The following is a 55,696-nucleotide window of genomic DNA, read 5'->3' as shown; positions in this document are numbered from 1 at the left end:
CCCGCGCGGGCGAAGGTCAACGCCTCTTGCCGCCTTCGCCTTGCCGCCATGGTCCGGGTCGCGCTAAGGCTGGCACCGTCCCCGGAACGAAAGGCGCCCCCGCCCGTGACAGCATCCCCGACCCCGCATCCCAGCGCCACCCGCCTGCTGCGCCGGTTCTGGGCCGACTATCTGCGCATCCATCGCGGCCCGATGATCGGAGCCTTCCTGCTGATGACGGCAGAGGGGTCTACGCTGGCGCTGATCTCGTGGATGCTGAAGCCGCTGTTCGACCGGGTTTTCGTGGGCCGCGAGGAGGGCGCGATCTGGTGGGTCGGCGGGGCGATCATGGCGATCTTCCTGCTGCGCGCGGTGACGCTGATCGCCAGCCGGTCGCTGCTGTCGCGCATCTCGCTGGGGATTTCGACCACCATGCAGGGCGACCTGCTGGCGCATATCATGACCCTGGACGGGCGGTTCTTCCAGGCCAACCCCCCCGGCGCGATGATCGAGCGGATCCAGGGCGACACCATCGCCGTCCAAGGCGTCTGGGCGACGCTGATCACAAGCGCCACACGGGACGCGATCTCTCTGGTGATGCTGTTCGCGGTGGCGGTCAGCATCGACCCGGCTTGGACGGTGGCCGCGCTGATCGGGGCGCCGATCCTGATTCTGCCCGCCGCGATGGTGCAGCGCTATATCCGCCGCAAGGTGCGCCAGAACCGCGCCAATGCCAGCGCCCGCGCCACCCGCCTGGACGAGGTGATGCACGGCATCGCATCCATCAAGCTGAACCGGGCCGAGGCCGACCAGACCCGCCGCTTCGCCGAGATCGTGGCCCGCATCCGCCAGGCCGAGGTCAAGGTCGCCGCGATGGGCAGCCTGGTCCCCGCCCTGACCGACATCGTGACCGGCATCGGCTTCGTCGCCGTCCTCGCCCTGGGCGGGCGCGAGGTGATGGAGGGCCAGCGCAGCATCGGCGACTTCATGTCCTTCTTCACCGCGCTTGCCCTGGCTTTCCAGCCGATGCGCAGGCTGGGCGGGCTGGCGGGCACCTGGCAGACCGCCGCCGCCAGCCTGGAACGGATCTATCAGGTGCTGGACACCCGTCCGCGCATCCTGTCGGGACCGCGCGTCCAGCCGCCTGCCGATACCGGGATCCGGTTCCAGGACGTGTGGCTGTCCTATGACGACAAGCCGGTCCTTCGCGGCTTGGACTTCACCGCCGAGGCGGGCCGGACCACCGCACTTGTCGGGCCGTCGGGGGCGGGCAAGTCCACGGTTTTCAACCTGCTGACCCGGATGGTCGATCCCGACCGGGGCGGCGTGACGCTGGGCGGCGTTCCGGTGCAGGAATTCGATCTGGGGGTGCTGCGCGACCAGTTCTCGACCGTGGCGCAGGATTCGGCGCTGTTCGACGAAACGCTGCGCGACAATATCCTGATGGGGCGGCCCGGCGCGGACGATGCGGCGCTGCTGCGCGCAATGGAGGCGGCCCATGTCAGCGATTTCGTCGCCGCCCTGCCGGGCGGGCTGGACAGCCGCGCCGGGCCGCGCGGGTCGGCCCTGTCGGGCGGGCAGCGCCAGCGGATCGCCATAGCCCGCGCCATCCTGCGCGATGCACCCGTGCTGCTGCTGGACGAGGCGACGAGCGCGCTGGACACCGCCAGCGAACGGCTGGTCCAGAACGCGCTGGAAACCCTGTCGCAGGGTCGGACCACGCTGGTCATCGCGCACCGGCTGTCGACCATCCGCAATGCCGACAAGATCGTCGTGATCGAACAGGGCAGGGTTGTCGAACAGGGCAGCCATGACCAGTTGATCGCCCAGGGCGGCGCCTATGCCCGCCTTGTCGCGCTGCAATTCGGAGAACGCCAATGACCCGCCAGATCATCCGCATCACCGGAGAGGACCGCGTCCCCTTCCTGCAAGGACTGGTCAGCAACGATGTGGCCCGCGCGCCCTGCTGGGCCGCGCTGCTGACGCCGCAGGGCAAGTACCTGGCCGATTTCCTGATCGTGCCGGATGGCGACGCGCTGCTGATCGACGTGGACGCCCGGCTGGCCGACGACCTGATGCGGCGGCTTTCGATGTACAAGCTGCGATCTCGCGTGACGCTGGAGGCGACCGGCATGACCGTCGCGCGCGGCACCGGCCCGGCCCCGGACGGCGCGATCCCCGATCCCCGGCATCCGGCGCTCGGCTGGCGGCTGTATGGCGGGACGGGCGACGACGGCACCGATTTCGACGCCATCCGGGTCCAGCATGCGATCCCGGAAACCTTGGTCGAACTGATCCCGAACGAGACCTTCATCCTGGAAGCCGGGTTCGAGCGCCTGCACGGCGTCGATTTCCGCAAGGGCTGCTATGTCGGGCAAGAGGTGACGGCCCGCATGAAGCACAAGACCGAGCTGCGCAAGGGCCTGACGCGCCTGCGGATCGAGGGTTCGGCGCCGGTCGGCACGCCCATCGCGGCGGACGGGCGCGAGGTGGGCACCCTGTTCACCCAGTCGGGCGGTCACGCCCTGGCGCATGTGCGGTTCGATCGCCTCGGCCCCGGCATGCAGGCGGGCGCGGCGCGGCTGTTCCCGGATTAGCGCAGTGTGCGGATCGGGTCGCCCAGGGCGATCTCTCCGTCCCGTTCGATCGAACACAGGATGCCGCGCAGGCGCAGGTCGGGATGGCCGGGGGCCACGATCCAGTCCTTGGCGGGCTTGCCATAGCGGACCTTCCACTTCACGCAGCCGTCGTTGAACACGTCCGACACGCGCAGGACCGCCGTTCCCGCCTGCAACAGGCTGCCCACCGGCAGGTTTTCCAGCGACATGTCAAGGTCGCAGACGATGGTGTCGCCGGGATGGGGCGTGTTCCGGCGGTCCAGCCAGACCGCGTCCATCACCCGGCGCGGCAGGATCGAGACCTGGATGCGCGGGTCGGGCGATCCGTCCGCCAGCTTCAGCCAGGGCATCGTCAGCCAGCGTTCGCCGGGCACGCCCTGGGCGCGGGTCAGGGTCAGGCGGTCGGGAAAGGTCCGTTGGTTGACGCCGGGACGGAAGCACAGCCATTCCACCCGCGCGCCGTCCTTGGGGGCGGCCAGGACATGGGGCAGGGCGCGGGCCAGATCCTCGGCCGTGGCGTGGGCGGCAGTCGTCATCGGCGGTTCGTCCCGGACAGGAAAACGCCCCGGACAGGCCGGGGCGCCAAGGGCGGCAGCGGGTGTCAGGCCCGTTCGCTGTATTCGAAGACCTCGGTGTTGACGACGATCTTCTCGCCCTCGCCCACGAAGGGCGGGATCATGATGCGCACGCCGTTGTCCAGGATCGCGGGCTTGTAGCTGTTGGCGGCGGTCTGGCCCTTCACCACAGGCTCGGTTTCCGAGACGGTGCAGGTGACCTTCTGCGGGATCGACACCGACAGCGCCTCGTCGCCGTAATATTCGATGGTGGCGGTCATGCCGTCCTGCAGGAAGGGGCGGCGATCACCCAGCAGGTCGGCGTCCAGTTCGGTCTGCTCGAAGGTCTCGCTGTCCATGAAGACCAGCTTGCCGTCGGATTCATACAGGAACTGCTGGTCCTTCTGTTCCAGCCGGACCTGTTCCACCTTGTCCTCGGACCGGAAGCGTTCGTTCAGCTTGCGGCCGTCGCGCAGGTTCTTCAGTTCGACCTGGGCGAAGGCGCCGCCCTTGCCGGGCTTGACATGGCTGACCTTCACGGCGGCCCACAGGCCGCCGTCATGCTCCAGCACATTGCCGGGGCGGATTTCGTTGCCGTTGATCTTGGGCATGGAAAACTCTTTGAGGTTCGGGAAATTCCCGCCGTTCGTCGTTGAACGGCGCTGTGCGGCCCCTATATCGGTACCTTCGGAAGGAGGCAACCAAAACGGTTTTGCGGTGTTGTCAAGGCACAGACCTGGGCGGAACGGTGCCAATCGCAAGCTGCAAAGCCAGATTTCACCTGATTTTTACACGACATGCATTATGTGCATGGGTGATATGCGGTCAGGGGAATATCGAATCGGCGTCGTTCCGCGCTAAGCAGCGGCACCGTCAGAGAAACGGAAACAAGAATGATGGGTCGGCATGATGCCCCCCACGCAGCTGCTTACTGTTGCAGCCTTGAATATGGACGAATGGTATGCGCGATTTTGTCGACGGATCGGCTTTCAATTTTGAGCAGGGCCAGCGGGCCCGCAAGCTTTTTGCCGCGGTTGTGTTGGCGGCGCTTGATGATGCTATTGCAGACGACAAGAAATATGGCAACGGACCGGAACAGATCGCCCGCTGGGCGCGGTCGCGCGACGGGCGCGAGGTTCTGTCCTGTGCTGGCATCGACCCGAACGAACGTGTCGTGAAGGGGCTGATGGAATTCGTTTCCAAGGGCGTGCGAACCTCGGTCGCGCTGTCGCGCGAGGAAAGCGAACGCCGCATGGCCGCCGAGGCCGAGGAAGCCGAAGCCGCCTGACGGCGCCGCCCATGCCGTGAAAAAGCCGCCCACCGGGCGGCTTTTCCGTTGTCGGAGGGGGCGTTCAGAAGCTTTTGGCCAGCGTCAGCTTGATGTTGCGGCCGGGCGCCTTCCGGGTCGCCAGCCAGGGCCGATAGTCCTTGTCGAACACGTTCTCGATCCCCACGCGCAGTTCGGCGCCTTCCAGCACGCCGGTCTGGGGCCGATAGGTGGCGCGCAGGTTGTGGATCGTGTGGCCCGCTGCTTCTTCGGTGGGGGCGTTCACCCGGTCCATCCGGGCCGCGGCAACGGCTTCCCAGCTGAGATCCAGTTCATCGGTCACATGCTGACCCAGAGTCAGGCGCAGCCGGTCGGCGGGCGCATAGTCCCAGTATTCCGAGGCGCCGGCGGTTGCCCTTGCGTCGCCTTCGGTCCAGGTCGCGTTGAGATCGACGTACAGGCCGCTGGCCATGCTGTAGGCGGTCTCGACCTCCAGCCCCTTCATCTCGACTTCGCCGATGCCGGAATAAGAGGTCACGTCCCAGACATCGGTCTGAAACAGATTGGCCTTCAGCGCCAGCCGGTCGCCGCCGCCCAGCAGATCCCGGCCGTCATAGGACGCGCCCAGTTCCCAGGTCCGCGCTTTCTGCGGCTGCTTCATGTACGGCGCATTGTTGAAATCGTCCAGGATCGGCAGGTTTTCGGTATAGGCCGCGCTGCCGAACACCGCGAAACCGTTGCCGAAGGCATAGCGCAGCGACAGCCCGCCCATCACCGCGTCGTTGTCGAAGTCGGTCTGGGGGTTGGACGCCGTGTTCGCCCCGCCGTCGCGCGTCAGATCCTGCGATTCATAGCGAAGCGCGGGCGAGACGGTCAGCCCGCCCGCCGTGATGTCGTCGACCGCGAAGACCGCCCAGCGGCGATCCGTGCCGCCGGGGGCCGACGAGGCCTCGGCGCGGGTCTTGCGGACCACCTCGAACCCGGTGCGCAGATCGTGGGAAAAGGCGCCGGTCCGGAAGGCGGCGGTGTTCTTGACGGTCAGCTTGGTCGTCTTGTAGCGGTGATCGGCATCGGCCAGCCCCCGCACGCTGCCCGCGAACATCGGCCAGGCGGGCGTCCCCTCCATCGACGAACTGCCGGGAATGTAGCTGCTGTCGATCTGCTGGTCGGCATGGCTGAGATTCGCCGTCACATGGATCAGCGGGTTGTCGGGATCGTATTCATATTCCAGGATCGCCGTCCGCGTGTCGATGTCGCGGTCGACCCGGCCGAAGGTGCTGTCGGACACCGCGAACTGGTCATAGGGCACGTCCCGTTCGGCCATCTTCGTGTCGTTCCACGACAGGGTGACAGAATGGTCGCGCGCCGCGCCGAAGCTGTATTTCCCCTTGACCAGAACCGAGGGCAGGTCGAACGGCTCGGCCCCGATGGGATCGCCTGCGCCGTCGTCCTGCGCGTCCTGCTTGCGGCGCACGTACTGGGCCAGGAATTCCAGATCCTCGGTCGGCTGCCAGGCCAGGATCGAGGACGAGGTGATGCCGTCGCCGTTCGTGGTGAATTCAAAGGTCTGGCGCCCGGCCCAGCCGATCCGGCCGCCGGTGAAATCGGACGCGTCCTTGGTGCGCAGCCGCACCAGGCCGCCGACCACGCCGGATCCGTATTCGAAGCTGCCGACGGTGCCGCGCTGCACCTCGACCTCTTTATACAGGGCGGGATCGGTATAAAGCTGGGTGCCGATGCGATACAGTTCCTCGGACCCCTGGGTGGCGCCGTCGACCTGGATCAGCACCATCTGGTCGGTGCCATAGGTGCCGGTCGCGCCGAAGCCGCGGATGTTGATGCCCGACCCGCCGGGCGTGTTGCCGTTCATCAGCGTGACGCCGGGCACCGAATCGATCAGTTCGGCGATGGTCCCGGCCTGGCGGTCGTCGATTTCCCGCTGGTCGATGGCGGTGACGGGCGTGGCGGTGTCGGTCGCCACGTCGCGTTTGCTGTGCAGGGTGATGCTATCCAGCACCACCGGGGCGGCGGCATCCTGCGCCAGAACGGCGGTCGGAAACGCGAAAGCTGCGCCGCACATCAGCGCGGCGATTGGGGAAGGGCGTCGCAAGGCAAGCTCCTGTTCAGAAAGGGGTCAGGGGCTTGCGGAATGCTGGCACGAGCCATGGATCATAGGGCCAAAGGCCGGGCTGCGAAAGCACGGCAGGCCGATCCGGCGCCGCCTGTTGGCCGAAAAGCCACAGACAACCGGGCGTTGTCAAAGCCGCGTGATGATCCGTTCCGCATAGAAGCGGTCCACATCGGCGGCGTGGCACAGTTCGGTGGCGGGCGTCATGACCGCCGCCGACGCGGCCGCCGCGCCCAGGGCCAGGGCCTCGGGGACCGGCCAGTCCCGCGCCATGGCCAGCACGAAGCCCGCCACGAAGCTGTCGCCCGCGCCGACCGCGCTGACCACCTTGACCCGCGCCGCCGCCGCGTGCCAGGCGCCGTCCGGGCCGGCGATGACCGATCCGTCGGCCCCGCGCGCCACGATCACCGACCGCGCCGCGCCATCCTTGACCAGCCCCGCCGCGAAGCCCGCGCTGTCCTCGCGCGAGGGGAGGGGGCGGCCCGCCAGATCCTCGGCCTCGTGGCTGTCCATGCGCAGCACGTCGACGGGGGTCGAGGATCCCGCCAGCACCCGCAACGCCTCGCCCGAGGTGTCGACCAGCAGTTTCGCGCCGCTGTTCTTCAGCCGGACGGTCAGCATCTGTTCAAACCCAGCAGGCACGCCGGGCGGGTTGGATCCCGACACCACCACCCAGCCGCCCGCGCGCGCGGCCTCGGCGATCGCCTGGGTCATGTCGGCGACATGGGCCTTGTGCCATTCCGGGCCGGGTAGGACGAAGCGGTATTGCCCGCCGGTCGCGCGGTCGGTGACGGCCAGCGATTGCCGCGTCTCGCCCGGCGCGGTCAGGCGGACCAGCGACAGCCCGTCCGCTTTCAGCATGTCGGCGATGCGCGAGCCGGTCGCCCCGCCCAGGGCGACCATCGCCGTGGATTGCCCGCCCATATGCTTGATCGCGCGGCTGACATTGATGCCGCCGCCGCCCGGATCGACCACCGGCTTGTCGCAGCGCAGCTTCAGTTCGGGGCGCACCTCGTCCGCCGCCGTGGACAGATCCAGGGCCGGGTTCAGCGTGACCGTCAGGATCGGTGCCTGCGGCATCATTCCCACCACCGATCGATGCTGGCGATGTCGTCGTCCGACCAGCCGAAGTGATGCGCCATCTCGTGCGTGACGACATGGCCGACCAGTTCGGCCAGGGTGACATTGCCGCGCGCCGCCCATTCGTCCAGCAGCGGGCGGCGGTACAGCCAGATGATATCGGGCTGGCCTGGCTGGTCGGAAACCGATTTTTCCGTCACGGGAACGCCGTCATAGATGCCGGTCAGTTCGAACGGATCGTCGATCTGCAATTCGTCCAGCACATCCTCGGGCGCGAATTCGGCCACGCGGATGGCGATGTCCTGGGCATGGGTCGCGAATTCCGGGGGCAGGGCAGCCATGGCGTCGCGCGCCATCGCCTCGATCCGGGCCGCATCGGGGGCGGTCAGGTTGTTCCAGTCGGTCATCCGCGTCTCCTGCATGGTGGCCCTGATATGGACAAGAATCGCTGCGTGTGAAAGAGCAAGGCGAACAGGAGACCCGCCATGACCACCACCCGCTTCGCCCCGTCGCCCACCGGCCATATCCATGTCGGCAACCTGCGGACCGCGCTGTTCAACTTTCTGATCGCGCGAAAGGCGGGCGGCACCTTCATCCTGCGGCTGGACGATACCGATCAGGAACGGTCCAAGGAAGAATATGCCGACGGCATCAAGCGCGACCTGGAATGGCTGGGCCTGCACTGGGACCGCGTGGAACGCCAGTCGGCGCGCCTGGACCGCTATGCCGAGGCCGCCGGCCAGTTGCGCGCGTCCGGGCGCCTGTACGAAGTGTTCGAGACCCCGACCGAACTGGATCTGAAGCGCAAGAAGCAGCTCAACATGGGGCGTCCGCCGGTCTATGACCGGGCCGGGCTGGCGCTGTCGGATGCCGACCGCGACCGCCTGCGGGCCGAGGGGCGCGAGGGCTATTGGCGCTTCAAGCTGGATCAGGAGCGGATCGAATGGACCGACGGCATCCTGGGCGACATCTCGATCGACGCGGCCAGCGTGTCGGATCCGGTGCTGATCCGCGCGGACGGGCAGGTGCTGTATACCTTCGCATCCTCGGTCGATGACGTGGACATGGCGGTGACGCATATCGTGCGCGGCGCCGACCATGTGACCAATACCGCGACGCAAATCCAGATCATCCGCGCGCTTGGCGGCGTGCCGCCCGCCTTCGCCCATCACAGCCTGCTGACCGGCGCGCAGGGCGAGGAACTGTCCAAGCGCATCGGCGCCCTGTCGATCCGCGACCTGCGCGACGCGGGGGTCGCCCCCGAGGCGCTGCTGTCGATGATGGCGCGCCTCGGCTCCAGCCAGCCGGTCGAACTGAAGCTGACGCTGGACGATCTGGCCGAAGGGTTCGACCTGTCGCAATTCGGCGCCTCGCCCACGAAATTCGACGCCGAGGATCTGTGGCCGCTGACCCGCGAAAGGAACCAGGCGTTGCCCTTCGAGGCGGTGCGCGACCGGATCGCGGCGCTTGGCGTGCCCGCCGACCTGGCGGAACGGTTCTGGTCGGTGGCGTCCCAGAACATCACGACGCTGGACGACCTGGGCCCCTGGTGGGCGATCTTCAGCCAGGGGGCCGAACCGCAGATCGACCCCGAGGATGCCGATTTCATCGCCCAGGCCATGCCGCTTCTTCCGCCGCCGCCCTATACGGACGCGACCTGGGGCGAATGGACGGCCGCCGTGAAAGAGGCCACCGGCCGCAAGGGCAAGGGCCTGTTCATGCCGCTGCGCAAGGCCGTCACCGGCCAGGCCCACGGCCCGGACATGGCCCAGGTCATGCCGCTGTTGCAGGTGGTCAAGGCGCGCGGCTGATCCGGCGGGGCTTGCCTGATCCCCGCCCGCGATGCTTCCTGCGCGTGATCCACAGCGCAGGAGCCGATCATGCAGGACCAACACGCGATCGATGCCGTGAAACGCTGGCTGGGCCGCGACCTCGCCTCGCTGGCCGGGACCGAACGGCGGGTGCTGGACTATCTGGGCCAGCGCCGGACCATCAGCCGCGACACGACGGTGCCCTCTGACGACGGCCTGGGGGCGCGGCTTGCCGACCGGGTGGCCAGCTTCGGCGGTTCCTGGACCTTCATCCTGATCTTCGCGTCCTTTCTGGTCCTGTGGTGCCTGCTGAACCTGACCCTGGGCCGGGCGGGCTTCGATCCCTATCCGTTCATCTTCCTGAACCTGATCCTGTCGATGCTGGCCGCCTTCCAGGCCCCGATCATCATGATGAGCCAGAACCGCCAGGCCCAGAAGGACCGCCTGGCCGCCGTCCACGATTACGAGGTGAACCTGAAGGCCGAACTGGAAATCATGGCGCTGCACGAGAAGCTGGACCAGTTGCGCAGCGACCAGCTTGCCCATCTGATCGCCCAGCAGCAGGCCCAGCTTGACATGCTGTCCAAGGCCCTGCGCCGACTGGAGGGGGGCAACTGACCCGGCCCTGCGGATTGTCGCGAAAACCGCTTGACGCCCCCCGCGCCACCCCTTACATCGCCCCCACCCGTGGCGGAGTAGCTCAGCTGGTTAGAGCAGAGGAATCATAATCCTTGTGTCGGGGGTTCAAATCCCTCCTCCGCTACCATCGTTCCCCCCGAAAACCTGCGCTGCATATTCGGGGCCTCGATGAGGGCGCGTAGACGCCCAGCCACGGTCACTTCCATCTGTCCCGCTGATGTTTCGCCGATCGTCACGCTATCGATCAGCCGCCGCAGCGCATCGCCATAAACATTCCGGCTGCCGCTCTGGTCCGCCCCCATGAGAGGGGCGATTTCCTGCAGGTCTTTGCGATACCCAGCCATGGCCTGGGGATGCAGCGTCACCGCGTTGACCGGTTCGGGCTCTGTCGCCAGTTCCACCCGCAGGGCGGCCAGTTCCTTGCACTTGGCGTCGTAATCTGCGGCCAGGCGATCGACGTCGCCAATGCCCTTTGCCACGAACTGCACGATCCGGCCGACTTCGGCGTCCAGGTTGCCGATCGCTCGTTCCAGCCCAGCGCGGCGCTTGTTCTGCGCCGCGGCCAGTTCCGCGCGGGTCCGGTTGTATTCTGCGATATAGAGGGCCAGCAGATCGGGCTTGTCCAATTCAGCCCGCAGCATCCCGATAACGTGATCTTCGATCTGGTCCAGATACCAGGTGCGTGGGGCAGGGCAGGTGCGGCTCTGCATGTGCCGCGTGCAGCCGATGCGCACCCGTCCGCTCTTGTCCTTGCCCTTGGTGGACATGCCGCTGCCACAGGCGGCGCAGCGCAGCAGGCCGGACAAGGGGCGCACAGGGCGCCGCCTGGCGGCCGTCTCGGCTGGCGTCAGCTTGCGAGGCTGGATCATCGCCTGCACCCGGTCCCATAGGGCAGCATCGACGATCCGCAGTTCCGGCGCGTCCTTCGTCTGCCATTCGTTTTCAGGGTTGGCGCGCGAGACCCGGCGGCCGGTCTCGGGGTCTTTCATCATCCGCGACTTGTTCCAGACAATCCGGCCCGCATACAGGTCATTGCGCAGGATGCCGCTGCGCCGTTCGGCCCAGCCGTAAATCGTGCTGGCCTGCCATGCCTTGGCCGATCGGGGCTTAGGCGCCCCGGCCTGGGTCAGCATCTGAGCAATCTGGACAGGTGACTGTCCGTCAGCAAAGGCCCGGAAAATCTGCCGGACGATTGCCGCTTCATCTTCCACGATGACCAAGCGGCCCTTCTCGGTCGGGTGCGGCTGGTAGCCGAACGCGCGCCCGCCGGCGGAAAGCCCTTGGCTGACCCGACCGCACAAGCCCCGCCTGATCTTGCGGGCGTTGTCTTCCCGGAACAGCTGACCAACCAGCCCCCGCAGACCCACTGTCACGGTAGAAGCGACGCCCTCATGGACAGCCCGGATTTCAGCCCCGGCGAAGGACAGGCGCTTATGGATGCCCGCTAGGTCTTCCATGTCGCGGGAGAGGCGGTCCAGTTCTTCGACGATCACCACGTCAATGCCGCCCGCCCGCACATCCTCCAGCATCTGCAAGAGCCCGTCGCGACCCAGGATCGATGCGCCGGACTGCGCCGCGTCCGAGTAGCAGCGAATCAGGTCCAGCCCCTGGGCCGCAGCGTGCCGGCGGATGAGCGCTTCCTGATCGGCGATAGACCGTTCATTTTGCAGGTCTGTCGAGTAGCGGCTGTAGCCGACGGCTTTCTTTGTCACTGGGTCACTCGCTGCGCGCTTGAAGGGCTGCCATATGGTCGGCCCGTGCGCGCTGCCTGGCAAGCTGGATGATCAGGTCGCGCAATGCTTGCTCTACCGCCTGCGGGTCGTGTCGATCGGGGCAGGGGACTGGGGGCTGAAAGCGGGCGTTCATTTGCGCGGCTTCCTGATAGGGACGGCCCGGACATTAAGTGCGGGCAGTTCCGCCCCCACCGGGAACCTGGCCCGGCCGGTCACCTCCAGGAAACAGCACGCCATGTCGCAGGACTTGGCCAGCCAGCGCACCAGGTCCGCAGCGACCGAGCCAGACTTATCCGGGAAGCTTTGCGGCCTGGGATGCCTCCACAGGTTCACCCGGCAACGGGCACTCTCCAGCGCGGCCAGGATGAAGATGTAATGTTCGGGGCAGTCTCCGATTGCCAGCAGGCGGGGCCGCGCCCCGTCCAACGCCAGCAGGATACGTTCGGCGCTGGGCGCGCTGATCGGGCCTGTGTAAGACGTATGATCCAGGGAGCGGAACGCCCGCGCGGCATGGAAAGCCGTGTCGATGCCTGTCGCTGCCCGCTCCAGATCGGACGCGATGGCGGCCGCGCGGCCGTTGGCGTCGAACTGCTTGGTTGCGCTGGTCGGGGCGTGGTCGAACATGCTGAGCGTCCTTTCTGACACCCAGCCTGCGGTCTATGTTTGTGCGTTGACATGACCAAGTTTTCGGCCGTTTCGCACAGGTTTTCCCTATTAAGAGCCTGTGGATAACCGAGTGCAGAAATGCAACACCCTCGCAATGCGCAACTGATAATTAAGGGAAAAACCTAAAGGCCATTAAGATATCATTAAGCACTTCTCTGTATGCTGCTTGCCAACCCGATCTTGAATGTCAATGGTCACACCAAGGGGGAACTCGCGGAACAAGGCGCTGCAAAGGCGCGTTGGACTGCATCACTCACGATAGCCAACAGGAGGGCAACTGCAATGTTCTTTGTTCTCGAACGGCTTGATGATCACGAGAAAGCGCGGATCGAAAAAAGCATCCGTGCGGTGGTCGAGCGTAGCTTAGGAGATGCGGTTAAGGATGTTCGCATCGACTGGGACCAGATGCGTGAAGATGAAGCACGGATCGAAGTATTCATCTCTATCGAAGCAGCCACTGATCCAAAGCAATGGCGCAGTGGCTTCGCGGGGTTAACGTCGCGCATAAAGTCCGCAATGGGTGAGAAGCTTGAGAATGTTTTCCCCATCTTGATGGCAAAAGCTGCCTAGTAGCCGTGGACGGTGCTGCGCTTGATACTTCAATGGGCACCGGCTTCTTAGAGGTGGCAGGCAAGCTGCTAGATCAGCAGACCTCTGAACAGGTTACAAAAGCGCAGATGCGGCGTGCAGCAAGTTCGCTATACTACGCGCTATTCCACTCGCTCTCGTTTCACTTTGCCAATGCCTTGGTTGGCCCGAATCCCACTGGAGGGTTAGCAAAGGCTTGGGTTGAAGTGTATCGCGGCATGGAACACAAGAACTGTGTTGCAGCATGCAATGATCTAGCGTCTCGGAATTTCCCACAGGAGATTAAGGACTTAGCTACCGATATGCTCCAGTTGTATCAGGCCCGTCTATCTGCTGACTACGACCCCTCTTATAACCTTGATATCGTTACGCTTAATATGCTGTATGCATTGGCCGAGAAGAATATCGAGATGCTGGATCAGGCATCTGAGCGTGATATTAAAGCCCTAGCATCGTGGATGTTATTCCGGTCAGGCGGGGCAAATATGGCCCGCAACAAGGCAGCGCCCACTAAATAGCCTTGACTCTGGCCTGCTTCCACGCAATTTCTCAAGTGCGCCCGTCGCCAAGCATAACGGATGTTCCAGAGTCCCAAGAGTGGGGATGCAATGGGGCATTCCCCGAGGATCGGCTTACCCCGAGACCCCTTGGGAGTATTCAGCAATGAGTATTGTCTGTGTTTGGCCTAAGGCGGTCAGTGTGCGTAACTATACGCGGGTAAGGTTCGGAAGGACTGAACACGTGTGCGCCCACTGCCGCTCATACCCTAACCAGTAACGCCGGCCAGCGTGGTAAGGATGTAAGAAACGGCGGCGGGCGCCCGTTTGCGTGCCCTAGTCTTGCCAGACTACCTTGTCAACGCGATAACACAACTTCAATCTTCGGCACCCCTCAGATCGTCCAGCGCCCGATCCTGTTCGCTGTAGCCGCCCAGCCGCAGCCCCCACTTACGCAGCAGCCGCCGGCCCATGACCTAGGCGTCGTAGGGGTGTGCTTGCGCAGCGGTTCGGCCCCGCGGCCTGAACCTTGGCCGATCGTCCCCACGCCCAGCCCGCCAGCAGATGCATGCCTGCGATCGGCTTGCACATCGGGCCGCGCTGGGGGACTGAGGGGCTGATGCTAAGGGCGCCGCGGGGCTTGGGCAACAGCCGGGACATGATCGCGGCGAACAGGCGTCCGAACAGGTTGCACGCCAAGCCGAACAGCAGCAAGGCGGGCAACAGGATCAACAGGATTGTGGCGACCAGGTAAATCATGCGGTTCCCACTTCCAGGTTTCCACTCATCCGATCATCGGCACGGATCACCCCAAGCTATCCTTCAAAGCGGCAAAGTTCCAGCAAACAGCAAATTTCTTGTGCCCCTGAGCGCCCGCTTTCGGGGTGCGTTCGGACTATCCCCCAGGCGAGGGTTGGCCGCCCTGGGGCCGTAGGCTGGTCGGACCAGTCCAATTCGCGCTTCGCCCGCCCAGCCTTACTGCGCGCTGCACAGGCCGCGCCAACCATGCGGTCTGTCCAGCACACGGTCTATCAGCATAGCGCGCAGCCGGGTTGATCGCGTTCGATAGGGTATACCGCAACGAACTGTCCGTATCTGTCATTTTGGTTGTTCGTTGTCCTTGACATGCTCGTTCGAACACTTCAATTTAGCGAGCATAAGGACAACGAACACAAGGAACACGAACATGACATCGACCACTCGCACCTTCCTCGAAAAAGAAACTGCCCTTTTCATGGCGTGCATGCGTGAACTTGCAGATGCTGAGAAATCAGGTGACACAATCCGCCGGTTCTATGCCTTGGACGAGATTTACGCGACCGCTCAGTTTTCTGAGACGTCGCGTATTAGAACCCGCGCCCAAGCCGAACTGGAGCGTTGCGGCTTTGACAGCAACCAACGGCCGGAACGCATCGAGCCTGCACAGGATGAGGCAACCGACGAAGCCAAACTGCGGAAAGCTGTCGCTGATCTGAAGCGCGCGGGCGGCCTGCCCGATAACTGCATGGTGACGCTAGGCCCGGATGGCGAGCCTCAGATCGTGGCGTTCTAGGCCATGCGAACGATCCTTTACGCACGGGTTTCAACCCGCGATCAGACAGCCGCGCACCAGCTGACCCAGGCTGAAGCGGCAGGCTTCAAGGTGGATGAGGTCGTGACCGATGAGGGCGTCTCGGGCGTATCGACCAAGCTGGCCGAACGCCCGCAGGGCCGCCGCCTGTTCGATCTGCTGCGCGCTGGCGATACGCTGCTGGTGCGCTGGGTCGATCGGCTGGGGCGCGACTATGCCGATGTCAGCGACACGATCCGGGAATTCATGCGGCGCGGCGTGGTGGTGCGCACGGTGATCAATGGCATGATCTTCGACGGGTCCACCAAAGACCCCATGCAACAGGCCGTGCGGGATGCGCTGATCGCGTTCATGGCCGCCCTGTCGCAAGCGCAGGCGGAGGCGATGAAGGAGGCCCGGCGCGCGGGCGTGGCGCACGCCAAGGCGCAACCGGACGCAAAACAGAAGTTTCGCGGCCGCAAGCCCAGCTTCAGCCGCAAGCAGTTCGATCAGGTGGTTTCGATGCTGGCGCTGGGCGCTGGGCTGTCTGAGATTTCCCAAGCCACAGGCCTGTCACGGGCGGCGATATGGCGCATCAAAGGCGATCCTGCGGCCTGTGAAGCATCGCTGCAGATATGGGGCCTGTAGGCCTGCCTGATCGCCGCTCAATGGACTGGCGCCCGCAGCCTCGATGGCTGCGGGCGCTGGTCGTCAGCCGAACGGGTCTTTCGGGTCGGCCTCGCTATCTGGACTATCGGGATCGTTGTCCGCGGCCGCCGCACGCGCCAAATCGCGATCATAGCGTTCCGTAATAGCCCGCAGTTCTGCCAGCCTTTCGGCGATTTCCTCTGCGGTCATTTCTTCGGGCGGTTTGTCGTTCCCCCGTTTGGCGTCTTTGTCGAAAAGACCCCCAGCACGGAACAAGGTTGTTCCTGCGGTGGCCTTGGAGTTTGCCGGTGCTTTCGGGTCTTTGCAGACCCCTACCAGCGCCTCGAAAGCAGCGGGCAGGCCTACAGTTTCGATGAGATGCGTCAATTCTCGTAGGGTCTGCTTTGGGTCTTTGGCTGGCATGGCATGCCCTTTCCTGTGTTACGGTATACGGGCTCTCTGATGGTGGCGGCTTGCTTCAACCGAAGATGTCGAACGATCCGGGTTCCTGTCCTTCGGCAGTCTGAGGCGCGACGGGGCGGGCAGTAGCGGCGCCCGCATCTTCGGCCTGTTCCTTGTGCCGGGCGAACCGCGCGCGGGCCTCGGCATTCTGTTTCCTCTCCAGGCGCTTGCGTTCCCGGTGCTCTGGCGTCCCCAGGGGGCGTTCCTTGTGCCACTTGCTATGGGCGGCCTGTTCCTCGGGCGTCATCTTGGCCAGGCGCTTCTGGCGGGCCTTCCAGCTGCGCTCCTGCATCTGCAGCTTGTTTTCCATTTTGGCGATCGCATCCGGCGCGGTCTTGTCCGGCCATTGCCGGCGATGCCAGTCCTTGCCCTTCGGCGTGCGGCCGCCGTGATAGTAGCAACGGCCGTTTGCCATCGCGAATTGTCGGCAGGGTTGACCCGAATGCTTCGCCGTGGCGCCGCATTGCGCGACCAGGTGCCGGTTGGCTGCGATGCGGCGGAGGATAGCTGTTCCCGCCGCGATGAACGCGGCCGGGGCCTGCTGCTTCGGTTTGTTCCCAGATCGTTTAGCCATTTGTCGCCGTCCCTCGGCGCCCGGTTCGGGAAGTCGCCGTGTAAGGTATGCGGGCGCCTACGACACATCCCGCGGGAACGGCCGAAAGCGCCGGCATTCCTTTGTATGTCACTTCTTCCCCACGTCTTATTCTGGGCGTCCTTGCTCTATCCTGGGTTTGGGACAGACCCACGCCCCCCTTAGGGTGGCGTTGGGACATGTCCCGTTTTACCGGTGGGTGATGTCCCGTTTTGTCCCATTTTGTCCTATTCCACAGTGCTTTGATTTTAATGGAAAATATCATGTCCCGTTTCCTGCCCTGTTTTGTCCTGTTGGGCAAAAATGCCCCCGTTCACGCCGTCCGAAAGATCAGAATAGGACAAGCTGTTTTGTCCCGTTTTTTCGTCCTTTTCGTCCGATCTGGCCCCCACAAGTGGGTCAGCAACGGCTTGAACGCTTGGGGCCAGGCTCCAGTGACCGCGGCTAGGCTGGTCCGCTAGCCCTTTCTCCTTAAGCCGCTTCAGTCGCCCTCGGGCCGCCTCGCCCTTAACGCCCGGTTCTTTCGCCTGGATATGCGCGATCACGGCAGCGGTCTTGACGCCGGCTTGGCCGCAGGTGCTTGCGATGTCTTGCAAGGCGACCAAGGCGGCTCGTTCCGCCTCTGGCAGCGTCACGACCGCTTGCGCGTCCGGGACAGGATCGAACTGGCTGACGACACCGGGTCGTGCGACCGCAGACGTGACGGCCTGACCCTTGGCGTTCTGCCCGAGGTGAACCGGCTCAATGGTGAAAGGCAGATCAGGACCCCGTTCTCGTTCCCGCTGTTTTACCTGATGGATAAGGTTCTTCCTCACTTCGATCTCGGAATCGACGGCACCTTTCAGAGAGGTGCTGCCGCGGGCGCCTTTGCTTTCATCCTTCCCGGTATGGTGGACGATCAGGACATGCGCGCCAGTGGCGTGCCGGATTAAGTCGATTTGCGCCACGAACAAGTTCATGTCGGCCGTGCTGTTTTCGTCACGGCCCATCGTGCGCGCCAGCGTGTCGATAACGATCAGGCCGCAACCACCGGGAATAGCCTGGGCCGCATCGATGATGTCTTGAGCGTCTTCTTTCCGATCACACAGGTTCAGGCTGCCCGCTGCCAGGACGAAATTGGCAGGGGCGGTGCCGTGCTTTCTCTGCAGGGCCGCCAAACGAAGCCGGATGCCGCCTCCCCCTTCGGCCGCTACATACAGCACTCCGCTGCGCTTTGTTTCATGCCCGCCCCAGGTCCAGCCATTGGCGACGGAATACGCCAGACCCAGGACTGCGAACGTCTTGCCGACGTTGCTGGGGCCGTAAAAGACCGACGCGGCCCCGACGTCCAGCCAGCCGTCCACCAAGAGTTCCGCACTATCGACCAGCGCGCGATCGACGGCATCTGCAAAGGACATGACAGATAGGCGCCGGCGCTGCGGGGCGGGCTCGACACCCTGGGGGATTGCTCCGGGTTCGACCACCGAAAACCATTCGGAAGGATCAAGCTGCCGGGCGGATGGTTCGGCCTTGCCCCAGTCGCGCCCCAGTTCCCGAACAGCCTTTTCGCGGCCATACCGCTGCAGGTTCGCCCGCGGCCAGACCCAGGCCAAGGCGGCATAGTCTTCGGCGCTGTAGCCGTTCTGCGCCTTCAGCAGCCCGGCCAGCTTGATCCGGTATTCAGACCCGGACGGGTTCGGGTGGCTGATCTCGCCTTCCCGCCACAGGCGCGCCAGCCGCCCGTCGCGGGACAGATCGGCCTCGAACCTGGCGCGCAGGTCATCGGGCAGGTCCGCATATTCGCCACCATCGTCAAAGCCGCTGTGGTCGATGTCCAGAATGGCCGCCGCGATCGATGCATCATTGTCGGCCGCAGGCTTCGGCACAGGCTTTACGCAGGCTTCGACCTGAAGGGGACTGACCCGATCGCCGGACTGCCGGACGATCTGCGCCCGGCGCTGGACGCGGCCTTTCGCTCGCTTCTTATCATCGGGAATGTTGTCTGGGCCTGGCAGGCGCAGCAATCGGTCGATGTTCTGCACGCTGTCACCGCCCAGCGCCGCCGCAAGGCCGCGCCCGTGATCTTCCGCCCATTGCTGCGCACCGTCTGCAACGGGCATCTTGTCTGCCAGCACGGCCAAGGCCTGAAAGCCCCCGCCGCTGTCCACGATCGCGCCGAAGGGCAGGGCTGCCGCTTCCAGGGCCCCGGTGATCCGCGCCCGTTCGGCTTCCAAGTCGCTGCCAGCCTTGGGGTCGATGTCGGCGCAGATTGCGCGAATCGATACGATGTCGGCCTTGGTCGGCTTTCGCGGTCCCAGGTCCGGCCGAACCTCGTTGGCGGTATAGTAGATGTTTAGCCGACCAGCCCGCGCATCGACCCAGCCCGCAATCGCGGCATGGTCATCCGGCGTAAAGGTTCGGGCCTCGACAGGTCCGGCCTCGGGGTCCATCGCGACCAGATTGTGGGTGCCGGTCGGGTCCAGCCATTGCAGGAAATCGGCGCCGATCTGTCCGGCCGTTGTGTGCTGGCCGCTGGCAGGCGGCTGCGGGCGGGTGCTGGTTTGGGCGTTCATGCTTGCCCCCGCGCCGGGATGCCGGCCGATTGAAGCCCATGGGTCAGGCCCATCATGGCGACATGGCGCGCGACCTCGGCGGCCTCGATCGGCTGATCGCCGCGAACAGCCGCAGCGCCTGCTGTCGAGAAGGTGGCGCGCGTTTCCACGTCAAAGCCGACGGCGATGGCGTAGCTGCCGCCCTCGACAGGATCATGGCTGGGGAAGGCTGCAGCTTCGCTGGCGGAAATCTGCATGGCGAACGGCTTCCCCCCGCGCAGGATCAACTGCGCAAAGGCCCGTTCAAGCAAACCCGTTGCCCTCTGGTCAGCCACCCGGACCAGCTTGCCGGACGCGTCCCGGTCATAGGTGGCCGATGCTATCAGGCGGGCAACCGCCTTGGCCTGCTGGCGCGACAGGCGCCGGCCGCCTTGTCCGAACGGGTGCGATGCGTTATGTTTCATCTGGGTAACCTTTCCAGGCCGGCCGCTCTTGCCCGAGCGCGCCGGTCTTCTTCATTTCGTGTTGTCGATGATGAGGCGCAGGTGCCCGCCGGGCTGGGTCCGGCTGCGGCGCTGGGCGCTGTCGCGGGCGATCGCCGCTGCAACGCTGCGGGCGGTGACCATCGTTCGACCTGCAGCGTCCTGCCGCTTCTCCAAACGGCCTACCGCTGCCTTGCTCCATGCCCAGCTATAGGAACGGCCGGCGCGAGTGGCGGCCTCGCGCAGGCTGATCAACTCGGGCTCGCTTGGGGATGGTATGCGCACGGCTGCCTCCTTTAACTGGCGTGTGCGGCAATCATCAGGCTGGGGCTTCTGCGAAACCACTGCTGTTCGGGTCGCGCGATCGCACACGACCAATCGCAGCCAGCCGGTCAAGATCGCGCGCGAAATGCACATACAGCGCCAGTTCGTCGTCGCTTGCCTGCTTGGCGAAGTATCCCCGTTCCCACCTACGGATGACGCCCAAGTCGCCCAAGCCCAGCCGATCAGCAACGGCTGCATGGCGGTCGTTGGGAGACCCGGCGCCGCGCGTCCGCCATACGTGATCCTGATAGGCCGCACCGACGATTATACGTGTCAGGTCGCGATAGTCAGGCTGGGGGTTCTGCTTTGCTTCTTTCTTAGCGCGGCGCTTACGAACGTCCATTTCAAGGGCTGCGTGCATAAGCGGAATTTCGGGGGAGTCTTCGAATAGGCGGTCGGCGGCAGCTTCGCCCATGATCTCGCTAAACCGCGGCCTTACGATCAAATCGCGGTAGGCCCAGATTGGCCACAGCCAGGGCCGGCGGGGCTCTGCCAGTTGGATGAACCAAGCGGCGGCCCGGCGTTCCTCTCGCGATAAGCTTGGGGTGCTGCGTCGCATTTCTTCGGCAGACCCAAGCAGCGCCTGCAAGCAATGGTCGAGATACGAGCCTTTTGGTGGAACACGTAGCGGCGATGGCCCGCGGCCTGCGGCAGCTTCCCTTTTTGCTTTAGGCATGGCCTAGCCTCCATTCCGCGCTGGCGCCGATACCTTCCGGCGGGCTGCGTTGGCCTGGGCCGATCGGGCAGGATCGGGGCGCCAGGCTGGGGCAGTCGCGGCCAGCCGTTCGACTTCGGCCCGGCGCATCAGCGTGCGCCCGCCCAGCTTTACGAGTTCTACCTCTCCCTTCTTTGCCATCTTGTAGAGGGTCGGGCGGGACACTCCCAACGTGAAAGAGGCATCGTTCAGTTTACAGAGTTCAGGGTCAGCCATGCGGCAGCCTCCACTAGGCAACGCTTAGCGTCGCGTTATGCTTTTTGGGGGTTTGCGGTCCGGCAACCGCCCTGTTCATCCGGTGCATAGACCGCCAAGGGGCCGGGTGCGGTCAGGGGCACACTAGCACGAAGCAGCGGGGACATCAACGACAAGAAAAACGCAAGTATCTGTTTTATCGTGATTTTGTGTATGTCACTTTGTATGTCACAAAGTTGGCGAAAAGGGCGTGACATCAAAGGCAAGCGGCCAAGGTGCTGCGGACCTGCCAGTAAGAGGCGGTAAAAACGATCTGCCGCAATCAAGCGTTTAGGGCTTCTTCCAGTGCTTCCAGAACTGCCGTCTTTGGCTCTTTAGCTTTTCATTGAGCGCCCATTGCCGGGCATTCTTGATGTTCTCCTGCACCTGTTCCTCCGGCGCTAAAGGAGGGCGGGGAGGAGGCGGGGCGTTCCGCTTCACCTCTTCCAGGTATGCCTGCAAGTCGGCCTCATCGATCAGAACCGGCCGCCCTGGGTAATAGGGCAAGACCCCGCCCAGGCGCAGGCGCTTTATCTTGGATGTCGAGCAGCGCATAATTTCGGCTGCCTCAGCCTCGGTTAGGAGTTTCATGGCTCGTTGTCCCCAGCTTGGTTGCAGGCCACGGTCGCACCGCCGAAAGCTAGCAGGCAAACGAAAACTGGCGGAATGGTTCCGGCGTCTGGGTCAGGACGCGCGCTTCAGGAAAAACAGGGTTTCCGCTGGTCGGGGGGTGCGACTGAAACAGTCCTCCGCTACCACGGTTTTCCACAAGACGACCTTCCCGCCGCTAGGGCGCCTGTCACCGGGGTTCCGGCTGGGTCCGGCGAAGGGTGATCTCGCAGCCCGAACCCTCAAGGGCGCGATAGTTTTCCAGGATCACGCGTTCGGACCTGCCGTCGATCGTCAGCCGGCCTTCAGGCGATCCGGCGATTCCGCTTTCGTCCAGGGTCGTGTCCGCCCTGAGACGCGCATAGTCGCCGCCGGTTTCGACGGTGCCGGTGATCTGTTCCAGGCCGTCCAGGGTCAGGGTGGCGTCGGTCATCTGCTTGTCCTCCATTCGAGCCGTCCAGGCACAACGGCCGAACGGCCCAAAAGGGACCAATCGGACCTGCGGGACCGGCGGTGTCTTCAGTCGTCCACGACGCTGAGGATCTGCGGCAGCGCGGGGCAGGGCAGCAGCTGGTTCCTGGCGACATCGGCCAGTGAATGGTTGTGCAGGAACACATAGACATGCGCCGACAGGCTTTCCCACAGCCGGTTCGACAGGGTCTGCGCGCGCGATCCCGACACGCCCCCCGACGCGCCCGCGCCGATATGCATGGCGCTGACGGTCTCGTCCACGGCTTCCAGGATTTCCGAGATGCGGATCGTCTCGGGCGCGCGGGCCAGCCGGTAGCCGCCTCCGGGGCCGCGCACCGAAGCGACCAGGCCCGCCCGGCGCAGGCGCACGAACAATTGTTCCAGATACGGCAGAGAGATGTCCTGGCGGCCCGAAATCTCGGCCAGCGAGGTCAGGTCGTCGCCCCGTGCCGTCGCCAGATCGACAAGCGCGATGATCGCATAGCGACCCTTTGTGGACAGTTTCATCGGCTGGCTCCCCCTGTTGCGGCCGGGTCGGATTGACGACGCGCGCACTGCCGCGCTATGCCGCCGGGGCGCGTTTCTTGCGCAATCCCGACCGGCATCCCAGATAGCGGTCTAAGAGCGCCACGCAGATGCGTCAAGAAACCACCGTCATGTCGAAGGAAGACGATGCCAGAGTTGATTTTTCCCGGTCCCGAAGGCCGGCTCGAAGGCCGCTACCACCCCCAGCCCGGCAAACCCGACGCCCCCCTTGCCATCGTCCTGCATCCGCACCCGCAATATGGCGGGACGATGAACAACCGCGTCGTCTATAACCTGCATTATGCGTTTCACAAGCTGGGCTTCACCGTGATGCGGTTCAATTTCCGCGGCGTGGGGCGCAGCCAGGGCGAATTCGACCAGGGCATCGGCGAATTGTCGGATGCCGCCTCGGCGCTGGATTACCTTCAGGCGATGAACCCCAACAGCAAGCATTGCTGGGTCGCGGGCTTTTCCTTCGGCGCCTGGATCGGGATGCAGCTGCTGATGCGGCGGCCGGAAATCACCGGCTTCATCAGCGTGGCCCCGCCCGCCAACATGTACGATTTCAGCTTTCTGGCGCCCTGCCCGTCGTCCGGGCTGATCGTGAACGGCACCGCCGACCGGGTGGCGCCGCCCAAGGACACCCATAGCCTGGTCAGCAAGCTGCGCGAACAGAAGGGCATCACCATCACCCATGAGGAAATCGAGGGGGCCGATCACTTCTTCCGCGACGACGAGGCGCATATGAAGCCGATGATCGACCTGGTGCAGTCCTATGTCCGCCGCCGACTGACCGAAACCAGCCGCTGAGGCGGAATGTCCGATCGCATCGCCCGCCAGTTCGCCTTCCTGGCCGAGGCCGACCGCCTGAAGACGGTCGACCGGGCGAATGTGCTGCTGGATCTGTCGCGCCCGGAAAACAGCGCCGAACACAATTGGCACGTCGCCTTGCAGGCGATGGTGTTCGGCGCCTCGGATCGCGCGATCCAGATGCTGCTGGTCCATGACCTGGTCGAGATCGACACGGGCGACCAGCCCATTCATCTGGATCACGACGCGGCCCTTCTGGCGACTGCCGAGGCGCGGGCGGCGGACCGCATCTTCGGCCTGTCGCCCGACCGCGACCGGCTGCTGGATCTGTGGCTGGAATTCGAAGCCGCCGCCTCTGCCGATGCGGTCATGGCCAAGCGCATGGATCACAGCCAGCCGCTGTTCCAGGTGCTGCTGGCGCCGCAGCCGCTGGCCGATCACCTGGCCGTCGTCCGCGACAATATCGGGCGCGGGCGCGCCGCCCGGCTGCGGAGCGAATGGCCCGAGGCGATGGGCTGGGCCGATGCGGTGCTGACCGGGACGACGCCGCCCGACAGCGACCTGCACCGCCGCCTGCGCTTCCTGGCCGAGGCCGACGCGCTGAAATCCGTCCTGCGCGCCAGCCTGCTGATCGACGCCTCGCGCCGGGAAAACAGCGCCGAACACAGTTGGCACCTGGCGCTCTATGCGCTGGCTTTCGCCGATCTGGCGGGGCCGGGTGTCGATATCGGCCGGGTGATCCGCATGTTGCTGATCCACGACCTGGTGGAAATCGACGTGGGCGACGTGCCGCTGCATTCCGCCGGGGGGCTGGCGCATGGCTCGGCCGACATCCAGGCCGCCGAGGCCGAGGCCGCCCTGCGCATCTTCGGGCTTCTGCCCGACCGCCAGGCGGGGGATTTCCTGGCACTGTGGCGGGAATTCGAAGCCGCCGCAACGCCGGACGCGGTTTTCGCCAAAGCCCTGGACCGCTGCCAGCCGGTGATCCAGAACCTGGGATTGGGCGGCATCGGCTGGGTGGATTACGGCGTCACCTTCGCCGATCTCGAATCGCGCGTCGGCGGCAGGATCAGCCTGGGCGCGCCCGCCTTGTGGGACTGGCTGCGCCCGCGGGTGCGGGATTTCCTGGGCTGACGTTCAGCCCGCCAGCAGGGGTGTGCGGTTGGCCGCGTGGCGCGCGGCGAGGTGCCTCGCCTTCCGGCCTGCGACAAGGGGCCGCGCGCGGGGAAAAGTATCCGCGCCATCGCGAAGCCACGGGAGCAGGGCGAAAATTTCATTCGCGGCATCGCCAAGCGCCAGCACCGCCTGCGGCCCCGGATAAAGCGATTCGGTTTCGGTCCCGTTCGAGACCAGGATCTCGTGCGCCTGAAGCATCAGGCGGACATAGGTGACGCCGGGCGCATCGGTCAGGATGTCGATCCCGTCCAGTTCGGTCAGGTGCCGGGCGGCGACCAGCAGTTCCCGCGCCCCGAACATCCGCGCCGCGATGGCCGAGCGCACCAGGATGCGATGCTGCTGCGACACCAGCAGATCCTGCGCGGGCAGGTTCGGACCCAGGGCGCCCGCCGCGATGCGTACCGGGGCCAGGGCGGGGTTGGCGGCGATTTCGGAGGCGGTGACGGTGCGGGCGCCTGCCCAGCGGACGGGTTGCGGGCCGTTGTCGCGGGTCGTCACCAGGTCTCCGGCGCGGATGACTTCGACCAGGCGGTCGCCCGCCGGGGTGCGGATCAGGGTTCCTGCGGCAAAGCAGGGTATCGGCAGGTCGAAGATCGTCGGGCTGAAGGAAATGGTCGCCACATAGGTATTCGAGGGGAACGGATCGGCCGACAGGATCCTGACGCTGCGCAGGGCGTCGATGCCGTCCCATTCGGGCAGCGCATCCCTGGACGGGCGGAAGAACATGTCGCCGTTCCGCATCTGGATCAGCACACCGTCCTGAGCCGTCGATCCGCCATCGGGGAAGGTCAACTGATACCGAACCGACAGAAAGCCGGTGATGGTGCTGTCGACCGTCTGCCCGGTGTGGGGCGAGGCATACATCATCCGGGAGTCCGCGACATCCCCGCCCCCGCCGTCGCTGTTATAGGTGGTCGCGAAAGCCTGGACCTGCAGGCCGTCGACGGTGACCGTGCGGCTGTCGCCCTGGATCGAGACGGCCTTGATCTGGGCGGTGCCGACGGCGCCGTATCCGGCCATGCCATCCGCCTCGGAATCGGTCGAGGGCGTGCCTGCGGTGGCGTTCACCTGCGCCTGGTTGCCGATCCACATCCATGTGACGACCGCCATGGCGAACCCCGATCACCGTGAAAAATCCTGGAACAGGGGATAGCACCGGCCCGCCCGAAAATCCCGCGCGCTCTGCGGCGGATTTTTCTAAAAAGCGACGCGAAACAGCCGCCGTCCCGGATTTCGACAAGGCCGAAAGGGGGCGCAAAGTATTGCATACCGCTGCATACATTCTTTCCTTTCCCCGCTTTCCCGGCTATAGCGGCAGCCGAATCCAACGCCAAAGGGAATGCCCATGTCGAAGATCAAGGTAGCCAACCCCGTCGTCGAGCTTGACGGCGACGAGATGACCCGGATCATCTGGGACTTCATCAAGCAGAAGCTGATCCTGCCCTATCTGGACGTGGATCTGAAATACTACGACCTGGGCATCGAGGAACGCGACCGGACCGAGGATCAGGTCACCATCGACGCCGCCAACGCCATCAAGCAATACGGCGTGGGCGTCAAATGCGCGACCATCACCCCGGATGAACAGCGGGTCGAGGAATTCGGCCTCAAGAAGATGTGGAAATCGCCCAACGGCACGATCCGCAACATCCTGGGCGGCGTGATCTTCCGCGAACCGATCATCTGCCAGAACGTGCCGCGCCTGGTGCCGCACTGGACCAAGCCGGTGATCGTCGGCCGTCACGCCTTCGGCGACCAGTACAAGGCCACCGATTTCCGCTTCCCCGGCAAGGGCAAGCTGACCATCAAGTTCGTTGGCGAGGATGGCGAGACCATCGAGCACGAGGTCTTCCAGGCGCCGTCCTCCGGCGTGGCGATGGCCATGTACAACCTGGACGATTCGATCCGCGACTTCGCCCGCGCGTCCATGAACTATGGCCTGCAACGCGGCTTCCCGGTCTATCTGTCGACCAAGAACACCATCCTGAAAGCCTATGACGGCCGCTTCAAGGATCTGTTCCAGCAGGTCTTCGACGAGGAATTCGCCGACAAGTTCAAGAAGGCCGGGATCACCTATGAACACCGGCTGATCGACGACATGGTGGCATCCAACCTGAAATGGTCGGGCGGCTATGTCTGGGCCTGCAAGAACTATGACGGCGACGTGCAGTCCGATACCGTGGCCCAGGGCTTCGGTTCGCTGGGGCTGATGACCTCGGTCCTGATGACGCCCGATGGAAAGACCGTCGAGGCCGAGGCGGCGCACGGCACCGTGACGCGCCATTACCGCGAACATCAGAAGGGCAACCAGACCTCGACCAACTCGATCGCGTCGATCTTTGCCTGGACGGGCGGCCTGAAGCACCGCGCGAAGCTGGACGACAACGCGCAGCTGCTGAACTTCGCCGAGACGCTGGAGCGCGTGACCGTGCAGGCGGTCGAGGACGGCCACATGACCAAGGATCTGGCACTGCTGGTCGGGCCGGACCAGAAATGGCTGACCACGATGGGCTATCTGGAAAAGGTCGACGAATACCTGAACAGGGCTTTGGCCTGATCAAGGGAAGCGGGCCGGGCATTCGCCCGGCCCTTTTCTTGCCTCCGGCGGGGATATTTGGGCAAAGATGAAAGGCTGATTCACCTTTGCCCAAATATCCTGGGGGAGTCCCGCAGGGACGGGGGCAACGCCCCCTTTCTTCGGGGGCCGAGCTGCGTTATGTGGCTGGCGATCCCAGCAGGAGCAATCCCATGAAAGCCGCCGTCATCACCTTTCCCGGATCGAACTGCGACCGCGATCTGGCCGTGGCCCTGGAACAGGCCGGAGCGCAGGTGGCGCGCGTCTGGCACAAGGACGACGCGCTGCCCGAGGGCACCGATCTGGTCGCCGTGCCGGGCGGGTTTTCCTTTGGCGATTACCTGCGTTGCGGGGCCATCGCCGCGCAGTCGCCGATCGCGGGGGCCTTGCGGCGTCATGCGGAACGCGGAGGCTATGTGCTGGGGATCTGCAACGGCTTTCAGGTGCTGACCGAACTGGGGCTGCTTCCGGGCGCGCTGATGCGCAATACCGGGCTGACCTTCCTGTGCAGGACGGCGATGCTGGAGGTGGCGACCAGTGACAGCGACTTCACCGCCGGATACGAAAAGGGCCAGCGGATCGCCATCCCGGTCGCTCATCACGACGGCAACTATCAGGTCACGCCGGAAGGTCTTGCCGCCCTGCGCGACGGGGACCGCATCGCCTTTACCTATGGCCCGGCGATCAACGGATCGGTCGCCGACATCGCCGGGGTGCTGTCGGAAAACCGCCGCGTGCTGGGGATGATGCCGCATCCCGAGCGGGCCGCCGATCCGGCGCTGGGCGGGACCGATGGTGCGGCGCTGTTCCGCTCGCTTGTGAACGGCGTTGTCAACGCCTGACTTGAGCGTTCGTGCGTCTGCGCCTAGAGTGCGGCAGTTGTGCAACATGGCCGGACATCATCGGTGATCGAGGAAAGCGAGTCAGAGCGTTTACGCCCCCGGCTGTCCCAACCGGGCAATCCGTGGTGGCTGCGCATCGCCGTCGCGCTGATCTTCGTCGTCGCGATCGCCTCGATCTGGACCACCAATGCCTGGCTGACCGCGCGGTTCTCGGAAAACACCCGCGTCCGGTCCGAATTGCGGCTGGCGCTGTATACCGGCAACCTGCTGTCGGAATTGCAGCGCACGGCGGTGGTGCCGCTGCTGCTGGCCCGCGATCCCGCGTTGATCGGGTCGCTGAACAGCAACGATTTCTCGTCCACCTCGGCCCGGCTGATGGCGGCGCAAAAGGAAATCGGCGCGGCGTCGATCCGGCTCCTGGATGCGTCGGGGCGCACGGTGGGGGCGACCGACCGGTATCAGCTTGGCACCAACAACGTCCTGTCGCCCTTTTACGTCGAGGCGCTGCGGTCGCGTGACACCGTCTTCACCGTCGCCAACCAGGGCAGCGGCGCCTATGAATTTACCTATTCCCGCGCGGTGGTGGCCGACGGCAAGACCCTCGGGGTGATCGTCGTCGGCGCCGATCTGTCGCGGCTGGAACGGTCCTGGGCGGGAATTTCCGATGCGGTGGCCGTCACTGACAGCGAAGGCAACATCATCCTGGCGACCGAGCCCCGCTGGCGCGGCCTGACCATGCCCGAGGCGCTTGCGGTGCGCGACGCGCCCTCGGCCATCCAGCGGGCCTTCCAGGTGACGGCCGACTGGACCTCGACCCCCATCGACGCCTATGTCCAGGGCCGCGCCGTCATGCGGGCCGAAACACGAATCCCGTTCCGCGGCTGGCGGATGATCAGCTTTACCACCTATGCGTCGGTGCGCGAGCAGGTGAACGCGGTTCTGGCGCTGGAAATCATGGGCTTCGCGATCCTGCTGGCCGGGACGTTCTATGCCCTGTCGCGCCGGGCGCGCAGCCAGTCGGTCGCCTATATGCGCGAATCGGCCGACCTGCGGGCGCTGAACATGCGCCTGACCCGAGAGATCGCGGAACGCGAGCGGATGCAGAAGGAACTGCGCGTCGCCGAACAGACCGTTCAGCAAAGCTCCAAACTGGCGGCGTTGGGGGAAATGTCGGCGGGCGTCAGCCACGAGTTGAACCAGCCTCTGGCCGCGATGAAGACCTATCTGGCGGGCGCGCGGCTGTTGTTGCAGCGCGGCCGGGCCGAGGAGGCGCTGTCCAGCTTCCAGCGGATCGACGACCTGATCGAACGCATGGGCGCGATCACCCGGCAGCTGAAATCCTATGCCCGCAAGGGCGGCGAGGCGGTGGAGCCGGTGGATCTGCGCGGCGCCGTCAGCAGCGCCCTGACCATGATGGAGCCGCAGCTGCGCGGCCGCACGATCCGGGTGATCCGCAACCTGCCGCGCCGCCCCGTGATGGTGATGGCCGACCGCATCCGGCTGGAGCAGGTCATCATCAACCTGCTGCGCAACGCCGTCGATGCGGTGCGCGACCGGCGCGACGCGCGGATCGAGATCACCGTGGAAACCGGCGCCCATGCCTATGTGCTGGTGCGCGACAACGGACCGGGCATTTCCGACCTGGAAAAGCTGTTCGAGCCGTTCTGGACCACCAAGAAGCCGGGCGAGGGGACGGGGCTGGGCCTTGCCATATCGTCCAGCATCATGGCCGATTTCGGCGGCCGTCTGACCGCCCATAACGAAGACGAAGGCGCCGTGTTCGCCGTCGAACTGCCGCTGTTGAAGCCAAGGCAGGACGCGCAACCCCTAGCCGCCGAATGAATGTTCGAGAGAGGAAGACCCAATGTCCCGCAAATTGAAGATTGCGATTGTCGACGACGAACCAGACATGCGGGAATCCATCAGCCAGTGGCTGGTCCTGTCCGGGTTCGAAACCGAAACCTATCCCAGTGCCGAGGATGCGCTGAAGACCATCGGTCCCGACTGGCCCGGCATCGTCGTCAGCGACATCCGAATGCCCGGCATGGACGGCATCGCCTTCCTGAAGCGCCTGATGGGGCTGGATTCGGGCTTGCCGGTGATTCTGATCACTGGCCATGGCGACGTACCCATGGCGGTCGAGGCGATGCGCCTGGGCGCCATGGACTTCATGGAAAAGCCCTTCAACCCCGACAAGATGACGGCGCTTGCCAAGAAGGCCACGCAGATGCGCCGCATGACGCTGGACAACCGCGCCCTGCGCCGCGACCTGTCCGAAGGCCAGCAGGTCATGTCCAAGCTGATCGGCGCCAGCCCGGTGATGGAACGCCTGCGCGAGGATATCCTGGATCTGGGCCAGGCCGACGGCCATGTGCTGATTGACGGCGAGACCGGGACCGGCAAGACCCTGGTGGCCCACGCCCTGCACGCCGTGGGGCCGCGCGCGTCCAAGAAATTCGTGCCCGTATCCTGCGCCGCCTATAACGACGAGGCGCTGTCGGCCCGCCTGTTCGGCCCGTTGGAGGACGGCATCCCGGCGGTCGAGGAGGCGCGCGGCGGCACCCTGTGCCTGGAAGACATCGAGGCACTGTCCGAACCGCTGCAGGCCCGCCTGCTGGCCTTCATCAGCGACGGCGGCACTCCTGCGGAAACCCGGATCATCGCCATTTCCAACGCCCGCGGCGAGGGCCGCAAGGCCGAGGATTCGCTGCGCCCCGACCTGTTCTATCGCCTGTCCGCGCTCAAGATCACCCTGCCGCCGCTGCGCGCGCGGGGCGAGGACATCCTGTCGCTGTTCACCCGCATGACCGAGCAGTTTTCCGAGGAATACGGCTGCGAACCCCCGCAGGTCAGCGCGCAGGAGGCTGCCCAGCTGTTGCAGGCCCCCTGGCCCGGCAACATCCGCCAGCTGATCAACGTGGCCGAACGCGCGGTCTTGCAGAACCGGCGCGGGTCTGGGTCGATCGCGTCGCTGCTGATGGCCGACGGCGAGGACAACCAGCAAGCCACCACGACCGAGGGCAAGCCGCTGAAGGAATATGTCGAAAGCTTCGAAAAGATGCTGATTGACAACACCATGCGCCGCCACAAGGGCAGCATCGCCGGGGTGATGGACGAATTGTGCCTGCCGCGCCGAACGCTGAACGAAAAAATGGCGAAATACGGCCTGCAACGCGGCGATTATCTGTAAAAGCGACAGGGGGGCGGATTTCTCCGCCCCCACTGTATCGTGCCGGGCTGTCACAAAAACAATAACCGAATACTCAGCCCAATTCAGACCGATCAGACGATGACCGGTCGGGACAGCAAGCGTCCTACACTATACGCGCTCGCAATCGTCCAGGGATACCGTCGCCGGATCCTGGAGGAAGGCCCCGCCACACACAAAATCTGGCTTGCCGTCCCGCTCTGTCAATGCCGCCCCCCGGACAAGGGGGCGATCGGAAGGGACAAGCCCGCCGGTCGGACGCGACAGGATGTCGGGATATTCGTTTGCATATTCCAACGTCATGATCGCTTCATCCTTGGCCGGGGGCCATCCATTCCCTGGCAGTCCAATCGTTGACTGCCCGATCAACTTACTTGCGCGTCACCCGCTGCTCAACCTATCCATTTGGTCAATTGGTATGGGGATCATCATAGATCTCTGTTTTTCCGTGAGGATTTCAGCTACTGAAAATATGTCTGACCAAAAGGACAATTGCGCCTGCGCATCTGTGGCGGGTGGGCGGTCCGATCCTTTCGGGCTTGGCCCTTGCGCCGCAGTGGCCGGGGCGCTAACCCGCTGGCGACAGTACAGGGGCATCTCATGGACGACAGTTTCGCCAAGGCACCTCATCCGCGCACGCAGGCGGTTCATCACGGCATCCGCCGCAGCCAGTACGGAGAGATGGCCGAGGCGATCTTTCTGACCCAGGGCTTCGTCTATGACAGCGCCGAACAGGCCGAGGCGCGCTTCAAGGGCACCGGCCCGGACGAGTTCATCTATGCCCGCTATGGCAACCCCACCAGCCGCATGTTCGAGGATCGCATCGCCGCCCTGGAAGGGACCGAGGACGCCTTTGCCACCGCCAGCGGCATGGCCGCCGTGAACGGCGCGCTGTTTTCGATGTGCAAGCCCGGCGATCATGTCGTGGCGTCCCGCGCTTTGTTCGGATCCTGCCTGTATGTGCTGGACCTGCTGAAGAAATTCGGGGTCGAGGTCAGCTATGTCGACGGCACCGACCTGGATCAGTGGAAGGCGGCGCTGCGCCCCGGCACCCGCGCGGCGTTCTTCGAGACCATGTCGAACCCGACGCTGGAGGTGATCGATATCCAAGGCGTCGCCGATCTTGCCCACGCGGTCGGTGCCCTGGTCGTGGCCGATAACGTGTTCGCGACGCCGGTCTTTTCCCGTGCCGCCGAACTGGGGGCGGATGTGGTCGTCTATTCTGCGACCAAGCATATCGACGGCGGCGGGCGGGCGCTTGCGGGGGTGATCTGCGGCACCCGCCAGTTCGTGCGCGACGTCGCCGAGCCGTATCTGAAGCATACCGGCGGCGCGATCAGCCCGTTCCACAGCTGGATCATGCTGAACGGCCTGACCACCATGGATCTGCGCGTGCGCGCCCAGGCCGACAGCGCGCAGAAGGTGGCTCAGGCGCTGCAAGGCCATCCCGCCCTGTCGCGCGTCATTTATCCAGGCTTGGCCAACCATCCCCAGCACGACCTGGCGATGCGCCAGATGGGCGCGGGCGGCACCATGATCGCCATCGAGGTGGCGGGTGGCAAGGAAGCCGCCTTCGCCGCGCTGAACCGGCTGGAAATCGTCAGCATCTCCAACAACCTGGGCGACGCCAAGTCCATTGTCACCCATCCCGCGACGACCACCCATCAGCGCCTGTCGGACGAGGACCGCGCCCATCTGGGCATCACGCCCGGCCTGCTGCGCCTGTCCGTGGGGCTGGAACATGCCGACGATCTGATCGCCGATCTGCGCCGCGCCCTGGAGGGGTGACGGGAACGGGTCGCGAACGCGGCCCGTTCTGCCGGATTCGCCCTTTGGATTCCTGGCCCGCGCGCCCATATTGTCGGCGACCGTGCCGCGAGGATACCCGCATGTCTGATGCCCGCCCCCTGATCCCCGCCTATCCGGCCCTGGCTCGCAGCTATGACGCGGATTTTCGGGTCGATGACGCCTACAAGGCCGGGCTGCCCGATCTGCAAAACGGCCCCGCCAGCCTGATCGTGGGCGCCCGCGCGCCGATCCAGCATGTCGGCATTTCCAATTTCCGCCTGCCGATCCGCTATCAGACCCGCGATGGCGGCGAACTGACCTTGGAAACCAGCGTGACCGGCACCGTCAGCCTGGAGGCCGACCGCAAGGGAATCAACATGTCCCGGATCATGCGATCCTTCTATGCCCATTCCGAACATGCCTTCAGCCTCAAGGTGCTGGAGGCCGCGCTGGACTATTACCAGGCCGACCTGGACGCCTACGACGCGCGCATTCAGATGCGGTTTTCCTATCCGATCCGGGTCGATTCGCTGCGCTCGGGCCTGTCGGGCTGGCAGTATTACGACATCGCGATGGAGGTTCTGGATTTCCACGGCCAGCGGCTGCGGATCATGCATTTCGATTACGTCTATTCCTCGACCTGCCCCTGTTCGCTGGAACTGTCCGAACATGCGCGCGAGACCCGGTCGCGGCTGGCGACGCCCCATTCGCAGCGGTCCATCGCCCGGATTTCGGTGGTCATGCTTGGTCCCGAAAAGATCTGGTTCGAGGATGTGGTGGACCTGTGCCGCCGCGCCGTGCCGACCGAGACGCAGGTGATGGTCAAGCGAGAGGACGAGCAGGCCTTCGCCGAACTCAACGCCGCGAATCCGATCTTCGTCGAGGATGCCGTCCGCGCCTTTGCCCAGCAGTTGCTGGCCGATCCACGCTTCGGCGATTTCCGCGTGGTCGCCAGCCATCAGGAATCGTTGCATTCGCATGATGCGGTCAGCCTGTTGGTCAGCGGGCCGACCTTTGCCCAGGCCTCGCTGGATCCGATGACTTTCGCGGGGTTGCGGGCCTGACAGGCCGCAAGCCGGGGGCGCTTCGCCCCCCGGCCCCCCCGAGGGTATTGGGACAAAGAAGAAGCGGCGGGGTTCTTCTTCTTTGCTCATATACCCATTTGACGCGGGCCCTTTGCGCTGAGGATGCCGTTTCGGCTCAGTAGGCTGCGGGCCCCGTGCCTTCGGGCAGGGCGCCATAGGGCAGCCAGATCGTCTTGGTCTGGGTGGCGTGGCGCAGGAAAATTTCGCCTTGCGCATGCGGGCCGCACCAGTCGCGATGGGCGGGCGACCAGACGGGTTTCAGGTTGCCGCCCGCCGCCTTTTCCACCGCCGCCAGATCGCCCCCGACCATCCACATGGCCGCGACCTCATCATGCGCGGCCAGGGTTTTCGCCAGTTCGTCCCGCGGGCCGGTCACGATATTGACCACGCCGCCCGGCAGGTCCGAAGTGTCGAAGATCTGATACAGATCCAGCACCGGCAACGGATCGTCCTGCGCGGCAATCGCGACCACGCGGTTGCCCATGGCGATGGCAGGCATGACCAGCGACATGAACGCGGCCAGGGGCTGGGCATTCGGGCCGGCGATGCCCAACACGCCGAAGGCTTCGTTCACCACGTTCAGCAGGTGGCCGGGCCGGGTCTGGACATTGGCGCCGTCGAACTTGTCGGCCCAGGCGGCATAGTGGAAGGCGCCGGCGATGGCAGCATCGACCTCGGCCTGGCTGGTGCGGCGGGCAAATTCCTCGGCGCGGGCGGAAAGATTTTCCGCAATGTAATACAGCACCTGCGCGCGGGCATGGCCGCCCATCGCGGTCCATTTTCCGGCCTTGGCTGCCGTCTCGACCGCGTTGCGGATGTCCTTGCGGCTGCCCAGCGGCGCCAGCCCGCCCGGCACCGCATACATCGCCCCGCCATCCGGCCGCTTCTGTGCGCCGCCGATATACAGCTTGGCCGTGCGGTCCAGACCCTTCGGCCCCGGCCGACCCGTTGTCGCGGCGACTGGTTCGGTTGGGGCGGGTTCCGGCGCGGCATCGACCTGCGGTTCGGCCAGATAGTCCAGCATCCCCGCGCGCCCGCCTTCGCGGCCGAAGCCGCTTTCGCGATAGCCGCCGAAGGGGGCGGCGGCGTCGAACAGGTTGGCGCAGTTGATCCAGACGACGCCCGCCTTGATCCGGGCGGCCAGATCGGTCGCCACCGCCGCGCTTTCCGACCAGACCGAGGCGGCAAGGCCATAGCGGGTGCTGTTCGCCAGTTCCGCCGCCTCGTCCGCCGTGCGGAAGGTGGACAGCGTGGCGATCGGCCCGAAGATTTCCTGGCTGAAACCCGGATTGGCGGGGGCGATGTTGCGCAGATAGCCCGGCGCGACGAAGCAGCCGTCCTGCGCCGCGCCCCCGACCAGTTCCGCGCCCGCCGCGACCGAAGCCCGGCAGATCGACAGGATCCGGTCTTTCTGGATGGGATCGACGATGGCGCCGATATCGGTGGACTTGTCCAGGGGCGGGCCGACGCGCAGCCGCGCCATGCGGGCGGAGAGCAGGGTTTCAAAGCGGCCCGCCACCGCCTCGGCCACCAGGATGCGCGACCCGGCGCAGCAGACCTGACCCTGGTTGAACCAGATCGAATCCACCACGCCCTCGACCGCCGCGTCCAGATCGGCGTCGGGCATGACCACGAAGGGCGACTTGCCGCCCAGTTCCAGGGTCAGCCGCTTGCCCGTGCCGGCCAATTGCCCCGCAATGGTGCGCCCGACCTCAGTCGAGCCGGTGAAGGCAATCTTGTCCACCTGGGCGGCCGCAAGGGCCGCGCCGGTCTCTCCGTCGCCGGTGACGATGTTCACGACGCCTGCGGGCAGGCCGATCTCCTGGCAGATCTCGGCGAAGGCCAGGGCGGTCAGGGGGGTGTATTCGGCGGGTTTCAGGACGACCGTGTTGCCCGCCGCAAGCGCGGGGGCGATCTTCCAGGCCAGCATCAGCAGCGGAAAGTTCCAGGGGATGATCTGGCCGCAGACGCCCAGCGGCGCGTGGCCTGGGAAGGCTGCGTCGCGCAGTTCCGCCCAACCTGCATGGTGATAGAAATGCCGCGCCACCAGCGGCACGTCGATGTCGCGCGATTCCCGGATCGGCTTGCCGTTGTCCAGTGTCTCCAGCACCGACAGGAAGCGTTCGCGCTTCTGCACATGCCGGGCCAGGGCATAGAGATACCGCGCCCGCCCGGTCCCCGTCAGCGCCGCCCATCCTGGCTGCGCGTCCCGCGCCGCCGCGACCGCCGCCGCCACGTCGTCGCCTGTGCCCTGCGTCACCCGCGCCAGAACCTGACCCGTCGCGGGATCGCGCGTGTTGAACAGCGCGCCGGGTTCGGTGAAGGCCCCGCCGATGAAATGCCCGAAGGCCCCGTGCCGCGCCAGCCAGTCGCGCACTGCCGCGCTATCCTCGACCGAGGGGCCGTATTCCAGTGTTTCCATCAAGTCGCTCACGCTGGTCATGCGTCCCTCAGGCAATGGCTTGACGATGGGCGGCGGCATAGCGGCCCGTCACATGGTGGCTGATCTGCCGTTCTATATCGCCCAGCAGGCTGCTGGCGCCGATGCGGAGCAGATCGGGGCGCAGCCAGTCGCGGCCCAGTTCCTCGGCCATCAGCACCTGCCAGTTCAGCGCGTCCTTCGCCGTCCTCAATCCGCCCGCAGGCTTGAATCCCACGACATGGCCGGTCTGGTCGCGATAGTCACGGATCGCCCGGCACATCACCAGCGACACGGGCAGGGTGGCGTTCACCCCTTCCTTCCCGGTCGAGGTCTTGATCCAGTCCGCCCCGGCCTGCATCGCCACATGGCTGGCACGGGCGACGTTTTCCAGCGATTTCAAATCGCCCGTCGCCAGGATCGCCTTCATCCTGGCATCGCCGCAGGCTTCGCGCATGGCCCGGATTTCGTCATACAGCGCCGCCCAGTCGCCGCGCAGGACATGGGCGCGGGTGATGACGATGTCGATCTCGTCCGCGCCCTGATCGACGGCATAGAGAATCTCGGCCAGCCGCAGGTTCAGGGGCATCAGCCCGGCCGGAAAGCCGGTCGCGACGCTGGCGACGGGGATACCGGAATTGCCAAGCGCGCGCTTGGCCGCGCCGACCATCGTCGGATAGACGCAGACCGCGCCGGTGGTCAGGTGGGATACCCCCATCGCGCCCAGCAGATCGGGCGCCACCGGCTGCATCGCCTTGGCGCAAAGCCGCGCCACCCGGTCGGGGGTGTCGTCGCCCGCAAGCGTGGTCAGGTCGATGCAGCGCACCGCGTTCAGAAGCCAGGCGGCCTGATGGTCCTTCTTCAGGCTGCGCCGCGCCGGCAGGGTCGCGGCCCGGCGTTCGACGGCGGGGGCGTTGATGCGGATCCCCGCAAAACCGTCAACCCGCAAGTCGGTGCCCGGATTGCGGGTCATGGCCGTCTTCTCCACCCCGACAGCCCGCGTTCCTGGAACTGCGCCCACATCCGCCAGATCAGCGCCAGCAGCATCAGCAGCACCACGCAGATGATCGAGGCCGCCCAGTTGCGCGGGCGTTCGTCGGGTCCGGCCAGAGTGTCGATGCTGACCGCGTTGGGATAGGTGGACAGCCAGGCCATCCGCCAGCCATAGGCGGTGACACTGACCCATTGCGGGTTGTCGCGGCCCGATTGCAGGTTGGTTGCCTCGGCCTGCAGGTTGGCGCTGTCGTATTTGAAATAGGGCGGCCAGATCCAGCCGGTATCCTCGTTGCGATAGACGAAGACCTTTCCGTTCGGGCGCACCGTCTCGATGAAGCGCACGTCGCGCTGTCCGGCGGCGTTTTCCACCGTGCCGGTATTGTCGGACGCATAGAAGATCGCGTTCGAGGCTGTCACCGAAGTCAGGCGGTTATAGGTATTGGTGATGCGCACCGTGTTCTTGGACGGCAGCGCATAGTCCAGGAACAGGAACACCGCGATGCCGAACAGCACGCCGACCGCGACCTTGAAATAGTGCATGGAAAAGCGGTCCTTATTGCCAGTTGACCCAGTAGATGATGCCCATGACCGCCAGATTGGGCAGAACGAAGACCAGAAGCAACAGCCGCGATTTCAGCGTCTTGTCGAATTGGGTCATGGACCTGCGGACGAACGCGCGCCGGGCCGCGCCGTTCCCCGCCATGGCAGGGTGGCGTTCGTCCCAGATCTCTTCCAGCCTTTCGCGGCGCAGCGAGCGGAGATAGACCCGCAGCAGCAGATAGAACACCGTCTCGGCGATCAGCAGGAACAGGATCAGGCGGAAGAAGGCGGCCAAGGGCGGGTCCGGGTTGAGGTTTCTGCCCGACGCTAGCACCCTGGGCCGTGGCCCACCAGCGCAAGGACAGACCATGAGCACCGAACAGGACATCCTGCGGCAATCCATCGCCGCGACCTTCGCCGTGGCGGCGATCGGCGTGGGCTTCGGTGTGCTGACGGGGTCGTCCTCGATCATCTTCGACGGGATCTATTCGCTGACCGATGCCAGCATGACGCTGCTGGCGCTGCTGGTTTCGCGGCTGATCACGCAGCAGATGTCGGAACGCCGCCAGGCGCGGCTGGTCCAGCACTTCACCATGGGCTTCTGGCATCTGGAACCGATGGTGCTGGGCCTCAGCGGGGTGATGCTGACCGGGGCGGCGGTCTATGCGCTGTTCAACGCGGTGCAAAGCCTGCTGTCGGGCGGCAGAGAGCTGCAATTCGGTCAGGCCATCGTCTATGCCGTGCTGGTGGTCGTGGTGGCGGCGGGCATGGCGCTGCGCAACCACCGGGCCAACCGGCGCATCCGTTCGGGCTTCGTCGAACTGGACGCCAGGGATTGGGCCATGTCGGCGGCGCTGACCGGGGCTCTGCTGGCGGCCTTCGTCTTCGGCTGGCTGATCCAGGGAACGCGATGGGACTGGATGTCGCCCTATGTCGATCCGGCGGCGCTGGCCTTGGTCTGTCTGGTGGTGATCCCCTTGCCGATTCCGACGATCCGCCGGGCGCTGGCCGATATCCTGCTGGTGACGCCCGCCGACCTGAAGCAGCATGTCGATGCGGTCGCCCGGCAGGCCGTCGACCGGCACGGCTTCCTGGACTATCGCGCCTATGTCGCGCGGGTCGGGCGGGGCCGGCAGATCGAACTGTTCTTCATCGTGCCCTCCGGAGAGCCGCCTCGCCGGCTGGAGCAGTGGGATGCGATCCGCGACCGGATCGGAGAGGAGATCGGCGGCGAAAGTCCCGACCGCTGGCTGACGATCGCCTTCACCACCGACCTCGGCTGGGCCGAATAGGCGTCAGAAGGGCACGTCGTCCGCGCCCACGGGCTGGACATAGGCCGCCTTGATGTTCTTGAAGCCCGCCGCGAACTGCACGGTCAGCGTATCCTCGGCAATGCCCATGATCGTGCCTTCGCCGAACTTGGCATGGCTGACCCGGTCGCCCACGGCGAAGCGCGCCGCAGGTTCCGCGTCGATCACGACCGGGGTGCGGTGGACCGGGGCCTTGCGTTCGCTGGCCCGCGCCTGCATCCGCTTCCAGCCGGGCGAGTTGTAGACATCCGCCTTGGCCGCGCGTTCGTGCAGCGCGTTGACCGGCCCGCCGCCGGCGAAAGCCATCGCCGCGCCATAGCCGCCGCCGTAAAGGCCTGGCGGGGTCAGAACCTCGACATGCTCGGGCGGCAATTCGTCCACGAAGCGCGACGGCAGCGACGATTGCCATTGCCCGTAAAGCCGCCGGTTGCCCGCGAAGCTGATCGTCGCCAGCCGTTCGGCCCGTGTGATGCCGACATAGGCCAGGCGGCGTTCCTCCTCCAACCCCTTGGTCCCGTTTTCGTCCATGGCCCGCTGGCTGGGGAACAGCCCGTCCTCCCATCCCGGCAGGAAGACGATGGGGAATTCCAGCCCCTTGGCGGCATGCAGCGTCATGATGCTGACCTGCTCGGCCGCCTCGCCCTCATCCCGGTCCATGACCAGCGCGACATGTTCAAGGAAGCCTTGCAGGTTCTCGAATTCCTCAAGCGCCTTGACCAGTTCCTTGAGGTTGTCCAGCCGGCCGGGCGCGTCGGGCGACTTGTCGTTCTGCCACATCGCGGTATAGCCGGATTCGTCCAGGATCCGTTCGGCCAGTTCGACGTGGTTGACGCGGTCATCCAGAGCGTCGGCGTGCCAGCGGCCCATGCTTTCGGTGAACTGGCGCATGTTGGCGGCGGCCTTGCCGGACAGATCGCCCGCCGTCAGTGCGGCGACCGTGCCTTCCAGCAGCGACAGGCCCCGAGCCCGCGCCATCGCCTGGATCGCCTGCAAGCCCTTGTCGCCCAGGCCGCGCTTCGGCGTATTGGCGATGCGTTCGAAAGCCAGGTCGTCGGCCGGGCTGACCGCCAGCCGGAAATAGGCCATGGCGTCGCGGATTTCCGCGCGTTCATAGAAGCGCGGCCCGCCGATCACGCGATAGGGCAGGCCGATCGACATGAAGCGATCCTCGAAGGCGCGCATCTGGTGGGAGGCGCGGACAAGGATGGCGATGTCGTTCAGGCTGGTGCGGCCGACGCTGGCGCGGTGGCCGCCGTGGAAGGCCTCGATCTCCTCTCCGATCCAGCGGGCCTCGGCCTCGCTGTCCCAATGGCCGATCAGGCGGACGGGTTCGCCCGGTTCCGCATCGGTCCACAGGGTCTTGCCCAGACGGCCCTGGTTCGTCGCGATCAGCCCCGACGCCGCCGCAAGGATCTGCGGGGTCGAGCGATAGTTCTGTTCCAGCCGGATCACCTGCGCGCCGGGAAAGTCCTTTTCGAACCGCAGGATGTTCCCGACCTCGGCGCCGCGCCAGCCATAGATCGACTGGTCGTCGTCGCCCACGCAGCAGATGTTGCGATGCCCCTGCGCCAGCAGCCGCAGCCACATGTACTGGGCCACGTTGGTGTCCTGATATTCGTCCACCAGGATATAGCGGAAGCGGTCCTGCCAGCCGCGCAGCACGTCCGGGTGGGCCTGGAACAGGGTCACGCAATGCATCAGCAGGTCGCCGAAATCGACCGCGTTCAGCGTCAGCAGCCGGTCCTGATAGGCGGCATACAGCTTGCCGCCCCAGCCGTCGAAGGCCGCACCCTCGCCGCGCGGCAGATTGGCGGGCGTCAGGCAGCGGTTCTTCCAGCCGTCGATCAGGCCCGCCAACTGCCGGGCCGGCCAGCGTTTTTCGTCCAGGTTCTCGGCCTGGATCAGCTGCTTCATCAGCCGGATCTGATCGTCGGTGTCCAGGATCGTGAAGCTGGGTTTCAGGTGCAGGTCGCCATTGCCGATCAGTTCGGCATGGCGGCGCAGGATCTTGACGCTGATCGAATGGAAGGTGCCCAGCCAGGGCATCCCCTCGACCGTTTCGCCCAGCAGGCGGGCGATGCGGTCCTTCATTTCCCGCGCGGCCTTGTTGGTGAAGGTCACGGCCAGGACCTGTCCGGGCCGGGCCTTGCCCTGCATCAGCAGATGCGCGATCCGCGTGGTCAGCGCCCGCGTCTTGCCTGTGCCCGCGCCCGCCAGCAGCAGGACAGGCCCCTCCAATGCCTCGACCGCCGCGCGCTGCGCGGGGTTCAGCCCCTCCAGATAGGGCAGGGGCCGCGCGGCCATCGCGCGCTGCGACAGCGGCACGCCCCCCATGTCATCGGAATCGTCCAGAAGCTCCATCCCGCCAACATAGGCGCGAAGACGGATCATGGAAAGTCCATGTTCCGCCTTTGTTCGCGATTGCGGTGAATTACCGCCCCCGGATGCGCGGATCCATCGCGTCGCGCAGACCGTCGCCGATATAGTTCACGCACAGCACCGTCAGAGAGATGAACAGCCCCGGCAGGATCACCCGCCATGGATACATCACCATCTGATCCACCGCGTCATAGAGCAGCCGCCCCCAGGTCGGGAAATCCGGCGGGAAGCCCAGGCCCAGGAAGGACAGGGCGCTTTCGGTGATGATCGCCGTCGCGATGCCCAGGGTCGCGGCGACCATGATCGGGGACAGCACGTTCGGCAGGACATGGCGCAGGATCATCCGGTGCGCCGGCGTGCCGATGGACCGGGCGGCCAGGATGAACTCGCGCTCTTTCAGGCCCAGCACGTCGCCCCGCACGATCCGCGCGGCCTGCATCCAGCTTGTCGCGCCGATGGCGGACACGATCAGGATGAAGGTGCCCATGGCCGGGCCGAAGTTCTGCGACAGCGGTTCGCGGAACAGCGTCACCATCAGCAGCAGCAGGGGCAGCAGCGGCAGGGCCAGGAACAGCTCTGTCAGCCGCATCAACGGCGCGTCCAGCCGCCGGAAATAGCCCGAGACGACGCCGATCAGACTGCCCAGCGTGATGGCGATGATCATCGCGGTCAGGCCCACGGCGATGGACACGCGCCCCCCCGCCATCAGCCGCGCCAGCATGTCGCGGCCCAACTGGTCGGTGCCCAGGGGATGCGCGGCGGAAAAGCCCGAATTGCGGGCGCGGATGTCCACATAGGTCGGGTCGATGGTCCAGAGATAGGGTCCGACGACCACGAACAGGATCGTCGCCACGAACAGCACCAGGGCCACCATGGCGCCGCGATGACTGCGGAACTGCCGCCAGATGTCGCGCCACTGGCTGCGCGTTTCGCCTGCGTGGTGGGGATCGTCGGGGGGCAGCCCTGGAACCGCCCCGGCCAGGGCCGCCGTGGCGTCCACCGCCTCGGCGGTATCAAGCGCGTGCTGGCGGTCGGGGTCAGTCATAGCGGATCCTCGGGTCCAGGACGCCGTAGAGGATGTCGGCAATCAGGGTGAACAAGACGATCAGGATCGCGAAGATGAAGGTCAGCGTCAGCACCATGGGAATGTCGTTGCCGTGGATCGCGGTGATCAGCAACTGGCCCAGGCCGTTCACCTTGAACACCTGTTCGGTGATGATGGCGCCGCCGAAGACGGCGGGCAGGCCAAGCGCGATCACGGTGATGACCGGGATCAGGCTGTTGCGCAGCACATGCTTCAGCACCACGGTGCGTTCCGACAGACCCTTGGCGCGGGCGGTGCGGACGTAGTCCTGGCCCAGGTTGTCCAGCATGGATGCGCGCATGAAGCGGCTGATCTGCGCGGCGTTATACAGCGCCAGCACCGTCACCGGCATCGCCATCTGCCGCACCTGCGCCCAGAAACTGCCCCAGTCGCGGACCTGCAAGGTCGTGTCATAGACCGAGGGGAACCATTGCAGCTTCACCCCGAAGATGATGATCAGCACCACGCCGGTGAAGAAGGTGGGCATGGAAAAGCCGATCATCGACACGAAGGTGCCCAGCTGGTCGAACCAGGAATACTGCTTGTAGGCCGACAGGATGCCGATCGGCAGGGCGATCAGGATGCCCACCAGATAGCTGAACCCCACCACCGTCAGCGTCTGCGGCACGCGCTGCGCGATGATGTCGAAGACCGGGCTGCGCGACTGGAAGCTGATGATCCGCTGCATCCCGGCGCTGAACTGCGTGCCGAAGACGCTGTCGAACCAATACAATGGCTCGACCCAGAAGAACTGCTTCAGCCACAGGACATAGCGGATATACCAGGCCTGGCCCAGGCCAAGCGCCTCGCGCATCCGTTCCTTGACCTCGGGCGGGACGGTCAGGGGGACGTCGCCCAGGGGATCGCCGGGGGACGCTTCCAGCAGCAGGAAGATCACCAGCGAGATGAACAGCAGCGTCGGGATGGCCAGCAGCAGGCGGCGGATGGTGAATGTCAGCATCGGTTGCCTCGGGTGGGGGTCATTCGGCGCGGCTCCAGTCGGCGATGTTCCACAGGCTGCCCTCCCATCCGTTCGGGGTCACGCCCGCCAGCGAATTGGCATGGGCCGAGATCATGCCGCGATGGATCAGCGGCAGGACGACATGGCCGTCGGCGGTCAGCATGTCGGTCATGTCCTTGGCGATCCTCTGCCGGTCGCGGGGCAGTCCGGTCTGGTTCAGCTGCGCCATCATGGCGTCGAAGGCGGGGTCGCAGAAGCGGACCGAGTTGTTGCCCTGCCACTGGTTCCCCTGATCCGGGACGCGGTTGCAGACGAATTCGTCCAGGAAGGACGCGGGATCGGGCAGATAGAAGGCGTCGGTGAACATCTGCGCATCCGCCAGAAAGCGCGCCCGCGAATCCGGGTTGCCGGCGTCGCCGCCGAAGAACACCGTGCCGTCGATGGTCTTGAGGTCGGTTTCCACGCCGATTTCGGACCACCATTGCTTGACCAGGGACTGTACGTCCTGGCGCACCGGATTGACCGTGGTCTGGAACACCAGATGCAGCCGCACGCCGTCCTTTTCGCGGATGCCGTCGGCGCCGGGCAGCCAGCCCGCCTGGTCCAGCAGCGCCCGCGCGCCGGCGATATCCTGGGTCAGGCATTCGTCGCGGCCGGAATTGAAGGTCTCGGGCACGGGGACGATGGTGCAGGTGGGCTTGCCCGCCGGGCCATAGGCCAGTTCCGCCAGGATCGGGCGGTCGATGGCCATGGACAGCGCGCGCCGCACCGCCGGATCGGTCAGGAACGGATGGGGATGGGCCAGGGTGGACCGTTCGGCGCCAAGCGCGGGGGAGGGGTCGGTCTGGTTCAGCTCGATCCGCTCGACCATGCTGCCGAAGGATCCGACCAGCTTGCCCTTGCCCGCGGCCTCCATCGGCGCCACCACGTCGGGGGCCAGTTGCAGGTTCCAAGCGAAATCGAACTCTCCGGTTTCCAGGACCGCGCGCGCCGCAGCCATCGCATCGCCGCCGCCCTTGATCGTCACGCGGGCGAAGGCGGGCTTGGCGGGGTCGCGGTATTCGGGGTTGGCCTCGTATGTGGCGACGTTGCCGGGTTCGAAGCCGGTGACGCGGAACGGGCCGGTGCCGATGGGGCCGAAGTTCTGGTCGGTGCAGCTTGCCCCCGCAGAGCCGAGGCAGGATTCGAACTGGGCCTTTTGCAGGATCGGCGTGCGCCCGCCCACGAAGGCTTGCAGCGGCGGGTATTTCGGCGCGGCATAGCGGATGCGCACGGTCAGGTCGTCGACGGCCTCGACCGTTTCGATCCCGTCGAATTCCGCCAGCACGGCGCAGCCGAAATCGGGGGCCATGCAATACTGCGCGGTGAAGGCCACGTCCGCCGCCGTGACGGGCGTGCCGTCGGACCAGGTCAGGCCGGGTTTCAGCCGCCAGGTGACCGAGGCGAAATCCTCGGCGATGCCGCCGTTCTCGATCGTGGGAATCTCGGCCGCCAGCACCGGGATCAGCGATCCGTCATCGGCCACCAGGGCCAGCGGTTCCAGGATCATGGACGCGGGGTCCACGTCCTTGGCGCCGGTCGACAGATAGGGATTCAGCACGGAGGCCGCCTGCCAGTACAGCACGCGCAAGTCTCCGTCGCTGCCGCGTTCCGCCAGGGCGGGGGTGGCCATCATCAGCGCCAGGGCCGGAACCAGAGCTTTCTTCACGTTCAACCTTTGTCTTGTCGGAAGCCGGCCCCGCGGCGGATCGCGGGGCCGAAGGGGATCATTGCTGGACGCGGGTCCAGTCGGCCACGTTCCACAGTTCCGAATCCCAGGCGTTCAGGTCGACGCCGCCCAGGGTGTTGGAATGGGCCGACGCCGTGCCGCGATAGACCAGCGGGATGATCGCGTTGCTGTCCTTGGTCAGCATCTCGTTCAGCTTCTGGCCGATCTTGCCGCGTTCCGCCGGATCGACGGTCTTGGACAGTTCCACCATCAGCGCGTCATAGGCTTCGTCGCAGAAGCGGCTGATATTTTCGCCCTGCCACTGGTTGTCGGGACCGGGCGCCTTGTCGCAGGTCCATTTCGCCAGATAGGGCGCGGGGTTGCCGCCTTCGAAGTTGTCGGCATACATCTCGACATCGGCATAGAACTTCTGCAACGTATCAGGAGAGCCGGGGTCGGAGCCGAAGAACACCGAGGCATCGACGGTCTTCAGCTCGGTCTCGATGCCGATTTCCGACCACCACTGCTTGATCAGCGCCTGGAAGTCCTGGCGCACCGCGTTGACCGAGGTCTGGAAGACCATCCGCAGTTGCACACCGTCCTTTTCGCGCACGCCGCTGCCGCCCACGGTCCAGCCCGCCTGGTCCAGCAGCGCCTTGGCCCCTTCGATGTCCTGGGTCAGGCACTCCTCGTTGGGCGATGCCCAGGCCTCGGGCGCGGGGACATAGTTGCAGGTGGGCTTGCCTGCGGCGCCATAGCCGATTTCCGACAGAAGCTGGCGGTCGATGGCCATGGACAGCGCCTTGCGCACGGCCGGATCGGACAGGAAGGGATGGGGATGGGCCGTGGTCGAACGCTCGCCTTCCGGCAGGGACGGGGACGGGTCGGTCAGGTTCACGTGGATCCGTTCCACCAGGCTGCCGAAGGCCGCGCTGACCTTGCCCTTGCCCATCTGCTCCATTCCCGCGATCACGTCGGGGGCAAGCTGGGTGTTCCAGGCGTAATCGTATTCGCCGGTTTCCAGGACGGCCCGCGCCGCCGCCGCCGCATCGCCGCCGCCCTTGATGGTCGCGGTCGCGAAGGCGGGCTTGGCCGGGTCGCGGTATTCGGGATTGGCCTCGAAGGTGATCACGTCGTTGGTCAGGAACCGGGTGACGCGGAACGGGCCGGTGCCGATGGGACTGAAGTTCTGGTCGGTGCAGGTCGGCGCATTGGCGCCCAGGCAGTTTTCGAACTGCGCCTTTTGCAGAATGGGCGATTGCGCCCCGGTGAAGGCCGAGAAGGGGTCGGGCATCGGTTCGCTGAAGTTGATGCGGACCGTCAGGTCATCGACCGCTTCGACGCTTTCGACGCCCTCGAACTTGGCAAGCTGCGAACAGCCGCCCTCGGGGTGCATGCAGTATTCGGCGGAAAAGGCCACGTCGGCGGCGGTCAGCGGCGAGCCGTCGGACCACTTGACCCCTTCTTTCAGCTTCCAGGTCACCGACTTCAGATCCTCGGCGATGCCGCCGTTTTCGATGGACGGAATCTCGGTCGCCAGCCGCGGGACCAGGGTGCCGTCGGGGGCGGCGCTGGCCAGCGGCTCCAGCACCATGCTCGAGGCGATCACCTCCTTGGTGCCGCCGGTCAGATAGATGTTCATCGTGGACGGCGCCTGCCACATGATGATGTTGAGCGCGCCGTCGCTGCCCCGTTCGGCCATGGCGGCCGGTGCCAGCACCAGGGTCGCGGCTGCGCCCATCAGCAGTGTTTTCAGCTTCATCAATCTCTCCTGTCGGAAGTTTCGGCCCGCAGCGCGGTCCAGGACGCCGTGCAGCCCATCTTGCGCCTATGTCGCTGATTTTTATGTATCATCCGGGCCATGTCCTGATCCCGCGCAGGTGCGGAATGGGATCAGTTTCATTCGAACCCCCCTTGGAAAGCAAGCCCTATCGCGTGGCGTCACGGCGGTTCTTTCGACTTTGACTTTCTGTCGCGGACGACTAGCCTTGGCCGATGACCATTCCGGGGGCGCACTGATGCTGGATGAAAAGCCGCTTGTTTCCATTGAGAAACTTCGGGTCGAGTTCGAGACCGGCGATGGCGTCGTGGTGGGCGTCAAGGATGTCAGCTTTTCCATCAATCCCGGCGAATGCGTCTGTGTGGTGGGCGAATCCGGGTCGGGCAAGTCGGTCAGTTCGCTGTCGTTGATGCGGCTGGTCGAATTCGGCGGCGGCACCATCGCGGGCGGGCGGCTGATGTTCGATCCCGGCGACGGGCGGGTCATCGACCTGGCGCAGCAATCGACGCCCGCGATGCGCGACATCCGCGGCAACCAGATCGGCATGATCTTCCAGGAACCGATGACGGCGCTGAATCCGGTCTTCACCGTGGGCGACCAGTTGACCGAGGGGCTGATCGTCCATCGCGGCATGACCAAGGCCCAGGCCCGCGCCCGCGCGCTGGAGATCCTGCGCCAGGTCCGCATTCCCGAACCCGAACGCCGCCTGGACCAGTATCCGCACGAACTGTCCGGCGGGATGCGCCAGCGCGTCGTGATCGCCATCGCCATGGCCTGCGAACCGCGCCTGCTGATCTGCGACGAACCCACCACCGCGCTGGACGTGACCATCCAGGCCGAGATCCTGGCGCTGATCGATCGTCTGAAGCGCGAAAAGCAGATCGCCGTGCTGTTCATCACCCATGACATGGCGGTCGTGGCGCAGATGGCCGACCGCGTGGTCGTCATGTATCGCGGCAACAAGGTCGAGGAAGGCCCGGTCGAGCAGATCTTCGAGGCCCCGCAGCAGGACTATACCAAGATGCTGCTGGCCGCCGTCCCTCGCCTGGGCGAGATGACCGGCAAGCCCGCGCCCGAGAGGATGCGGCTGATGCGCGACGGCACGGTCAGCGCGCCGGAACCGATCATCGTGGCGGATCCGAAGCCCTTGCTGACGGTGGAAAACCTGACCACCCGCTTTGCCGTCAAGGGCGGGCTGCTGCGCCGCACCGTGGCCCGCGTCCACGCGGTCGAGGATGTCAGTTTCACCATCAATGCGGGCGAAACCCTGTCTTTGGTCGGCGAATCCGGCTGCGGCAAATCCACCTGCGGCCGCTCGATCCTGCGGCTGGTGGAGCCGGAGTCCGGCCGTGTCGATCTGGGCGGCACCGACATCCTGGCGCTGTCGCCCGGCGATCTGCGCCGGGCGCGCCGGGACATGCAGATGATCTTCCAGGATCCCTTCGCCAGCCTGGATCCGCATATGAAGCTGTATGACCAGGTGGCCGAGCCGATGGAGAATTTCGGCATCGGCAGCCGGTCGGAACGCCGCGACCGCATCGCCGCGTTGTTCGATCGAGTGGAACTGCCCCGCAGCTTCATGCGCCGCTACCCACACGAGATGTCGGGCGGTCAACGCCAACGCATCGCCATCGCCCGCGCCCTGGCGCTGAACCCCAAGCTGATCATCGCCGACGAGGCCGTGTCGGCGCTTGACGTGTCGGTGCAGGCGCAGGTGCTGAACCTGCTGATGGAATTGCAGCAGGATCTGGGCATTTCGATGCTGTTCATCAGCCATGACATGGCCGTGGTCGAACGCGTCAGCCATCATGTCGGGGTGATGTATCTGGGCCGCATCGTGGAAATCGGCACCCGCCAGCAGGTGTTCGAGAACCCGCAGCACAACTATACCCGGCAGCTGATGGCCGCCGTGCCGGTCGCGGACCCTCGGCAAAAGAAGATCAGCGAGGATCTGAACTTCAAGCCGATCCCCTCGCCCATCCATCCCGTCGACTACCAGGCGGTGCCCTCGGTCTATCGCGAGGTCGCGCCGGGCCACAAGGTTCTGGTCGAACCCGCGACCCACCACTAGACGGGCGATCCTTGCGTCCGAGGCTTGCACAGTCTGCATAAAGGGTCCACCCTGTCGCCGCTGAAGGAGACCGATCATGCCCGTCAAGAACCGCTTTGCCGAACTGCTGCCCGAGATCACCGCCTGGCGCCGCGATTTCCACGAACATCCCGAACTGCTCTACGATGTCCACCGCACGGCGGGCCGGGTGGCGGAACTGTTGCGCGAATTCGGCTGTGACGAGGTGGTGGAAGGCATCGGCAGGACCGGAGTGGTCGGCGTCATCAAGGGCAAGACCGACAGCAAGGGCCGCGTCATCGGGTTGCGCGCCGACATGGACGCGCTGCCGATCATCGAACAGACTGGGCTGGACTATGCGTCCAAGACGCCGGGCAAGATGCACGCCTGCGGCCATGACGGCCATACCGCGATGCTGCTGGGCGCCGCGAAATACCTGGCCGAGACGCGCAATTTCGACGGCACCGCCGTGGTGATCTTCCAGCCCGCCGAGGAAGGCGGGGCAGGGGGCGAGGCGATGGTTCGGGACGGGCTTGTCAGCCGCTGGAACATCCAGGAATTCTACGGGATGCACAACATGCCGGGCATTCCCGTCGGCACCTTCGCCATCAAGCCCGGCGCGATGATGGCCGCGACCGACCAGTTCGACATCACCATCACCGGCAAGGGCGGCCATGCCGCCAAGCCGCATGAGTGCATCGACACCACCCTGACCGCAGCGCAGATCATCGTCGCGATGCAGTCGGTCGTGTCGCGCAACGTCGACCCGCTGAAGAACGCCGTGGTCTCGGTCTGCGTGGTGTCCACCGATTCGACCGCGCATAACGTGATCCCGCAGGTGGTGACGCTGAAGGGCACCGCCCGCAGCCTGGATCCCGCCGTCCGCGAACAGCTTGAAGAAGGCATCCGCCGAATCTCGACCAACATCGCCGCCGCCATGGGCGCCGTGGCCGAGGTCGATTACCAGCGCGGCTATCCCGTCACCATGAACGACGACCAGGCGACCGAATGGGCCGCCGAGGTCGCGCGCGAGATCGCGGGCGACGTGAACCTGTCCATGCAGCCGATGATGGGCGGCGAGGATTTCAGCTATATGCTGAACGAACGTCCCGGCGCCTATATCTTCGTCGGCAACGGCGACACGGCGATGGTCCACCACCCGGCCTACAACTTCAACGACGACGCGATCCCGGCCGGCTCCAGCTGGTATGCAGGCATGGTCGAATCGCGGATGCCCGCCGCCTGATCCCGCCTTGCCGCCGGGGGATGTCGCGGCTACCCCCGGCGGTGTCGGAAATGCGATTGTCATCGCGCCGCATTCGTCCGAAATGCTGTCAGACCCGGACAGCCAAGGAAGCGGACCCCCCTCATGAAAAGCTATACGCTGCGCGTCACCTGTGCCTCGACCCGCGGGATCGTGGCCGCCATCTCCGGCTATCTGGCCGGTCACGACTGCAACATCACCGACAGCGCGCAGTTCGACGACGCCGAGACCGGCCGCTTCTTCATGCGCGTCAGCTTCCGGTCCGAGGGCGAGGCGACGCTGGAGCAGTTGCAGCAAGGCATCGCCCCCATAGCCGAGCGTTTCGGGATGGAGGCCGTCTTCAGCGACGACGCGGTGAAGGCCAAGGTCATCATCATGGTGTCGCGCTTCGGTCATTGCCTGAACGACCTGCTGTATCGCTGGCGGATCGGCGCGCTGCCGATCGACATCGTGGCGGTGATTTCCAACCACATGGATTACCAGAAGGTCGTGGTGAACCATGACCTGCCTTACTACTGCATCAAGGTCACCAAGGAGAACAAGGCCCAGGCCGAAGCCGAACAGATGCGCATCGTCCGCGACACCGGGGCCGAGCTGATCGTGCTGGCGCGCTATATGCAGGTGCTGTCGGACCAGATGTGCCAGGCCATGTCCGGGCGGATCATCAACATCCACCATTCCTTCCTGCCCAGCTTCAAGGGCGCCAACCCCTACAAGCAGGCCTATGAGCGCGGCGTGAAGCTGATCGGCGCGACCAGCCATTACGTGACCGCCGACCTGGACGAAGGCCCCATCATCGAGCAGGACACGGTGCGCGTGACCCATGCGCAGTCGCCGGGCGACTATGTGTCCTTGGGCCGCGATGTCGAGGCGCAGGTGCTGGCCCGCGCGATCCACGCGCATATCCACCACCGGGTGTTCCTGAACGGCGAAAAGACCGTGGTCTTCCCGCCCTCGCCCGGAAGCTATGCCAGCGAACGGATGGGGTGACGCCCCGGCCCGACCGGCCTATTCCGGTCGCCTGCCATCGGTCCCGGCCTGGTCCCTGAACCAGTGCACGGCGACGGCGGTCTCGTGCCGCTGGGGGGTCATCGGGATCAGGTAGAAGGCGCCCGGCGCGGGAATCGCGGGGGCGGGGATCGGCGCCAGCCCTTCGACCGGACGGTCGCGCCCATCCTCGACCTGCCAGACCAGCACCACCCCCTCGCCCTGCTGGGCGGCGATGATGGCGTCGTGATAGCGGCTGACCGAGAGCGTGGGCGGCGGCAGCGCGCCCTGCGGCAGGACGATCCGCCGCCAGTCCTCCCAGCTGATCCAGTCCCGGTCCGGCGTGTCGTAATGGATCAGCGGCGCGGCGGCCATGTCCTCGGGCCGCCGGACGGGATGACGCGCCAGGAAATCCGGCGAGGCCATGGCCCGGACCTGCGCGCCGAACAGGCGGATCGCCTGCGGATCCGGCGCGACAGTCAGATAGCGGATCAGCAGGTCCGAGCCCTGGACATGCCGACCATCCAGATCGTCCTGCGCGGCGATCCGCAGGCTGATCCCCGGATGGCTGCGGCGGAAATCGGGCATCCGCTCCATCAGCCAGAACCGCGACAGCGCAGAGGACAGCGTCAGGATCAACGGCTGCGGCTGGACCTTGCGGATCTCGGCCATGGTCCCGGCGATCGAGGACAGCGCGTCATGGGCGCTGACCGCCAGCCGCCGCCCGGCCGGCGTCGGCTCTACATGGCGGTGGCGGCGCAGGAACAGCGCCACGCCCAGCCATTCCTCCAGCGCGGCGATCTGCTTGCTGACGGCGGCCTGGCTGACGCCAAGTTCCTCGGCGGCGGCGGTGAAGCTGCCGTGGCGCGCGGCAGCCTCGAAGGCGAAGATCGGGGCCAACGGGCCGATCTGATGGCGGAATTTTGACATAACCTGAGGATATGGGACGGTGGAAAATTAGTCCAGTTGCCAGCATGGACCGCTCTGGGCATCACTGTCCAATACTCCTCCAAGCCGGTCCTTTATTGCCAGGATAGAGCCATGACCCTCCATATCACCGCGCCCCTGTCCGATCTGGTCGCCAGCTATCAGCGCGGCCATACCCTGCCCGCCGCCTTCTATACCGCGCCCGAACTGTTCGAGACCGATCTGGACGTGTTCTTTCACCGCCACTGGATCATGGTGGGCGTGACGGCCGAGATCCCCGAGCCGGGCGACGTGCGAAAGGTGGATATCGGCCGCAATTCTATCCTGCTGCTGCGCGACGACGACATGCAGGTGCGCGCCTTCCACAACGTTTGCCGCCACCGCGGCGCGCGCATCGTCAGCGAGGAGCAGACCTCGGTCGGCCGCCTGGTCTGCCCCTATCACCAATGGTCCTATGACCTGACGGGCGAACTGGTCCATGCCGCCCATATGGGCAAGGGCCTGGACCGGTCCTGCCACGGACTGAAACCCGTCAACCTGAAGGTGATCAGCGGCATCATCTTCATCTGCATCGCCGACGAGGCCCCGGCCGATATCGAGGAGATCGCGGATATCCTGGGCGCCCGGCTGCAACCCTTCCGTCTGGACGAGGCCAGGGTCGCCCATGCCAAGACCATCGTCGAGCCGGGGAACTGGAAGCTGAGCGTCGACAACAACCGTGAATGTTATCACTGCGAAGGCTCGCATCCCGAACTGATCAACACCTTCGTCGGTCTCGACATCGGCTTCGACCCCGATGAGCTGGGGGATGAGGAAAAGGCCGAATATGCCGAGCATTGCCGGATCGCCGCCGCCCAGGTCGCGGAATGGGAGGCGCAGGGCTTCGCCTCGCGCGCCGTCGAATTCTACGAGGGGCACGAGACGATGATGCGCACCGAACGCTTCGTCATCGCCGGAGCGGGGGAATCGCACACGCTGGACGGCAAGGCCGCCTGTCGCAAGCTGCTGGGCGGCCTGACCGATCCGCGCTTTGGCGACATGCACCTGCATACCCATAACTCGTGGTCGCATTTCTTTGCCGATCATGCGGTGATCAGCTGGATCATCCCCCTGGCCCCCGACCAGACCGAACTGCGCACCGTCTGGCTGGTCAACAAGGATGCGCGCGAGGGGGAGGATTATGACCTCGACCGCCTGACCGAGGTGTGGATCGCCACCAACCAGCAGGATGCCGATCTGGTCACCATCGCCCAGCAGGGCGTGTCCTCGGTCGCCTATCAGCCCGGCCCCCTGTCGCAATTCTGCGAGACGGCGGTGGACCGCAACATCGCCTGGTATGTCGAACGCCTGCGCAAGCACGGGTTCGGGGAATGAACGACCTGCCGCCCCCCTTCGAGATCGAGACCTTCGAACTGGACTGCATCGCCGCGCGGCAGGAGACCCCCACCGTCAAGACCTATGTCTTCCGCCTGCCCCCCGGCGCCCTTACGTTCGAGCCGGGACAGTTCATGAACTTCGTCTTCCCGCTGGGCGGCGAGGATCATGCTCGCAGCTATTCCATCTCGTCCTCGGCGCTGACCGCGGGGCTGGTCTCGATCACCGTCAAGAAAGTGCCGGGCGGGCTGGTGTCGAACTGGCTCTTCGACAAGATGAGTCCGGGAATGCGGGTCCGCGCCTCCGGCCCTGCCGGAAGTTTCTGCTGCGGGCTGCCGCCGCGCGGCCCGGTGTTGCTGCTGACGGCGGGCAGCGGCATCACCCCCGCCGCTTCGATGCTGCGCAGCCTGGCGGATCACGGATCTGCAGCGGACCTGGTGCTGATCCATTTCGCCTCCGCGCCCGAGGAGATGATCTTTGCCGATGAGATGCGGACCTGGGCGCGCGCCCTGCCCGGCCTGCGCGTCATCCCGGTGGTCACCCGGCACCAGCCCGGCGCCGGCTGGGTTGGCCCGGTAGGGCGGCTCTCCGCGCCGCTGCTTCAGGGGCTGGTGCCCGATCTGGCCTCGCGCATGGTCTATTGCTGCGGCCCGGCGGGATTCATGGATCTAGCGGGCAGGCTGACCGCCGAACTGGGCCTGCCGGCGGGGCAGTTCCTGACCGAAAGCTTCGACCGCCTGTCCGCGGACGACCCTGCCCCGGCCGATGCCGCCGCTCCGGCCTTTCACGCGACCTTCGCCCGGGCGGGTATCGAGGGTCTGGTTACAAGCGACACCACGCTGCTCAAGGCGGCCAAGGCGATGGGCGTCCGCATCCAGAGTTCCTGCGGCAAGGGGGTCTGCGGTACCTGCCGGGTCAAGCTGATCTCCGGCACGGTGGACCTGCGCCATCAGGGCGGTATCAAACAGCGCGAGATCGATCAGGGCTTCATCCTGGCCTGCTGCTCACGGCCCACGTCTGACGTGGTGATCGACAAGTAAGCTTGTCGGTTCTGTCGCAAACCTCCCAGCAGGATGAGCAGAGCCGTCCGGTAGACATGGCTAAGCTGCGAGCGCCGCGAAGGTCTGGAAGGCGGTGGCGCCATTGGCGGGTATCTGGCCCTTGCGGATCATGTGGGCGGTCTCGATCCCGGCGATGGTGGCCGCGGCTGAATGGAACGCCTTGAAGCCCATCATCGGGCCGGTGATCCGCATGATGAAGCGGTGATCCTGTTCAAGAATATTGTTCAGGTATTTGACCTGTCGCACCACGATGGTGCGCCCGTCAGCGGTAAATTTAAGGATCATGTTCAACGCTTGCAGGCTGGCCAAGTTCGCGCCGCTCTTGTCGATGACGACCCGGTCGGGCATGCCGTTGGTGCTGATCGCTCGCCTGAAAAAGCGCCGGACACCCGCCGAGGTCTTCAAGGACAACCTGCTGGGACGCGGCTACAGGACGGCAAAACTCTCACGCCAACCGAAGTCGCATTTGGGCTAGCGCCTCCATAGCGCATCCAGACTGCTGAAAAGCAGGGCACGTCCGTGTTCATGGCGGTTTGAAGATTGACAGAGAGTGTCCGATCTTCTGTGTATGAGTGATCCGGTCCATGCTTCACCGAAAGGAAGCATGCATGACGATCTCCAAGGAACTTCTGGATGAACTGCTGAAGGGTGT

At 65.4% G+C, this 55,696-nt stretch carries 52 protein-coding genes, 1 tRNA gene and 1 pseudogene; 24 read left to right on the top strand and 30 right to left on the bottom strand.

The features are described 5' to 3' along the window. Window positions 1-192: 192 nt before the first annotated feature. Both ACTJI6_RS11185 and ygfZ read left to right on the top strand, forming a co-directional pair. Entirely contained in the window at window positions 193-1,860 is a 1,668-nt protein-coding gene (locus tag ACTJI6_RS11185; protein ID WP_440800896.1) for an ABC transporter ATP-binding protein, read from the top strand. Further along, window positions 1,857-2,576: a CAF17-like 4Fe-4S cluster assembly/insertion protein YgfZ gene (gene ygfZ / locus ACTJI6_RS11180; protein ID WP_440800725.1), complete on the top strand. Its 720-nt coding sequence runs from the start codon at window positions 1,857-1,859 to the stop codon at window positions 2,574-2,576. The genes ACTJI6_RS11185 and ygfZ overlap by 4 nt, the downstream gene beginning before the upstream one ends. Here ygfZ and ACTJI6_RS11175 read toward each other — a convergent pair. Together ACTJI6_RS11175 and efp are read right to left on the bottom strand one after the other, a co-directional pair. Beyond that, entirely contained in the window at window positions 2,573-3,133 is a 561-nt protein-coding gene (locus tag ACTJI6_RS11175) for a hypothetical protein (RefSeq protein ID WP_440800723.1), read from the bottom strand. The genes ygfZ and ACTJI6_RS11175 overlap by 4 nt on opposite strands. A gap of 65 nt (window positions 3,134-3,198) precedes the next feature. Further along, the gene (gene efp, locus ACTJI6_RS11170; protein ID WP_126153320.1) at window positions 3,199-3,762 is read right to left on the bottom strand and encodes an elongation factor P; all 564 of its coding nucleotides are present in this window, start codon (window positions 3,760-3,762) and stop codon (window positions 3,199-3,201) included. A 350-nt stretch (window positions 3,763-4,112) separates the two neighbouring features. Between efp and ACTJI6_RS11165 the strand changes: the two genes are divergently transcribed. Beyond that, a complete protein-coding gene (locus ACTJI6_RS11165) occupies window positions 4,113-4,439 on the top strand; it encodes a DUF6280 family protein (RefSeq protein ID WP_042251710.1) in 327 nt (108 codons plus the stop codon). A 64-nt stretch (window positions 4,440-4,503) separates the two neighbouring features. On the opposite strand, the gene ACTJI6_RS11160 is transcribed toward ACTJI6_RS11165, so the two are convergent. The 3 genes from ACTJI6_RS11160 to ACTJI6_RS11150 all read right to left on the bottom strand — a co-directional run bounded on the left by ACTJI6_RS11160 (window position 4,504) and on the right by ACTJI6_RS11150 (window position 8,033). Continuing rightward, the gene (locus ACTJI6_RS11160; protein ID WP_440800719.1) at window positions 4,504-6,528 is read right to left on the bottom strand and encodes a TonB-dependent receptor domain-containing protein; all 2,025 of its coding nucleotides are present in this window, start codon (window positions 6,526-6,528) and stop codon (window positions 4,504-4,506) included. Between the two features lie 147 nt (window positions 6,529-6,675). Then, window positions 6,676-7,626 carry a 1-phosphofructokinase family hexose kinase gene (locus tag ACTJI6_RS11155; protein WP_126153408.1) on the bottom strand — a complete coding sequence of 317 codons (951 nt, stop codon included), beginning with the start codon at window positions 7,624-7,626 and terminating at the stop codon, window positions 6,676-6,678. Beyond that, complete coding sequence (locus ACTJI6_RS11150) at window positions 7,626-8,033, bottom strand: metallopeptidase family protein (RefSeq protein ID WP_126153321.1); 408 nt, start codon at window positions 8,031-8,033, stop codon at window positions 7,626-7,628. The genes ACTJI6_RS11155 and ACTJI6_RS11150 overlap by 1 nt, the downstream gene beginning before the upstream one ends. A gap of 78 nt (window positions 8,034-8,111) precedes the next feature. On the opposite strand from ACTJI6_RS11150, the gene gltX reads away from it, so the two are divergent. From gltX to ACTJI6_RS11135, 3 genes are all read left to right on the top strand, one after another. Continuing rightward, window positions 8,112-9,437, top strand: a complete 1,326-nt coding sequence (gltX, locus tag ACTJI6_RS11145) for a glutamate--tRNA ligase (RefSeq protein ID WP_440800716.1) — start codon at window positions 8,112-8,114, stop codon at window positions 9,435-9,437. A gap of 69 nt (window positions 9,438-9,506) precedes the next feature. Further along, entirely contained in the window at window positions 9,507-10,055 is a 549-nt protein-coding gene (locus tag ACTJI6_RS11140; RefSeq protein ID WP_440800713.1) for a DUF1003 domain-containing protein, read from the top strand. Between the two features lie 71 nt (window positions 10,056-10,126). Beyond that, a tRNA-Met gene (locus ACTJI6_RS11135) sits at window positions 10,127-10,203 on the top strand. Here the strand turns inward: ACTJI6_RS11135 and ACTJI6_RS11130 are convergent. Beyond that, window positions 10,160-11,788, bottom strand: a complete 1,629-nt coding sequence (locus ACTJI6_RS11130) for a recombinase family protein (RefSeq protein WP_440800894.1) — start codon at window positions 11,786-11,788, stop codon at window positions 10,160-10,162. The two genes, ACTJI6_RS11135 and ACTJI6_RS11130, sit on opposite strands and share 44 nt — an antisense overlap. Before the next feature lie 150 nt (window positions 11,789-11,938). Next, window positions 11,939-12,433 carry a hypothetical protein gene (locus ACTJI6_RS11125; RefSeq protein WP_440800710.1) on the bottom strand — a complete coding sequence of 165 codons (495 nt, stop codon included), beginning with the start codon at window positions 12,431-12,433 and terminating at the stop codon, window positions 11,939-11,941. 201 nt (window positions 12,434-12,634) lie between these two features. Between ACTJI6_RS11125 and ACTJI6_RS11120 the strand changes: the two genes are divergently transcribed. Together ACTJI6_RS11120 and ACTJI6_RS11115 are read left to right on the top strand one after the other, a co-directional pair. Then, a complete protein-coding gene (locus ACTJI6_RS11120; RefSeq protein ID WP_440800708.1) occupies window positions 12,635-13,045 on the top strand; it encodes a hypothetical protein in 411 nt (136 codons plus the stop codon). Window positions 13,046-13,077: 32 nt separating this feature from the next. Next, window positions 13,078-13,581, top strand: coding sequence for a hypothetical protein (locus tag ACTJI6_RS11115; RefSeq protein ID WP_440800706.1), 504 nt, complete (start codon window positions 13,078-13,080; stop codon window positions 13,579-13,581). 429 nt (window positions 13,582-14,010) lie between these two features. Here the strand turns inward: ACTJI6_RS11115 and ACTJI6_RS11110 are convergent, their stop codons facing one another. Continuing rightward, complete coding sequence (locus ACTJI6_RS11110; protein ID WP_440800704.1) at window positions 14,011-14,319, bottom strand: hypothetical protein; 309 nt, start codon at window positions 14,317-14,319, stop codon at window positions 14,011-14,013. A 427-nt stretch (window positions 14,320-14,746) separates the two neighbouring features. Between ACTJI6_RS11110 and ACTJI6_RS11105 the strand changes: the two genes are divergently transcribed. After that, window positions 14,747-15,112 (top strand): hypothetical protein, encoded by a 366-nt coding sequence (locus ACTJI6_RS11105; protein WP_440800701.1) that lies wholly within the window; start codon window positions 14,747-14,749, stop codon window positions 15,110-15,112. 3 nt (window positions 15,113-15,115) lie between these two features. Next, window positions 15,116-15,757 (top strand): recombinase family protein, encoded by a 642-nt coding sequence (locus ACTJI6_RS11100; protein ID WP_440800699.1) that lies wholly within the window; start codon window positions 15,116-15,118, stop codon window positions 15,755-15,757. 63 nt (window positions 15,758-15,820) lie between these two features. Here ACTJI6_RS11100 and ACTJI6_RS11095 read toward each other — a convergent pair whose 3' ends face one another. The 10 genes from ACTJI6_RS11095 to ACTJI6_RS11050 all read right to left on the bottom strand — a co-directional run bounded on the left by ACTJI6_RS11095 (window position 15,821) and on the right by ACTJI6_RS11050 (window position 22,684). Further along, window positions 15,821-16,180, bottom strand: a complete 360-nt coding sequence (locus ACTJI6_RS11095) for a hypothetical protein (RefSeq protein ID WP_440800696.1) — start codon at window positions 16,178-16,180, stop codon at window positions 15,821-15,823. A gap of 55 nt (window positions 16,181-16,235) precedes the next feature. Then, the gene (locus tag ACTJI6_RS11090; RefSeq protein WP_440800693.1) at window positions 16,236-16,634 is read right to left on the bottom strand and encodes a hypothetical protein; all 399 of its coding nucleotides are present in this window, start codon (window positions 16,632-16,634) and stop codon (window positions 16,236-16,238) included. A gap of 425 nt (window positions 16,635-17,059) precedes the next feature. Next, window positions 17,060-19,363 (bottom strand): AAA family ATPase, encoded by a 2,304-nt coding sequence (locus tag ACTJI6_RS11085; protein WP_440800690.1) that lies wholly within the window; start codon window positions 19,361-19,363, stop codon window positions 17,060-17,062. Continuing rightward, the gene (locus ACTJI6_RS11080; RefSeq protein WP_440800687.1) at window positions 19,360-19,806 is read right to left on the bottom strand and encodes a hypothetical protein; all 447 of its coding nucleotides are present in this window, start codon (window positions 19,804-19,806) and stop codon (window positions 19,360-19,362) included. Before ACTJI6_RS11080 ends, ACTJI6_RS11085 begins: the two co-directional genes overlap by 4 nt. Before the next feature lie 51 nt (window positions 19,807-19,857). Beyond that, window positions 19,858-20,109 carry a hypothetical protein gene (locus ACTJI6_RS11075; RefSeq protein WP_440800684.1) on the bottom strand — a complete coding sequence of 84 codons (252 nt, stop codon included), beginning with the start codon at window positions 20,107-20,109 and terminating at the stop codon, window positions 19,858-19,860. 34 nt (window positions 20,110-20,143) lie between these two features. Further along, window positions 20,144-20,824 (bottom strand): hypothetical protein, encoded by a 681-nt coding sequence (locus ACTJI6_RS11070; protein WP_440800681.1) that lies wholly within the window; start codon window positions 20,822-20,824, stop codon window positions 20,144-20,146. A 3-nt stretch (window positions 20,825-20,827) separates the two neighbouring features. After that, complete coding sequence (locus tag ACTJI6_RS11065; RefSeq protein WP_440800678.1) at window positions 20,828-21,079, bottom strand: helix-turn-helix domain-containing protein; 252 nt, start codon at window positions 21,077-21,079, stop codon at window positions 20,828-20,830. A gap of 309 nt (window positions 21,080-21,388) precedes the next feature. Next, window positions 21,389-21,688 carry a helix-turn-helix domain-containing protein gene (locus ACTJI6_RS11060; protein ID WP_440800675.1) on the bottom strand — a complete coding sequence of 100 codons (300 nt, stop codon included), beginning with the start codon at window positions 21,686-21,688 and terminating at the stop codon, window positions 21,389-21,391. A gap of 208 nt (window positions 21,689-21,896) precedes the next feature. Continuing rightward, window positions 21,897-22,139 carry a hypothetical protein gene (locus ACTJI6_RS11055; protein ID WP_440800672.1) on the bottom strand — a complete coding sequence of 81 codons (243 nt, stop codon included), beginning with the start codon at window positions 22,137-22,139 and terminating at the stop codon, window positions 21,897-21,899. An 86-nt stretch (window positions 22,140-22,225) separates the two neighbouring features. Continuing rightward, on the bottom strand, window positions 22,226-22,684 hold the full coding sequence (locus ACTJI6_RS11050; RefSeq protein ID WP_126153325.1) for an Rrf2 family transcriptional regulator: 459 nt from the start codon (window positions 22,682-22,684) through the stop codon (window positions 22,226-22,228). A 165-nt stretch (window positions 22,685-22,849) separates the two neighbouring features. Between ACTJI6_RS11050 and ACTJI6_RS11045 the strand changes: the two genes are divergently transcribed. Both ACTJI6_RS11045 and ACTJI6_RS11040 read left to right on the top strand, forming a co-directional pair. Further along, window positions 22,850-23,512 carry an alpha/beta hydrolase gene (locus tag ACTJI6_RS11045; RefSeq protein WP_126153326.1) on the top strand — a complete coding sequence of 221 codons (663 nt, stop codon included), beginning with the start codon at window positions 22,850-22,852 and terminating at the stop codon, window positions 23,510-23,512. Window positions 23,513-23,518: 6 nt separating this feature from the next. Continuing rightward, window positions 23,519-24,646, top strand: coding sequence for an HD domain-containing protein (locus ACTJI6_RS11040; protein WP_440800668.1), 1,128 nt, complete (start codon window positions 23,519-23,521; stop codon window positions 24,644-24,646). A gap of 3 nt (window positions 24,647-24,649) precedes the next feature. On the opposite strand, the gene ACTJI6_RS11035 is transcribed toward ACTJI6_RS11040, so the two are convergent. Continuing rightward, window positions 24,650-25,798: a Hint domain-containing protein gene (locus ACTJI6_RS11035; RefSeq protein WP_440800665.1), complete on the bottom strand. Its 1,149-nt coding sequence runs from the start codon at window positions 25,796-25,798 to the stop codon at window positions 24,650-24,652. Window positions 25,799-26,033: 235 nt separating this feature from the next. On the opposite strand from ACTJI6_RS11035, the gene ACTJI6_RS11030 reads away from it, so the two are divergent. From ACTJI6_RS11030 to folE2, 6 genes are all read left to right on the top strand, one after another. After that, window positions 26,034-27,245, top strand: coding sequence for an NADP-dependent isocitrate dehydrogenase (locus ACTJI6_RS11030; RefSeq protein ID WP_126153328.1), 1,212 nt, complete (start codon window positions 26,034-26,036; stop codon window positions 27,243-27,245). Between the two features lie 191 nt (window positions 27,246-27,436). Next, window positions 27,437-28,105: a phosphoribosylformylglycinamidine synthase subunit PurQ gene (gene purQ / locus ACTJI6_RS11025; protein ID WP_440800662.1), complete on the top strand. Its 669-nt coding sequence runs from the start codon at window positions 27,437-27,439 to the stop codon at window positions 28,103-28,105. Window positions 28,106-28,168: 63 nt separating this feature from the next. Continuing rightward, entirely contained in the window at window positions 28,169-29,947 is a 1,779-nt protein-coding gene (locus tag ACTJI6_RS11020; protein WP_440800659.1) for a sensor histidine kinase, read from the top strand. Window positions 29,948-29,969: 22 nt separating this feature from the next. After that, window positions 29,970-31,295, top strand: a complete 1,326-nt coding sequence (locus tag ACTJI6_RS11015) for a sigma-54-dependent transcriptional regulator (protein WP_126153330.1) — start codon at window positions 29,970-29,972, stop codon at window positions 31,293-31,295. A 618-nt stretch (window positions 31,296-31,913) separates the two neighbouring features. Then, a complete protein-coding gene (gene metZ, locus ACTJI6_RS11010) occupies window positions 31,914-33,101 on the top strand; it encodes an O-succinylhomoserine sulfhydrylase (RefSeq protein WP_440800657.1) in 1,188 nt (395 codons plus the stop codon). 35 nt (window positions 33,102-33,136) lie between these two features. Continuing rightward, window positions 33,137-34,165, top strand: coding sequence for a GTP cyclohydrolase FolE2 (folE2, locus tag ACTJI6_RS11005; protein WP_440800892.1), 1,029 nt, complete (start codon window positions 33,137-33,139; stop codon window positions 34,163-34,165). Between the two features lie 136 nt (window positions 34,166-34,301). Here folE2 and ACTJI6_RS11000 read toward each other — a convergent pair whose 3' ends face one another. Genes ACTJI6_RS11000 through ACTJI6_RS10985 form a run of 4 tightly spaced genes read right to left on the bottom strand, consistent with a single transcriptional unit; the run spans window position 34,302 to window position 38,436 of the window. Further along, the gene (locus ACTJI6_RS11000; protein WP_440800654.1) at window positions 34,302-36,629 is read right to left on the bottom strand and encodes an aldehyde dehydrogenase family protein; all 2,328 of its coding nucleotides are present in this window, start codon (window positions 36,627-36,629) and stop codon (window positions 34,302-34,304) included. Between the two features lie 7 nt (window positions 36,630-36,636). Further along, window positions 36,637-37,578, bottom strand: a complete 942-nt coding sequence (deoC, locus tag ACTJI6_RS10995; RefSeq protein ID WP_440800652.1) for a deoxyribose-phosphate aldolase — start codon at window positions 37,576-37,578, stop codon at window positions 36,637-36,639. Further along, on the bottom strand, window positions 37,575-38,141 hold the full coding sequence (locus ACTJI6_RS10990; protein ID WP_126153335.1) for a DUF1523 family protein: 567 nt from the start codon (window positions 38,139-38,141) through the stop codon (window positions 37,575-37,577). The genes deoC and ACTJI6_RS10990 overlap by 4 nt, the downstream gene beginning before the upstream one ends. A gap of 13 nt (window positions 38,142-38,154) precedes the next feature. Beyond that, entirely contained in the window at window positions 38,155-38,436 is a 282-nt protein-coding gene (locus ACTJI6_RS10985) for a hypothetical protein (protein ID WP_440800648.1), read from the bottom strand. Window positions 38,437-38,509: 73 nt separating this feature from the next. Here ACTJI6_RS10985 and ACTJI6_RS10980 point away from each other — a divergent pair, with 73 nt between their 5' ends. After that, window positions 38,510-39,433, top strand: coding sequence for a cation diffusion facilitator family transporter (locus ACTJI6_RS10980; protein WP_440800645.1), 924 nt, complete (start codon window positions 38,510-38,512; stop codon window positions 39,431-39,433). A 3-nt stretch (window positions 39,434-39,436) separates the two neighbouring features. On the opposite strand, the gene ACTJI6_RS10975 is transcribed toward ACTJI6_RS10980, so the two are convergent. The 5 genes from ACTJI6_RS10975 to ACTJI6_RS10955 all read right to left on the bottom strand — a co-directional run bounded on the left by ACTJI6_RS10975 (window position 39,437) and on the right by ACTJI6_RS10955 (window position 47,345). Continuing rightward, on the bottom strand, window positions 39,437-41,812 hold the full coding sequence (locus tag ACTJI6_RS10975; RefSeq protein ID WP_440800891.1) for an ATP-dependent helicase: 2,376 nt from the start codon (window positions 41,810-41,812) through the stop codon (window positions 39,437-39,439). Window positions 41,813-41,882: 70 nt separating this feature from the next. Then, a complete protein-coding gene (locus ACTJI6_RS10970) occupies window positions 41,883-42,875 on the bottom strand; it encodes an ABC transporter permease (protein WP_440800643.1) in 993 nt (330 codons plus the stop codon). Further along, entirely contained in the window at window positions 42,868-43,875 is a 1,008-nt protein-coding gene (locus tag ACTJI6_RS10965; RefSeq protein WP_440800640.1) for an ABC transporter permease, read from the bottom strand. The genes ACTJI6_RS10970 and ACTJI6_RS10965 overlap by 8 nt, the downstream gene beginning before the upstream one ends. 19 nt (window positions 43,876-43,894) lie before the next feature. Further along, on the bottom strand, window positions 43,895-45,589 hold the full coding sequence (locus ACTJI6_RS10960) for a peptide ABC transporter substrate-binding protein (protein WP_440800637.1): 1,695 nt from the start codon (window positions 45,587-45,589) through the stop codon (window positions 43,895-43,897). A 52-nt stretch (window positions 45,590-45,641) separates the two neighbouring features. Then, window positions 45,642-47,345 carry a peptide ABC transporter substrate-binding protein gene (locus ACTJI6_RS10955; RefSeq protein ID WP_440800634.1) on the bottom strand — a complete coding sequence of 568 codons (1,704 nt, stop codon included), beginning with the start codon at window positions 47,343-47,345 and terminating at the stop codon, window positions 45,642-45,644. Window positions 47,346-47,601: 256 nt separating this feature from the next. Here ACTJI6_RS10955 and ACTJI6_RS10950 point away from each other — a divergent pair, with 256 nt between their 5' ends. The 3 genes from ACTJI6_RS10950 to purU all read left to right on the top strand — a co-directional run bounded on the left by ACTJI6_RS10950 (window position 47,602) and on the right by purU (window position 51,685). Beyond that, window positions 47,602-49,434 carry an ABC transporter ATP-binding protein gene (locus tag ACTJI6_RS10950; protein WP_440800632.1) on the top strand — a complete coding sequence of 611 codons (1,833 nt, stop codon included), beginning with the start codon at window positions 47,602-47,604 and terminating at the stop codon, window positions 49,432-49,434. A 76-nt stretch (window positions 49,435-49,510) separates the two neighbouring features. After that, a complete protein-coding gene (locus ACTJI6_RS10945) occupies window positions 49,511-50,677 on the top strand; it encodes a M20 aminoacylase family protein (RefSeq protein WP_440800630.1) in 1,167 nt (388 codons plus the stop codon). A 123-nt stretch (window positions 50,678-50,800) separates the two neighbouring features. Further along, window positions 50,801-51,685: a formyltetrahydrofolate deformylase gene (gene purU, locus ACTJI6_RS10940; RefSeq protein ID WP_126153343.1), complete on the top strand. Its 885-nt coding sequence runs from the start codon at window positions 50,801-50,803 to the stop codon at window positions 51,683-51,685. 18 nt (window positions 51,686-51,703) lie between these two features. Here the strand turns inward: purU and ACTJI6_RS10935 are convergent, their stop codons facing one another. Beyond that, window positions 51,704-52,582, bottom strand: coding sequence for a LysR family transcriptional regulator (locus ACTJI6_RS10935; protein WP_440800626.1), 879 nt, complete (start codon window positions 52,580-52,582; stop codon window positions 51,704-51,706). Window positions 52,583-52,723: 141 nt separating this feature from the next. Between ACTJI6_RS10935 and ACTJI6_RS10930 the strand changes: the two genes are divergently transcribed. Together ACTJI6_RS10930 and ACTJI6_RS10925 are read left to right on the top strand one after the other, a co-directional pair. Further along, window positions 52,724-53,983 (top strand): aromatic ring-hydroxylating oxygenase subunit alpha, encoded by a 1,260-nt coding sequence (locus ACTJI6_RS10930; protein WP_440800624.1) that lies wholly within the window; start codon window positions 52,724-52,726, stop codon window positions 53,981-53,983. Continuing rightward, entirely contained in the window at window positions 53,980-55,023 is a 1,044-nt protein-coding gene (locus ACTJI6_RS10925) for a 2Fe-2S iron-sulfur cluster-binding protein (RefSeq protein WP_440800621.1), read from the top strand. The genes ACTJI6_RS10930 and ACTJI6_RS10925 overlap by 4 nt, the downstream gene beginning before the upstream one ends. A gap of 60 nt (window positions 55,024-55,083) precedes the next feature. On the opposite strand, the pseudogene ACTJI6_RS10920 reads toward ACTJI6_RS10925, so the two are convergent. Then, window positions 55,084-55,428, bottom strand: a pseudogene (locus ACTJI6_RS10920) (DDE-type integrase/transposase/recombinase); the annotation flags it as partial. Window positions 55,429-55,696 lie beyond the last annotated feature (268 nt).

It is taken from the genome of Paracoccus sp. 22332, from assembly GCF_052045125.1.
Taxonomy (GTDB): domain Bacteria; phylum Pseudomonadota; class Alphaproteobacteria; order Rhodobacterales; family Rhodobacteraceae; genus Paracoccus; species Paracoccus haematequi_A.
The sequence above is the reverse complement of the archived record's forward strand: the minus strand, read 5'-3'. Positions and strand labels throughout refer to the sequence as shown.

Excerpts from the sequence above, each read along its gene's own strand:
- ACTJI6_RS11185 (WP_440800896.1), top strand. The coding sequence starts at position 193 with ATGATCGGAGCCTTCCTGCTGATGACGGCAGAGGGGTCTACGCTGGCG.
- ygfZ (WP_440800725.1), top strand. The coding sequence starts at position 1,857 with ATGACCCGCCAGATCATCCGCATCACCGGAGAGGACCGCGTCCCCTTC.
- ACTJI6_RS11175 (WP_440800723.1), bottom strand. The coding sequence starts at position 3,133 with ATGACGACTGCCGCCCACGCCACGGCCGAGGATCTGGCCCGCGCCCTG.
- efp (WP_126153320.1), bottom strand. The coding sequence starts at position 3,762 with ATGCCCAAGATCAACGGCAACGAAATCCGCCCCGGCAATGTGCTGGAG.
- ACTJI6_RS11165 (WP_042251710.1), top strand. The coding sequence starts at position 4,113 with ATGCGCGATTTTGTCGACGGATCGGCTTTCAATTTTGAGCAGGGCCAG.
- ACTJI6_RS11155 (WP_126153408.1), bottom strand. The coding sequence starts at position 7,626 with ATGCCGCAGGCACCGATCCTGACGGTCACGCTGAACCCGGCCCTGGAT.
- ACTJI6_RS11150 (WP_126153321.1), bottom strand. The coding sequence starts at position 8,033 with ATGACCGACTGGAACAACCTGACCGCCCCCGATGCGGCCCGGATCGAG.
- gltX (WP_440800716.1), top strand. The coding sequence starts at position 8,112 with ATGACCACCACCCGCTTCGCCCCGTCGCCCACCGGCCATATCCATGTC.
- ACTJI6_RS11140 (WP_440800713.1), top strand. The coding sequence starts at position 9,507 with ATGCAGGACCAACACGCGATCGATGCCGTGAAACGCTGGCTGGGCCGC.
- ACTJI6_RS11125 (WP_440800710.1), bottom strand. The coding sequence starts at position 12,433 with ATGTTCGACCACGCCCCGACCAGCGCAACCAAGCAGTTCGACGCCAAC.
- ACTJI6_RS11120 (WP_440800708.1), top strand. The coding sequence starts at position 12,635 with ATGCTGCTTGCCAACCCGATCTTGAATGTCAATGGTCACACCAAGGGG.
- ACTJI6_RS11115 (WP_440800706.1), top strand. The coding sequence starts at position 13,078 with ATGGGCACCGGCTTCTTAGAGGTGGCAGGCAAGCTGCTAGATCAGCAG.
- ACTJI6_RS11110 (WP_440800704.1), bottom strand. The coding sequence starts at position 14,319 with ATGATTTACCTGGTCGCCACAATCCTGTTGATCCTGTTGCCCGCCTTG.
- ACTJI6_RS11105 (WP_440800701.1), top strand. The coding sequence starts at position 14,747 with ATGACATCGACCACTCGCACCTTCCTCGAAAAAGAAACTGCCCTTTTC.
- ACTJI6_RS11100 (WP_440800699.1), top strand. The coding sequence starts at position 15,116 with ATGCGAACGATCCTTTACGCACGGGTTTCAACCCGCGATCAGACAGCC.
- ACTJI6_RS11095 (WP_440800696.1), bottom strand. The coding sequence starts at position 16,180 with ATGCCAGCCAAAGACCCAAAGCAGACCCTACGAGAATTGACGCATCTC.
- ACTJI6_RS11090 (WP_440800693.1), bottom strand. The coding sequence starts at position 16,634 with ATGGCAAACGGCCGTTGCTACTATCACGGCGGCCGCACGCCGAAGGGC.
- ACTJI6_RS11085 (WP_440800690.1), bottom strand. The coding sequence starts at position 19,363 with ATGAACGCCCAAACCAGCACCCGCCCGCAGCCGCCTGCCAGCGGCCAG.
- ACTJI6_RS11080 (WP_440800687.1), bottom strand. The coding sequence starts at position 19,806 with ATGAAACATAACGCATCGCACCCGTTCGGACAAGGCGGCCGGCGCCTG.
- ACTJI6_RS11070 (WP_440800681.1), bottom strand. The coding sequence starts at position 20,824 with ATGCCTAAAGCAAAAAGGGAAGCTGCCGCAGGCCGCGGGCCATCGCCG.
- ACTJI6_RS11065 (WP_440800678.1), bottom strand. The coding sequence starts at position 21,079 with ATGGCTGACCCTGAACTCTGTAAACTGAACGATGCCTCTTTCACGTTG.
- ACTJI6_RS11060 (WP_440800675.1), bottom strand. The coding sequence starts at position 21,688 with ATGAAACTCCTAACCGAGGCTGAGGCAGCCGAAATTATGCGCTGCTCG.
- ACTJI6_RS11055 (WP_440800672.1), bottom strand. The coding sequence starts at position 22,139 with ATGACCGACGCCACCCTGACCCTGGACGGCCTGGAACAGATCACCGGC.
- ACTJI6_RS11050 (WP_126153325.1), bottom strand. The coding sequence starts at position 22,684 with ATGAAACTGTCCACAAAGGGTCGCTATGCGATCATCGCGCTTGTCGAT.
- ACTJI6_RS11045 (WP_126153326.1), top strand. The coding sequence starts at position 22,850 with ATGCCAGAGTTGATTTTTCCCGGTCCCGAAGGCCGGCTCGAAGGCCGC.
- ACTJI6_RS11040 (WP_440800668.1), top strand. The coding sequence starts at position 23,519 with ATGTCCGATCGCATCGCCCGCCAGTTCGCCTTCCTGGCCGAGGCCGAC.
- ACTJI6_RS11035 (WP_440800665.1), bottom strand. The coding sequence starts at position 25,798 with ATGGCGGTCGTCACATGGATGTGGATCGGCAACCAGGCGCAGGTGAAC.
- ACTJI6_RS11030 (WP_126153328.1), top strand. The coding sequence starts at position 26,034 with ATGTCGAAGATCAAGGTAGCCAACCCCGTCGTCGAGCTTGACGGCGAC.
- purQ (WP_440800662.1), top strand. The coding sequence starts at position 27,437 with ATGAAAGCCGCCGTCATCACCTTTCCCGGATCGAACTGCGACCGCGAT.
- ACTJI6_RS11015 (WP_126153330.1), top strand. The coding sequence starts at position 29,970 with ATGTCCCGCAAATTGAAGATTGCGATTGTCGACGACGAACCAGACATG.
- metZ (WP_440800657.1), top strand. The coding sequence starts at position 31,914 with ATGGACGACAGTTTCGCCAAGGCACCTCATCCGCGCACGCAGGCGGTT.
- ACTJI6_RS11000 (WP_440800654.1), bottom strand. The coding sequence starts at position 36,629 with ATGACCAGCGTGAGCGACTTGATGGAAACACTGGAATACGGCCCCTCG.
- deoC (WP_440800652.1), bottom strand. The coding sequence starts at position 37,578 with ATGACCCGCAATCCGGGCACCGACTTGCGGGTTGACGGTTTTGCGGGG.
- ACTJI6_RS10990 (WP_126153335.1), bottom strand. The coding sequence starts at position 38,141 with ATGCACTATTTCAAGGTCGCGGTCGGCGTGCTGTTCGGCATCGCGGTG.
- ACTJI6_RS10980 (WP_440800645.1), top strand. The coding sequence starts at position 38,510 with ATGAGCACCGAACAGGACATCCTGCGGCAATCCATCGCCGCGACCTTC.
- ACTJI6_RS10975 (WP_440800891.1), bottom strand. The coding sequence starts at position 41,812 with ATGGAGCTTCTGGACGATTCCGATGACATGGGGGGCGTGCCGCTGTCG.
- ACTJI6_RS10970 (WP_440800643.1), bottom strand. The coding sequence starts at position 42,875 with ATGACTGACCCCGACCGCCAGCACGCGCTTGATACCGCCGAGGCGGTG.
- ACTJI6_RS10965 (WP_440800640.1), bottom strand. The coding sequence starts at position 43,875 with ATGCTGACATTCACCATCCGCCGCCTGCTGCTGGCCATCCCGACGCTG.
- ACTJI6_RS10955 (WP_440800634.1), bottom strand. The coding sequence starts at position 47,345 with ATGAAGCTGAAAACACTGCTGATGGGCGCAGCCGCGACCCTGGTGCTG.
- ACTJI6_RS10950 (WP_440800632.1), top strand. The coding sequence starts at position 47,602 with ATGCTGGATGAAAAGCCGCTTGTTTCCATTGAGAAACTTCGGGTCGAG.
- ACTJI6_RS10945 (WP_440800630.1), top strand. The coding sequence starts at position 49,511 with ATGCCCGTCAAGAACCGCTTTGCCGAACTGCTGCCCGAGATCACCGCC.
- purU (WP_126153343.1), top strand. The coding sequence starts at position 50,801 with ATGAAAAGCTATACGCTGCGCGTCACCTGTGCCTCGACCCGCGGGATC.
- ACTJI6_RS10930 (WP_440800624.1), top strand. The coding sequence starts at position 52,724 with ATGACCCTCCATATCACCGCGCCCCTGTCCGATCTGGTCGCCAGCTAT.
- ACTJI6_RS10925 (WP_440800621.1), top strand. The coding sequence starts at position 53,980 with ATGAACGACCTGCCGCCCCCCTTCGAGATCGAGACCTTCGAACTGGAC.